Genomic DNA, 40,986 nt, shown 5'->3' on the forward strand with positions numbered 1-40,986 from the left:
ATCGATAGCCGACCAACGGTCGGCTCTACGTGGTGCATCGATAGCCGACCAACGGTCGGCTCTACGTGGTGCATCGATAGCCGACCAACGGTCGGCTCTACGTGGTGCATCGATAGCCGACCAACGGTCGGCTCTACGTGGTGCATCGATAGCCGACCAACGGTCGGCTCTACGTGGTGCATCGATAGCCGACCAACGGTCGGCTCTACGTGGTGCATCGATAGCCGACCAACGGTCGGCTCTACGTGGTGCATCAGCCCGCGCTTCCCCCCAGCGCCTTGAACAATGTCACATCGTTGATCAACTGCCGCTGGCGCACGGAGGCCAGTGACAGCTCGGCATCGCGCCGGGTCTGCTGCGCTTCCAGCCAGGTGCGCAGGTCGGTGGCGCCGACCCGGTAGCGCACTTCATACATCCGCTCGATCTCCACCGCTTCGTCGTAGGACGCCTGCGAGGCCGCCACCTGCGTGGCGAACTGGGTGCGCGCCGACAGGGCGTTGTCCACTTCCGACAGCGCGGTGTACAGCGTGCGGCGGAAGCCGTTGGCGGCGATCTGGTAATCGGTGCCGGCCAGGCGGGTGTTCAACTGGGCCTGGCGCACATTGAGGAACGGCAGCGACAGCCCCGCCCCCAAGGTGGCGACCGGATTCTTCAGCACGTCGGAGAGCGAGGTGGCGCCGGTGCCGACGCTGCCGGTCAGGCTCAATGCCGGGTAGTACTGGGTAGCGGTGACCTTGATGGTCTTCAGGCTGTTGCGCAGGCGCAGTTCGGCGGCGCGCAGGTCCGGACGGCGGCCGAGCAGATCGGCCGGCAGGCCTTCGGCAACCACCGGGCTGCCCGCCCGCGCCAGCTGCTGCGGCTCATCGGCCAGTGCCAGCGGCTGCCCATCCAGCAGCACCGTCAGCGCATTGCGCGCGGCGACGCGCTGCTGCTCCAGTGCACTCTGCGCGGCGCGCTGGGCCTCCAGGCTCTGGGCCGCCTGGCGCACTTCCAGGCGCGAGACCGCACCGGCATCGAAGCGCGCCTGGACCAGCTCGCGGGTGCGCTGCAGGCGCTCCAGGTTGGCCTGGCCGGCGGCAATGGACTGGTTGAGGAAGGCCAGCGTCCAGTACTGCGTGGCCACGTCGCTGATCACCAGCAGCGCGGTGTTCTGCAGGTCTTCCTGGCTGGCCTGGGCTTCCCACTGGGCGATGTCGCGTTGAGTGCGCAGGCGCCCCCACAGGTCGATCTCCCATTGCAGGGACACGCCGGCCGAGCTGCCGCGGTTCCAGTCCGCGCTCTGGTCGATGGGGCGATTGCCGCTGCTGCTGACGCTGCCCGAGGGCTGCGGCCACAGCGCGTTGTCGGCCAGACCGGCCTGCAGGCGCGCGCGCTGCACGGCCAGCCCGGCCGAGGCCAGGTCCGTATTGGCGGCCAGGGCGCGATCAATCACGCGGTCCAGGCCGGGGTCACCAAACTGGGTCCACCAGGCATCGCTGCGGACATCGGCCGTCGCCGCATGCGGTTGTTCGGTCACCGCTTCGGTGGGGGTGTTCAAGGCGGCATCGCCACGGCCGTAGGTGGCCGGGACCGCCGGTGCATCGATCGGGTAGCGGCCGGTGCTGACACAGGCCGACAAGGCCAGTGCGGTCACGCAGGCCAGGACCAGTGGACGCAGCGAAGCGGGGTGCAGCAGAGCAGGAGAAATCTTCATTCGCGCGCCAGCGCCTCCACGGGATCAAGTTGGGCGGCATTGCGCGCCGGAAGGAAGCCGAACGCCACGCCGATCAGGCTGGAGCAGGCAAAGGCGGCCACGATGGATGCGGTCGAGAACAGCATCTGGAAGTCCGGCGCGAATTTGCCGAACAGCCAGCCGACCACCAGGGACAGGCCGACGCCGAGCAGGCCGCCGAGCAGACACACCAGCACCGCCTCGATCAGGAACTGCTGGCGGATATCGCTCTGCCGCGCGCCGACGGCCATGCGCACGCCGATCTCGCGGGTGCGCTCGGTCACCGAGACCAGCATGATGTTCATCACGCCGATGCCGCCGACCAGCAGCGCGATCGCGGCGATGGCGCTGATCAGCAGGGTCATGGTGCGGGTGGTCTGCTCGATGGTCTGACGGATCTCGGCACTGTTGCTGAGGAAGAAGTCCTCGGTGCCGTGGCGCATGATCAGCAGCTTGGAGATGGCCGCCTGTGCGGCATCCATCGGGGTGGCGTCATCCACGCGCACGGTGATGCTGGACACATGGCTCTGGCCGAGCATGCGCGACATCACCGTGGTGTACGGCACCCACACGCTCAAGCTGGTACTGCCACCAAAGCCGAAGCTCTGCCGCTGGGCCACGCCGACCACGCGCACCGGCACGTTGCCGAGCAGGATCACCTGGCCCACCGGGTCTTCGCCGTTGGGAAAGAACTGGGTGCGGGTGTTCTCATCGATGATCGCCACCTGGGCCAGGCTGCGCACCGCATCGGTATCGAAGAAGCTGCCGGCGATCAGGGTCACGCCCTTGACCCGGAAGAACTGCTCGCCCACGCCGTTGACCTGTGCGGTGGCCGATTGATTGCGATAGCGCGCGGTTACCGAAGACGACACGCTGGGCGTGGCGCTGTCGATGTAGCTCTGCCGCCCCAGCGCATCGGCGTCGCTGGCCTTGAGGGTCTGTACCCGGGCCGAGCGCATGTCGCCGAAACCGCGGCCGGGATACACGTCGATCGTGTTGGTGCCCAGCGCGCTGATGTTCTGCAGGATCTGCTGCTGCGAGCCATTGCCCATCGCCACCACCGAGACCACCGAGGCGATGCCGATGATGATGCCGAGCATGGTCAGGAAGGTGCGCAGGCGGTGGGCATTCATCGCCAGCAGGGCCATGCGGAAGGCTTCGGTGAAACGATCCCGCGCGGCCCGCCAGCTGTGGCCCTTGCCGGCAGCCACGGTCGGCTGGCGCTGCGCGCGGTAGCTCGGCGCCTTCGGATTGATGCGGTCGGCGATGATCTCACCGTCGCGGATCTCGATGATGCGCTGGGCGTGTTCGGCCACGCTCATGTCGTGGGTGACGATGATGATGGTGTGGCCCTCGGCATGCAGCTCGCCGAGGATGCCCATCACCTCTTCGCCGGATTTGGTGTCCAGTGCGCCGGTCGGCTCATCGGCAAGGATCACCTCGCCACCGTTCATCAGCGCCCGCGCAATGGACACGCGCTGCTGCTGGCCACCGGAGAGCTGGCCAGGTTTGTGGTTCATGCGGTCGCCCAGGCCGAGCCGCTGCAGCAGCTGTTCGGCCCGCGCGGTACGCACCGGGCCGGGGCTGCCCGCATACACCGCCGGTACGGCCACGTTGCCGCGCGCATCCAGATCGCCGAGCAGGTGGTAGCGCTGGAAAATGAAGCCGAAGTGTTCGCGGCGCAGCTCGGCCAGTTCGTCCGGCTCCATGCGGCCGGTCTCGCGGCCGGCCACCTGGTAACTGCCGCGCGTCGGCCGGTCCAGGCAGCCGAGGATGTTCATCAGCGTGGACTTGCCCGAGCCGGACTGGCCAACGATGGCGACCATCTCGCCGGCCGCGATGTCCAGATTGACGTCGCGCAGCACAGCGATCGTTTCATCGCCTGCCGGGAACTCCCGGCGCAGGTCGCGCAGCCGCAGCAGCGGCGTGCCCGTCGAGGCGCTGCTCATCGGCGCGGCCCACCCATGCCGGGGCCGCTGATCCGCACGCCGCCGCCGCGGTTGCCGCCGCCGGCGCCCTGCGCGCCGCCGCCTTCGCCCACGATGACCTTGTCGCCTTCTGCCAGGCCGGACAGCACTTCGGCAGTGGCGCCGTTGTTGATGCCGATCTTGACCTTGCGCGGCGTGGGCATGCCATCGGCATCGGCCACGCGCACCATGTACTGCCCGTCACGGGTCTTCGGGCCGAGCGCAACGGCCGGGATGATCAGCACGTCCTTGGCCTGCTTGAGCATCACCGAGACCTGCGCGGTCATGTCGATGCGCAGCGTGCCGTCCGGGTTTTCCACGTCGAACAGCGCGTTGTAGTAGACCGCGGTGCTGGAGCTGGAGCTGGACGAGCTGGAGCTGCTCGAGCTGTCATTGGCGATCGAGGCCGGTGCCGGGTTGATCTGGCGCAGCGTGGCGTGGAACTTGCGGTCCGGCTCGCCCAGCGTGGTGAAGTACACCGGCATGCCGGCCTTGATCTTGACCACGTCCGCTTCGGAGACTTCCGCATTGACCGTGACCAGGTCCAGACGGGCCAGCATCACGATGGTCGGTGCGGTCTGGTTGGCGTTGACGGTACGGCCCTCTTCGGCGACCACCGCCACCACGGTGCCGTCCATCGGCGCGGTGATGCGGGTGTAGGCCAGGTTGGCGCGGGCGGTGCCCAGTTCGGTTTCGCGGCCGGTGATCTGTGCATCGAAGGACTGGATCTGGGCGCGCGCGGTCTTGAGCTTGGCATCGGCCGCATCGAACTCGGCGCGCGAGGTGGCCTCGGCGGCGAGCATCTGCTGCTGGCGCGCGAACTCGAGCTCGGCTTCACGCAGGCTGGCCTGCTGCACCGCGCGCTGCGCCTTGACCTGGTCCAGCGAGGCCTGGGCGTTGAGCACCTGGTTCTGCTGGGTGGTGGCGTCGATCTCGGCGATCAGGTCGCCTTCCTTGACGCTATCGCCGAGCTGGACCTTCAGCGATTTGATCTGACCGGAGGCCTGCGCACCCACGCTGACCAGCTTGTAGGCATCGATAACACCGGTGGCTTCCACCGTCTGTTCGATATCGCCACGGCTGACCGGCGAGGTCGCCAGGGTGGGTGCGGCCGGCTTGCGCAGCATCCATGCCACAATCGCGGCGATCAGGACGAGCACCACGAGCAGCAGCAGGAGGCGAGCACGGCGGGTTCTGGGCAAACGGGGCTTCACGATGATCGTCAACTCGGCAGGCCGGTGCATCGGCGTTGTCAGCATTGTGAAGATCGTTCATTGCCGGCTCAATGCTCGCCGTGTACCAAGATGTATCCCTGCGGTGCTCAACACGTTTCGTTGTGTATCTGCATCACCCTTTGAAACAGACGTACGCAAACCAGGAGATGCGGTTCAGCTCCCGACAGGGGATGATCACCGCATGGAGACTGCCAACAGCATGCACAGACTGCTGATCGTCGATGACGACAACGATATCCGCCAGCTGCTCGCCGAGCAGCTGGGCCGCGCCGGCTACCTGGTGAGCACCGCCAGCGATGGCCAGGGCATGCGCCAGCTGTTGGAGCGCGAACACGTCGACCTGATCGTGCTCGACCTCAACCTGCCGCGTGAAGACGGCCTGACCCTGTGCCGGGATCTTCGTGCGCGCTCGAGCACACCGGTGATCATGTTGACCGCGCGCAGCGAGCCGATCGATCGCGTGCTCGGCCTGGAGATGGGCGCCGACGACTATCTGGCCAAGCCGTTCGAACCGCGCGAGCTCCTCGCCCGCATCCGCAACGTGCTGCGCCGCACCGAGGCGTTGCCAGCCAACCTGGAGCCGCTGGCGATCCGCCGTGCGCGCTTCTCCAGTTGGATATTCGATCTCGAACACCGCCATCTGGTCGATCCCGATGGGCGCGTGGTGGTTTTGTCCGGCGCCGAATTCCGGCTGCTGCGGGTGTTCGTCGGGCATGCCAACAAGGTGCTGTCGCGCGAACAGCTGGTCTCGCTGAGCAGCGGCCGCAACTACGAATCGCAGGATCGCGCCATCGATCTGCAGGTCAGCCGGCTGCGCAACAAGCTGGCCGATGATGGCGGCAGCGATGGCCTGATCAAAACCGTGCGCAACGAAGGCTATGTGCTTGCGGCGGCAGTCACCCTGGAATGAAACGCCTGCGCCACTTCTTTTCCTCGATGGTGGGGCGACTGTTCGTCATCCTGCTGCTGGGCATGAGCGTGGCCGCGATCGGCGCGACCATGCTGGCCAGTACCAAGCGCCAGCAGGAGTTCGAGCGGCAGAACCTCAACCGCATCGCCGACCGCCTGCAGGGGTTCGTGAATCTGCTGGACGGCAATCCGGAGCTGCGCCAGCGGCTGCTCACCAGTGGCGGGCCGAGTGTGCGGCAGCTGCCGGAGGGGGCACGCATCGGCCGACCCGATGCCGCGCTGATGGAGATCCTCGATGACCGGCCCGGCCCGGTGGCGAGCAGCCAGGTGGCTTTCACCTCCTTCCGCTCCTGCCTGCCGCGGCTGCCGGAGCTGCTGCCGCCGCCACCGCGCGACAAAGAAAAGATGCGGCACCCGCCGCGTGAGCGCGACCCGGCCTTCATCCCACCCAAGTGCCGCGTGGTCACGCTGCAGCTGACCGATGGCACACCGCTGCGGCTGGCGCTGGATTCCCCCGCCGTCGCGCACAATGGTGTGCTCGCCGTGGACCCGTTGTTCCTGACCTTGCTGGTCGTGGCGATCGCGATCCTGGCCTACATCGTGGCGCGGATGGCCAGCGCCCCGCTGCAGCGGTTGGCCGATGCCGCCGCCGCGCTGGGCGATGACCTGCAGGGCGCCCCGATGCCCGTGACCGGTCCGTTCGAGGTCCGCCGGGCCGCGGAGGCGTTCAACGCCATGCAGAAGCGGCTGCAGCGCCACCTTGGTGAGCGCACCCAGATGCTGGCGGCGATCACCCATGATCTGCAGACACCGGTGACGCGCTTGCGGTTGCGGCTGGAGAACGTCACCGATGAGACCTTGCGTGAACGCCTGATCGCCGATCTCGGCGCGATGCAGGCGCTGATCCGTGAAGGTCTGGAGCTGGCCCGCAGCGCCGAGAGCGCTGAACAACGTGCCGCGCTGGACCTGGATTCGCTGCTGGAGAGCATCGTCGAAGATGCCGCCGAAGCCGGCGCCGATGTCCATTTCGAGCAGCCCAGCGGGGCGGTGCTGATGCTGCGCCCCTTGGCGATGCACCGCCTGTTCTCCAACCTGGTCGACAACGCGGTGATGTATGGCCAGAGCGCACGCGTGCGGGTGGAGCAGGCCGGGCAGGACGTGGAGGTGCGCATCCGCGACAGCGGCCCCGGCCTGGCCGAGGACGAACTGGAAGCGGTGTTCGACCCGTTCGTGCGGCTGGAGACCTCGCGCTCGCGCCAGACCGGTGGTGCCGGGCTGGGGCTGACCATCGCCCGGGCATTGGCCGAAAAGGACGGCGCGACGCTGCACCTGCGCAACCATCCGCAGGGCGGGCTGGAAGCGATCGTCCGCTGGGCGGCGCCGGCGCGGGCGGCGGCGGGGCCACGCGGGGGCTGACGCCGGTCCCCCAAACCGAAAGGATTTGCCTACTATGGGCATCTCTTTCCAGCGTCTCCCCCATGAGAGCGTACGACTCTGCCAGCCATCGCGCTGGTGCACGGCCGTTCCCCCCATGCACACGGCGCCTGCCCAAGGTTGATCCATACGGATGAGCGATCGGGGGGGCAGGATCCGGTGGCGGCCGGCACACGTGAAGTTCTTGGGCATGCCAACGCTGCAGGCCGCAGCGCTGTGGCTGTTGCTGCTGTGCGCGCTGCCATGGTCGCTGTCGGCGCAGGATGGGCCGCCGCCGCTGCGCGATTACGCCATCGACGTCTGGACCTCGCGCAACGGGCTGCCGCACAACTCCCTGCGTGATATCGCGCAGACGCCCGAAGGGCACCTGTGGTTTGCGACCTGGGAGGGGCTGGTCCGGTACAACGGCCTGGACTTCACCGTGTTCGACCGCAGCACCACCCCGGGCCTGCGCGACAACGGGGTCGGGGCGTTGCTGGTGGACCGCAGTGGCGGCTTGTGGATCAGTGATTCGCGCGGCAACGTGACCCGCCGGGGGGCGGATGGCCGCTGGCAGGTGTGGGAACACCGCGCCGACACACCGCAGGTGCTGATCCAGGCCATGCAGATGGACAGCCATGGGCGCCTGTGGCTGCTGTACGAAGGCAAGGGGATTGCCAGTCTGGGCCCCGACGGTACCTTCGATTACCAGGCGCCACCGGCCGACGTGCCGTTGGCGATGAGCTTCACCAAGCTGGTCGTGGATGCCCAGGACCGGGTCTGGGTCGGCACCCTGGATGGCCTGGTGGTGCGCGACAACGACGGGGTCCTGCGCCGGGCACCGGAGAGCTTCGGTCTGGGCCGTGGGCTGGTCTGGCCCTATCGTGCGCCGGATGGCGTGATGTGGGTGGTGGCCAGCGAGCGCATCTACCGCATGCAGGATGGCGTGCCTTTGCTGCAGCATCGCCTGCCCGGCGCGACCCACATCACGGCCATGCTGCAGGACCGCCACGGCGACCTGTGGCTGGGGACCGAAAACCAGGGCCTGCTGCGGCTGTCCCGGCACGGGCTGGAGCGGTTGCCGGCCGGGCTGTCCTTGCCCGGCGGGCGCGTGGTCAGCCTGCGAGAAGACGCCGAAGGCAGCATCTGGGTAGGCGCCAACGGTGGCCTGTATCGCCTGCGCGAAACCCTGTTCAGCAGCTACACCGAACGCGACGGGCTCAGTGGTGATTACGTCCGCACCGTCTTCGAGGATCGCCAACGGCAGCTCTGGATCGGCAGTGCGCGCGGGCTTGATCGCCGCGATGCCCAGGGCAACTTCAGTCCGGTGCCGCTGCGCAACAACGTCGGCAAGAGCCCCTCGGTGCTGAGCCTGGCCCAGGACCGTGACGGTGATCTGTGGGTGGGGACCTTCGGCGATGGCATCTTCCGGGTCGGCGAGAACGGGCAACCGCGGCGGACGTACGGCAGCGCCGACGGCCTGTTGGGGGGCAACATCCGCGCGATCAGCATCGACCGTGACGGGGTGATCTGGGCCGGCACCCAGAAAGGCGTGGTCCGCATCGTCGCCGACAAGGCCGAGCCGGTGGCCTTTCCCGGCATGCCCACCGGGCTGACCACCGCGCTGGCGCACGATGCCGAAGGCGCCCTGTGGATCGGCACCATCGAGGGCATCCGCGTGTTGCGCGGCAACCGCGTGCAGGTGATCGATCTGGAGGCACTGGGTGGTGGCCGCAGCGTGTTCGGCTTCCAGCAGATCGGCGATGCGATGTGGGTCAGCACCGATCGCGGCCTGTACCGCTACCAGGAAGGCAAGCTGGCACGGGTCGGCCTGGAGCAGGGCATGCCGGTGGATACGGTCTTCCAGTTGATTCCCGATCGCGTGGGCAACGTCTGGATCAGCAGCAACCGCGGCGTACTGCGGACCGACATGGCCATGCTCAACGCCGTTGCCGACGGGCGTGCCGCACGGGTCGAGGTCGAGCATTACAACGAGATCGACGGCATGGCCAACTCACAGGCCAACGGCAGTTCCGGCCCCTCGGCAATCCTGCGCCAGGACGGCACCTTCTGGGTGGTCACGGCCGGCGGGCTGAGCACCGTCGATCCACTGCGCCTGCAGCGTTTCCGTGAGCGCCTGGCGCCACCGGCGGTGATCGAGACCGTGCTTGTCGATGGCGTGCCGCTGCACTGGCAGGGCAGCGACCACAACACGATCCCGGGCGGGCGACGCCTGAGCGTGAGCTATGTGGGGCTGAGTTACCTGCTTTCCGAGCGCATCCGCTACCGCACCCGCCTGGAAGGACTGGACAAGGGCTGGGTCGAGCGTGGCCAGCAGCGCAGCGTGGAATTCATCGGCCTGCCGCCGGGCGACTACACGCTGCACGTTTCCGCCGCACATCCAGGTGGTGTCTGGAGCGACAGCGAAGCGGTCTGGGAATTCACGGTGGAGCCGTTCCTGTGGCAGCGCCACAGCGTGCAGTTGATCGCCGCGCTGTTGTTGCTGGCTGGGCTGGTGGCGCTGTACCGGTATCTGATCAACCGCTACAAGGCCAGCAACGTGCGGCTGGCGCGGATGGTGCAGGAAGCCACGCTGGATCTGCAGACCCAGACGGTCAACCTGCAGGCACTCAATCAGGAAAAGACCGAACTGGCCGACCGCCTGGCGGTGCAGGCCGAGGCGTTCGAGCGGCAGGCCCGTGAGGATGCGCTGACCGGTCTACCGAACCGGCGTGCATTCGATGAAGCACTGGCGCGCGATTTCGCCCGTTCGCAGCGCAGCCGCCACCCGTTGTGCCTGGTGGTGCTGGACATCGATCACTTCAAGGAAGTGAACGACCGGCACAGCCATTCGGTGGGCGACGTGGTGCTGGTGGAAGTGGCGCGTCTGTTGGCCTCGGCCTGCCGCGATTCGGACATGCCGGCGCGGACCGGTGGCGAGGAATTCGCGCTGCTGCTCAACGACACCCGCCTGGATGAGGCGGCCCAGGTCTGCGCGCGCCTGCGTGGGTTGTTCCATGATCATCCGGACTGGGCCGGTATTCCGGGCCTGAACGTCACCTTCAGCGCCGGTCTGGTCGAACTGGACGCTGCCGACCGCACGCCGATGCTGCTCTACCAGCGCGCCGATCGCGCGCTGTACCGCGCCAAGAGCGAAGGGCGCGACAGGACCGCTATCGGGTGATGCTGCTCAGGGGCGCGGCCAGCTGTTGGCGACCTTGCAGAACAGTTTGGCGGTCTGCTCGGTGTCGTACACCGCGCTGTGCGCTTCATCGGCATCCCAGCCCAGCCCGGCGGCGGTGGCGGCGCGTGCCAGTACGGTCTGCCCGTAGGCGATGCCGCCGAGGGTGACGGTGTCGAACACGCTGAAGGGATGGAACGGGTTGCGCTTGTGGCCGGTACGATTGACGGCCGCATTGACGAAGCCCAGATCGAAGTGGGCGTTGTGCCCGACCAGGATCGCGCGCTGGCAACCGTACTTTTTCATCGCCGCCCGGATCGGGGCAAAGATGTGGTCCAGCGCATCGCGCTCGACCTTGGCCAGCCGGAACGGGTGATCCAGGATGATCCCGGTGATTTCCAGCGATTTGGGATCGATCTCCAGGCCTTCGGCCGGCACCACGTGGGCGCTGGCGGTCTGGCCGGGATAGAGCAGGCCGTTCTCGTCCATCTCGATCGGAACGGCGGCGATCTCCAGCAGGGCGTGGCGATCAGAATCGAATCCACCGGTCTCCACGTCCACCGCCACCGGCAGGAAGCCGCGGAAGCGGGTTGCCATCAAGCGCTGGGCAGCAGCGGGCAGTGCGTCGGCAGCAGCCGGCGCGTCGGAGCGGGGGAGGTCGTCAGTCATCGCACCAGTTTAGCAGAGCGGCCTGTACCCCCCCTGCGCTCAGGCCAGGGCAGGGGGACGCCCGCGGCCGCGGCGCAGCAGGTGATCCAGGCTCAACGGGCCCGCGCCCTGCACGGCCAGAGGCAGCAGCATGGCCAGGAACAGCAGCGGCAGTTTGAAGTTGCCAAAGCCCTGATCGGTGATGACATAGCCCATCGCCAGCTCGGCCAGTCCATCCCAGTGCATCGGCCAGTGCACGGCGGCGGTGGCGACCACGGTCAGCACGAGCAGGCAGCTGGCGGCCAGGCGGGTCCCCAGCCCGAGCAGCAGGCAGACTGCGCCAACCAGCTCGAACCAGGTGGCCAGCTGCCAGTTGAGGGTGGCCGGCAGCTGATCGAACGGAAACGGGAAGGCCTGCTGCAGGTCCTCGAACCAGTTCTGGCCACGCAGTTTTTCACGGCCGGACTCGAAATACTCCCAGCCCATCAGCAGGCGCAGGCCGAGCGGGGCCAACCACGGGCCGAGGCGATCCAGCCGGTCGCGCAGGGCGACCAGGGGGGGGGACTTCATCGATGCGATTCCTGTGTGGAAGGGTCAGGTGGCGGGCGCAGCGGGCCCGATCACGCCGTTGTCGTGGAATTGGCGCAGCAGGGCGGCGCCGGGCAGGCGCAAGGCATCGGCCGCCATGCCGTGCGTCTGCGCGAGCTGCTGCAGGTAAGTGGCCCCTGTGCTGCCGGGGTGCTGGCCGATCTGCTCCAGCAACCGTGCGGCCATGGGGCTGACCACGGCGAAGCGGACCTGGCCATCAGGGTCGCGCCGGACCAGCAGCCCGGTCGGCTCGGGGGCCGGCTGGGAAGGCGCGTCATCGGCGCCGAGCCGATGCACCGGCCACTGATAGAGCAGTGGCCAGGCCAGCGGCGAGCGCTGCAGCGACGCGTGCATGGGGTCCATGCCCGGTGAGGGCGGCAGGGGCTGCGCGTCCAACTGGTAGAGGGCCGTTTCCACCCACTCGTAATGGGCCAGTTCGGCCAACGCCGGGTGCGGCAGCGCGGCTTGATGGTGCAGCCACTGCACGAACTCGGCGGCCAGTTCGGTGAACAACGGCGTCTGCGCCGGGTGGCCGGCAAGGAAGCGCCGGACCAGGGTGGCCCACGCCGTGTCACCCAGCAGCTGGACGCATACCGGGAAACCGTTGCCGAGCAGCCCCAGCACAGTGTTGAAGACCAACCGCTGGTAGATGGCCAGCCGGCGCGGGTCCATGCCCTCGGGTGCGGCGATATGGTCCGGGTCGCGCAGATGCGCGGTGAACGCTCTCTGCTGTGCGTGCAGGCGCGCCGGGGCGTCAGTCATGTCCGTTCCCGGCATGGGCGGCCATCAGCTGGCGGATGTGCTGCAGTTCGCCGCGTAGTTCGGCATACGGCGGGAAATTGAAATCACGTTCCAGCAGCGTCGGGCGTGCACCGATGCGCGCATAGGTGCGGGCGAGCAGGTCCCAGACCGGATCGATCACCGCGCTGCCATGGGTGTCGATCTTCAGATCGGGCGCCTCGTCCAGATGGCCGGCGACATGCAGGCACACGATGCGGGTGGCCGGCAGCCCGGCGATGAACGCATCGGCGTCGTAGCCGTGGTTGCAGGCGTTGACGTAGACGTTGTTGACGTCCAGCAGCAGATCGCAATCGGCCTCGGCCAGCACGGCATTGGTGAAGGCCAGTTCGTCCATGGCCGGTTCCGGGGCGAGGTAGTAGGACACGTTCTCCACGGCAATGCGCCGGCCCAGCAGGTCCTGCACGCGGGCGATGCGTGATGCAGTGTGGCGTACGGCCTCGTCGGTGAAGGGGATCGGCAGGAGATCGTAGAGGTGACCTTCATCACTGCAGTAGCTCAGGTGTTCGCTGTACAGCGGCACGTTGTGCCGCGCCAGGAAGCGTCCTACCTGTTCCAGCAGCACGGTATCCAGCGGCGCGGTGCTGCCCAGCGAGAGCGACAGCCCATGGCAGGTCAGCGGGTGGCGCGTGGACAGTTCGGCGAGTGCGTCGCCGGCCGGCCCACCGATACCAATCCAGTTTTCCGGCGCGCATTCGAGGAAGTCGACATCGCCGGCGGGCGCGTCACGCAGGTCCTGCAGCAGGGCGCGGCGCAAACCCAGTCCGGTCGCCGCCGCAGGCAGCGGCGACCGGGCCAGGCCAGTGGCGAGGGCGTCAGTGCTTGGCACCGCACTTGCCTTCGCCGCACTTGCCTTCCGCCGTCTTCTTGTCGCCAGCGGTCGTTGCCTTGGCGCCGGCAGCCTTGCCCTTGTCGGCGCCGCACTTGCCTTCCCCGCACTTGCCTTCGGCGGCCTTGGCACCGGTGGTCGCGGTCTTGTCGCCTGCCTTGGTGCCGGCCTTGTCGCCATGCGCGCCGCACTTGCCTTCGCCACACTTGCCTTCGGCAGCCTTGGTCGCCGCCTGGCCAGCCACCAGGTAGCCTTGGGCCAGCTCGGTCATGCTCAAGGCGGATGCCGAGGCGGTGACGCCCAGGCCTGCGGCCAGCGCAGTGGCCGCCAGCAGGGACAGCGAACGGGGGGGTGTGCTCATCGGGTAACGCTCCTTGGAATGGGCCGGGGCCCGGGATGGCTGCGTGGGGGCAGCAGGTGCGGCCATGGTGGCCCGGCCCGGCTCATCGAATCCTCACACAGGATTCAACGTTTCGTGAAGTGCAGTGCCGCATTCCTCAGCGGCAAGTGGGTCGGCCGCTTCGGGGCCCTGACGCTCGCGTCAAGGCTTGAACGGAGACACCTGCAGCGCCCTCACCGAGCCAGGACTTTCCAGTCACAAAAAAAGCCGCCACCCGAAGGCAGCGGCTTTTGCGTTCCACTTCGGAAGCACGCGCTCAGACGTGATCGGTACTGCTGGTCTCGTCGCGCTTCTCGCGCGGCGGCAGCGCCTGCTCGCCATGCACCAGGAACCACACGTTCTCGGCGATGTTGGTGGCATGGTCGCCCACGCGCTCCAGGTTCTTGGCCATGAACAGCAGGTGGGTGCACGGGGTGATGTTGCGCGGGTCTTCCATCATGTACGTCAGCAGCTCGCGGAACAGCGCGGTGTACTGCGCGTCCAGGCGGGCGTCATCGTCGCGCAGTTCCAGCGCCGCGGCGGCGTCGTTGTCGCGGTAGGCCTCGATCGCGCGGCGCACCTGCTGTGCGGCCAGTCGGCCCAGGGCGCGCAGCCCCTGGATCTGCGGCAGCGGTGGCACCTTGCTCAGGGCGATCGAGCGCTTGGCCACGTTGGCGGCGTAATCGCCGATGCGTTCGATGTCGGCCGGAATGCGCAGGCCGGCCAGGATCTCGCGCAGGTCGCGTGCCATCGGCCCGCGCAGCGCCAGGCGCATCACGTCGTGGCTGATGTGCTGCTCAAGCTGGTCGATGGCTTCATCGTTGGCGATGATGCGCTGGGCGGCGTTCTCGTCGCGCTTCTCGATGACGTCCATGGACGCCTCCAGCTGCGCGACGGCCATCTCGCCCATCCGCACGATCTCGGCCACCAGGCGCTGCTGCTCTTCGTCGTAGCTCTTGACGATGTGGTCGTTGGGAAGATTCATGGTCTGCAATCCGGGTAGAGCCAGGCCGTGCCTGGCTGGGACATTTGGTGAGGGAACAGCACCGATCAACCGAAACGACCGGTGATGTAATCCTCGGTCTGCTGCTTGTTGGGCTGCGAGAAGATCACTTCGGTGCGGTCGTGCTCGATCAGGTCGCCCAGGTACATGAAGGCGGTGTAATCGGACACGCGCGCGGCCTGCTGCATGTTGTGGGTCACGATCACGATCGTGTAATCGTGCTTGAGCTCTTCGACCAGCTGCTCGATGCGGCTGGTGGAGATCGGGTCCAGCGCGGAGGTCGGCTCGTCGAGCAGCAGCACGTCCGGGCGCAGGGCCACGGCGCGGGCGATGCACAGACGCTGCTGCTGGCCACCGGACAGGCCCAGCGCGCTCTGGTTGAGCTTGTCCTTCACCTCGTCCCACAGTGCGCCCTGGCGCAGGGCCTGCTCGACGCGATCGGTCATCTCCGACTTGGAAAGCTTCTCGTGGTGGCGGATGCCGTAGGCCACGTTCTCGAAGATGGTCATCGGGAACGGCACCGGCTTCTGGAACACCATGCCGACCTTGCTGCGGAGGCGGTTCATCGGGTACTTCGGCGAGAGGATGTTCTCCCCGTCCAGCATCACTTCACCCCGGGCTTCCAGCTTGGGGTACAGCGCGTAGATGCGGTTGAAGATGCGCAGCAGGGTGGACTTGCCGCAGCCGGAGGGACCGATCAGCGCGGTGACGCGCTTTTCCGGAATCTCCAGGTCGATGCCCTTCAGCGCATGGAACTTGTCGTAGTAGAAATCCAGCCCGCGTGCGGCCAGCTTGATCGGCGCCGGGGTGTGCAGGCTTTCATGCGAAGCCGGGACCACGATGCGCTGCATCGGCACGGCGTTGGAGAGATCGTTCATGGCGATGTCCGTGGAAAGGTCAGTCATGGGAGATACGGTTGCGCAGCAGGATGCCGCGCGCGGAAAGGCTGACCAGCAGCACGAACACGGTCAGCACCAGCGCGCCGGCCCAGGCCAGCACCTGCCAGGATTCGTAGGGGCTGCCGGCAAACTGGTTCATCACCACCGGCACCGAGGCCATCGGCTGGAACACGTTGCTGTTCCAGTACTGGTTGCCGAAGGCGGTGAACAGCAGCGGGGCGGTTTCACCGGAGATGCGGGCCAGCGCCAGCAGGATGCCGGTCACGATGCCGGCGGCGGCGCTGCGGTACAGCACCTGCACCGTCACCTTCCACTGCGGGATGCCCAGCGACAGCGCCGCTTCGCGCATCTGCGAGGGCACCAGGCGCAGCATTTCATCCGTGGTCCGCACCACCACCGGCAGCACGATGAAGGCCAGCGAGAGCGCACCGGCGAAGGCCGAGAACTGGCCGCCGGTCTGCATCACGTACAGGGTGTAGACGAACAGGCCCAGCACGATCGACGGCGCCGAGAGCAGGATGTCGTTGACGAAGCGGACCACCGTGCCGGTCTTGCGGAAGTTGCCGTACTCGGCCAGCCAGGTGCCGGCCAGCACGCCGAGCGGCGTGCCGATGGCGATGGCCAGGCCGCACATCACCGCGCTGCCGAAGAAGGCATTGGCCAGGCCGCCTTCCTGCATCGGCGGTGGGGTCATCTTGGTGAACAGATCCAGGTTGATGCCGGCCAGGCCCTTGGAGGCCAGCGTCCACAGGATCCAGCCGAGGAAGAACAGGCCGAACAGTGCGGTCAGGCAGGACATCAGCAGCGCGACCACGTTGACGATGCGGCGGCGCAGGTACAGCGGTTGGGCGTTGGCGGTGGACATCAGTTGCCCTCCTTGCGGGCCAGGCGCATCAGCATCAGGCGGGCGATCGCCAGCACCACGAAGGTCACCAGGAACAGCACGAAGCCGAGCAGCAGCAGTGCCGAACGGTAGGTCTCGGTGGCTTCGCCGAAATCGTTGGCGATCAGCGCGGCGATGGTGGTGCCCGGTTCGAGCAGCGACGGCGACAGGCGCACGCTGTTGCCGATCACGAAGGCCACCGCCATGGTTTCACCCAGGGCACGGCCGAGGCCGAGGAAGATGCCGCCGATCACCGCCGAGCGGGTGTAGGGCAGCACGATGTCCCAGCTCACTTCCCACTTGGTGGAGCCCAGCGCATAGGCCGATTCCTTCAGGCGGGTCGGCACGGTCAGGAACACTTCGCGCATCACCGAGGAGATGAAGGGGATCACCATGATCGCCAGCACGAAGCCGGCGGTGAGCACGCCGATGCCCAGCGGCGGACCCTGGAACAGCGGGCCGATGATCGGCAGCGTGCCCAGGTGATCATTGAGGAACGGGGTGACGTACTCGGTCATCACCGGGACCAGCACGAACAGGCCCCACATGCCGTAGATGATCGAGGGGATACCGGCCAGCAGTTCGATGGCGGTACCGACCGGGCCACGCAGCCAGCGCGGGGCGACCTCGGTCAGGAAGAAGGCGATACCGAAGCTCACCGGCACCGCGATGACCATCGCGATCAGGGCCGTGACCAGGGTGCCGTAGATGGGCGCGAGGGCGCCGAATTTGTTTTCGACCGGATTCCATTCGGACGAATAGAAGAAGCTCAGGCCCTGCTCCTGCAGGGCATGGCGGCCGCCCCACAGCATCGAGAGCGCGGCGCAGGCCAGGGCGACCAGCACCAGGATGACGGTGGCGATCAGGACCCACCGGAACAGTTTGTCATTGCGGGCGTCACGCAGGTCGCGGGTGGACGGTGCGGGAACAGGCTGGGCGATGGCATTCATGGGAAAGGCGGGGGCCCAAAATTAGGTGGGGTAGTGCCAGGCCATGCCTGGCAGAACGGTGTCATGGCGCCACACTCCGGACCCGCGCAATGCGCGGGTCCGGTCTGGATCACTTGAATTCAGCCGCCCAGTACCCTTCGATCTGCGTGACCAGCTCGGCCGGCAGCGGCACGTAGTGCAGTTCGTTGGCCTGGGTCTGGCCCTTCTCGAAGGCCCACTTGAAGAACGCCAGGGTGTCCTTGCTGCGCTGGGCATCCTTGGGCTGCTTGTGCATCAGCATGAAGTTGGTGGCGGTGATCGGCCATGCCTGGTCGCCCGGGGCATTGGTGATGACCAGGTTGAAGTCCTTGGCGCTGGCCCAGTCGGCGCTGGCGGCTGCCGCGGCGAAGGTTTCCGCGCTCGGCTGCACCCAGTTGCCGGCGGCGTTCTGCATCGAGGCGTACGGCATGCCGTTCTGCAGCGCGTAGGCCAGTTCGACATAGCCGATCGAGCCCTTGATCTGCTTCACGTACGAGGCCACGCCTTCGTTGCCCTTGCCACCCACGCCGTCCGGCCACTGCACCGAGGTGCCTTCGCCGACCTTGCTCTTCCAGTCCGGGCTGACCTTGGACAGGTAGTTGGAGAAGTTGAACGTGGTGCCCGAGCCGTCCGAACGGTGGACCAGGGTGATCTTGCCGTCGGGCAGTTTGACGCCCGGGTTGGCGGCGACGATGGCCGGGTCGTTCCAGGTCTTGACCTTGCCCAGGAAGATATCGGCCAGCAGGGCGCCGCTCAGGCGCAGCTTGCCGGCTTCCAGACCGTCGATGTTGACCACCGGCACCACGCCACCGATCGCCGACGGGAACTGGCCGAGGCCGGCCTGGGCCAGCTCTTCGCTGCTCAGCGGCTTGTCGGAGGAACCAAAATCAACGGTGCCGGCCTTGATCTGGGCGATGCCGCCACCAGAACCGATCGACTGGTAGTTGATCTTGGCGCCGGTGGCGGTGTTGTAGTCGGCCGACCACTTGGACACCAGCGGGAAAATGAAGGAGGCACCGGCGCCGGAAATCTCGGCGGTCAGGCGATCGCCAGCGGCCGGAGCGGCAGCGGGCGCATCGGTGGCCGGCGCGGCGGCCTGGCCTTCAGCGCCCGGCTTGCAGGCGGAAAGACCCAGCGCGATGGCCAGGGAAAGGGCGGCGATGCTGGCCGTGTGCAGTTTCATGCGTCACTCCATAGCGGGATAAGGGCCGGTCTTTCCGGCGACGCGACTATGAAATGATGTTTTTGTTACAGCTTGATGACGCCGTGACCGAGCGCACGCAAAGCCTTGCGGCACAAGGGTCGGGCGTTTTGCGGCAGGCAACAAAAAGGCGCGGAACCTTGCGGTCCGCGCCCGATGGCGCCGGAAGGGGAGAGAGGTCCTTCCGGCGCCATTGCACTGTCCGGTGGGTTGCGTCGGGGGCGACGCGTACCGACCAACGGTCGGCACCTACCGGCAGGTCACCACCGTGGGTGGTGACTTCCTCAATACTTCAGGTTCTGCGACCAGTAGGTCTCGATCTGCTTGACCAGGGTGTCCGGCAGCGGGACGTAGTCGAGCTGCTTGGCCTGCGCATCGCCGCTCTTGTAGATCCAGCGGAAGAACTCCTGGGTGGCCTTGGCGTTGGCGACGTTCTTGGGCTGCTTGCGGACCAGGATGAAGTTGGTGGCGGTGATCGGCCACGCATCGGCGCCCGGGGCGTTGGTCATGACCAGGTAGAAGTCCTTCGCGCTGGCCCAGTCGGCGCTGGCAGCAGCGGCGGCGAAGGAGGTGTCGCTCGGCAGCACGATCTTGCCCGAGGCGTTCTTCATCGCAGCGTAGGACATCTTGTTCTGCAGCGCGTAGGACAGTTCGACGTAGCCGATGCCGCCCTTGATCTGCTTCACATACGCGGCAACGCCTTCGTTGCCCTTGCCACCGATGCCGACCGGCCACTGGACCGAGGTGCCTTCACCGACCTTGGTCTTCCACTCCGGGTTGACCTTGGAAAGGTAGTTGACGAAGTTGAAGGTGGTGCCCGAACCGTCCGAGCGGTGCACGACGGTGATCTTGCCGTCGGGCAGCTTCACGCCCGGGTTCAGCGCGGCGATCGCCGGGTCGTTCCAGGTCTTGATCTTGCCCAGGAAAATGTTGCCCAGGGTCGGGCCATCGAGCTTCAGCGCGCCCGGGGCAATGCCGGCCACGTTGATCACCGGGACCACGCCGCCGATCACCGACGGGAACTGGGCCAGGCCGGCCGCCGCCAGTTCTTCCGGCTTCAGCGGGGCATCGGAGGAGCCGAAATCAACGGTCGCCGCCTTGATCTGGGCGATACCACCACCGGAACCGATGGACTGGTAGTTGACCTTCTTGCCGGTCGCGGTGCTGTAGTCGGCCGACCACTTGGACATGACCGGGTAGATGAACGAGGCGCCCGCGCCGGTCACATCGGCGGCGTTGGCGGCGAACACGGACGACGCGGCGAGGACGGCAACGGCGGCGCGCGACTTGAAGGCGTGGATCACGGGGTGGCTCCTGGGATGGATGAAGGTGCGGGGTGTCCCGCCCGGTGCTCATTCCATAACGGTTCGATGACAGCGCAGCGTCTGTCATATGACCACCTCGTGACACGCCTTCTGGAAGGGGTGTCACAACGGCTGCAGCGCCTCCGGGACCGCGTAGCGGCGGCCGTCGAAGCGCAGCACGTGGCGCTCGCCTTCCACCGACGTGTCCTGGTCGCGGCAGCTGTCACCGTCCATCCAGCTGTGCGTGGTGACCCGTCGCTCGCGCAGGATGAGGTCGGCCAAGCCGTGTCTGCCTTTGGGCCCAACGGCCACGGTGCGCGTCACGTCGATGGAGTCGCCGGCGCAGCGGGTATCCCACTCGGCCTGGAAGCGACGCAGCACCATCGCTGGGCCGAGCGTGCGCAGCGTGTCTGCCTGCACCGCCAGCAGATGCACCTGTTCTTCGCTGAACGGATTGGGCCCGGAGCCATTGCGCCGCTTCACGCGCAGGCCGAAGGCGAGGGTGTCCGGCGCAAGCTGGTAGCGCGCGGTATCAATGTGCATGCCATCGAAGAAGATCGCATCGCTGTCGAGTGCGCCGAGCAGCACCGCCCATGCGCGCGTGGCAAGGGTGTCGGTATCGATCACCAGTACCTCCACATCGCCATCGCGGGAGTCGTTGTTGCCGCCGTCGCGCCAGACCGGCGTGGCCACCAAGGTCAGCTCCGGGCGTGCCGGCCATCGGCGGCAGACGCTGGCGGCGATGTCGCGTGTGTAGCCGGCGCGGTCGGGCAGCACGTTGGGTGCTCGGACCGTGTAGGCCTCCTGCGCTGCCGCCTGGGCGTCATGGCAGTCCTGGGCTTGGGCGGGCAGGGCGGCGGCACTGCACGCGGCGGCCAGCAACAGCGAGAGTGCGATACGCATCGGTCCATCCATGGGGCGAGGGGCGCACAGCATACCCGCGGACGAACACGAAAAAAGGCGCAGCCGAAGCTGCGCCTTTGTGTCACACGCGTGTTGCAGGGCTTACCAGAAGAACTGCAGGCGCGCTTCGAGGATGTTCGGATCGTCGTTGACGAACGTGCGCGCGGTCGAGCTGTACTTCTTGCTGTCCACCATCACGTAGTTCAGCGCGAACTTGGTGTTGGAGCGCCAGTAGTAGTTCACGCCCACGGTCCAGATGTCCATCTTGCCGCCCAGCACGCCATCGACGATCGGCGGGCGACCGGCCACCGGGTTCGCCGACAGATTGCCGTCGTTGAGGTCCATGTGGTCGTAACGCGCACCCAGCTGCCACATGCCGCGGCCCGGCTCATCCGGCAGGCCGGTGGTCGGGGTGCCGCCCTTGTAACCCCAGGTCTCGCCGCTGATGTTCCACAGGCCGCTGACGTAGTAACCGTCGCTGCTGTAGTTGTCGTGCGAGTACCGCTTGGCCTTGCTGGTGTAGTACTCGGCCTGGGCCTTGAACGGGCCGCCGATGTACATCGCTTCGGCGCCGATCGTGCTCACGCGGTCGGTGTCCACCATGTTGCCGCTGTCGACCAGGCGCGCGGTGGCCAGGTCGGCGTTGGGACGGGCACGCACGCGCAGGGTGTCGGCGTCGGTGTCGTAGTCCACATAGCTCAGGCCGAAGTGCAGGACCTGGCCCTTCTCATTGATCGGGGCCCAGGTGCCACGGGCGCCGTAGCCGCTGCCGTGCGCGAGGTTGCGGGTCAGTTCGCGGCCGAAGCCGCTGGCGGTGACGGACCAGTTGTTGTCACCGATGCTGTAGGCGCCACCGAGGCGGCGGGCCACGGCGTAGGTATTGGTGACCGCGGCCTTGGAGATGAAGTCGTTGTTCTTGGTGCTGGAGAGTTCTTCCAGGCTGTTGGGCTGCTTGAACTGGCCGAACTGCACGAAGTGGTTGGCGTTGCCGGCCAGCTTGTACTTCAGGTTGGTGTCCAGGAACTTGTCGGCCTTGGCGTCGTAGCCCACCACCCATTCCACGTTGCCCGGGCCCTTGCCCTTGAGCACCAGCTCGGCGCGGCGCAGCTCGAATTCGCTGTTCTTGCCGTTGCCGGCATCACCGCCGTTGAGGTCGGTCACATCGTTGTCGAACCAGTTGCCGTCGGCCTGGACCAGGCCCTCGAACGTGATTTCCGAACCGCCGATCACATCGATGGCCACTTCAGCGTGAGCGGCCGGAACGAACAGCGCAGCCGCCACGGCCGCAGTAAGAAGTTGGCGATGCAGTTTCATGGAAGGAGCCTTGCAGGCAGGTGGGAAGATGCTGCGCAGGCTAATTAGTGAAGATTGCGTAAATGTGACAGTTTCGGACAAACCGTCATCGCCCGTATCCCAAGCGGCGTCAGGGGCTGCTATTGATGCCGTCTGGAGATGACCGCCGGGTTGCGCCCATATGGCAGTCGTCGCCCCCGTTCAGGCAGCCGTCTTTTCCTTGAAACGGCACAGGTCGCGGATCACGCATTGCGGGCAGTCCGGCTTGCGTGCCTTGCACACGTAACGGCCATGCAGGATCAGCCAGTGATGCGCATCGAGCAGGAACTCGGCCGGGATCACCTTGACCAGCAGATCCTCCACCGCACGCACGTCCTTGCCCGGCGCCAGCCCGGTGCGGTTGGAGACGCGGAAGATGTGCGTGTCCACTGCCATCACCGGTTCGCCGAAGGCCGTGTTGAGCACGACATTGGCGGTCTTGCGACCGACACCGGGAAGCGCCTCGAGTGCAGCACGATCACGCGGCACCTCGCCGCCGTGCTGTTCGACCAACATGGCGCACGCGGCAATCACGTTCTTCGCTTTCGCGTTGTACAGGCCGATGGTGGCGATGTACTTCTTCAAGCCGTCCTCACCGAGAGCGAGGATCGCCTGCGGGGTATTGGCGACCGGGAACAGTTTGCGCGTGGCCTTGTTGACGCCGACATCGGTGGCCTGCGCCGACAACGTGACCGCCACCAGCAGTTCGAACGGCGAGCTGTACTCCAGTTCGGTCCTGGGGTGCGGGTTGAGCTCGCGCAGACGCGTGAACATTTCGATCACGTCGGCCTTGGGCATGCGCGCGGTGCGTGCGACGGTTTTCTTCATCGTGGCCATCAGGAGGTGCGGCCCGCGGCCTTGGCCTTGGCGCGCGCGAGAATCGCGGCAGCGGCCGAGGGCAGGGCGGGTTTCTGGATCTCGGGTGTAGGGGGCGGTGCACGGCGTGCATCGCGCTCGGCAGCACGGCGCGCGAGTCGCTGCTGGCGCTGGCGGTAGCGCTCGCGTGCGGCCCAGGCACGTTGCAATTGCTGCTGTGCGTGCTGCAGCCGCTGTGGAAGATCGGGATGATCGGGCCGCAGCGCTTCGTCGCCCGGCTGCGGGACGTAGTCCATCAACCCGGCCGCCAGCGCGGCATCCCATTGATCGTCGAGGACGAGTGCCAGCAGCTGCGCCGGCGAAGCGGTATCGGAAGGCGACATGGCTCAGCGGTTCTGGAACACCGGCGGCCGCCGCGCCAGGAACGCGCTGGTGCCTTCGCGCATGTCCTCGGTGGCGAACATCAGGCCGAACTGCACGCTCTCGTACTCCAGTCCCTCGCCGAGCGAACATTCGCCGCCGATATGGATCGCATCGAGGATGCCGCGCAGCGCGAGAGGCGCGGCCGAGACCAATTGCGACGCCAGAGCCTGGACGCGGGCATCCAGCTCCGCAGCCGGGACCACCTCATTGACGATGCCCAGTTGCGCGGCACGCGCGGCGGTGATCGGGGTGCCCAGCAGGCACAGCTCCAGTGCGGCGGCGCGGCCGCACAGGCGCAGCAGCCGCTGGCTGCCACCGAAGCCGGGGATCAGGCCCAGATGGATCTCTGGCTGACCGACCTTGGCGGTCTCCGCGGCCACCCGGAGGTGGCAGGCCATGGCCAGTTCCAGGCCGCCGCCCAGCGCAAATCCGTTGATCTTGCCGATCACCGGCTTGGGCATGCGCTCGATGCGGCGCATCAACCCTTGGCCGAGCAGTGAGAAATCACGACCCTGAACCGCGCTCAGGCCGTTCATTTCGGCAATGTCCGCACCGGCGACGAACGCCTTGGGACCGGCGCCGGTCAGCACCACCACCCGCACCCCAGGGGCGGCAGCGGCCTCGGCGAAGGCCGTGTCAAGGGCTTCCAGGGTCGCCCGGTTCAGGGCGTTGAGTTTGTCCGGGCGGTTGACCGTCACAGTGCGTACGGCACCATCGTCCATAATCGCGATAAGGGCGTCGGCCACGGCAGGACTCCTGAAAACGTTAAAAAAAAGTGATGTTGAACTCTTGAAACGAAGTCAGGTCAGAGCCTGCGTCGTTAGTGGCGGTTCAACGTTGCGGCGGCTATCCTAACCCGTCGCCTCAGGGCGGCCCAACGCGTCCTGAGTTACCACCCCTGGAGAAAAGTTTGATGAAGTTGCGTTCTATCGCGGTCGCCGTCGCGGCCCTGGCCCTGACGGGCAATGCCTTCGCCCAGGACACCTCGTCCGAAAAGGGCAAGCTGAGCTATTACTTCGGTTACGACTACGGTAACAACCTGGCTGAACTCACCGCACGCGGCGAGCAGCTGGACATCAACTCGGTGGTGAAGGGCCTGCAGGATGCCTACGCCAAGAAGCAGCCGTCGATCACGGCCGAGCAGTTGAAGCCCGCCGTCGAAGCCTTCCAGAAGCGTGAGCAGGGTCGTGCGCAGGCCGCCAAGGCCGAGTACGACAAGGCTGCCGCCGAGAACAAGACCAAGAGCACCCAGTTCCTGGCCGCCAACAAGGCCAAGGCCGGCGTGCAGTCGCTTCCGAGCGGCGTGCAGTACCGCGTGATCGAAGCCGGCAAGGGTGCCAAGCCGACCCAGGCCAGCACCGTGCAGCTGGAAGTGGCCGGTCCGTATCCGTTCGGCACCCGTCCGGCCGAAGCGCGTCCGGCCCAGCAGATCCCGGGCATCAAGGTCAGCGAAGTTGAAATGAAGGCCATGCGTGAAGCCCTGCTGCAGATGCCGGCTGGCTCCAAGTGGGAAGTGACGCTGCCGCCGGATCAGGCCTATGGTGCCGATCCGCGCACGCCGTTCCCGCCGAACGTCGCGGTGCAGTTCGAAATCAAGCTCGTCAGCGTCAAGTAATTTTCGCAACATCAAGAACGCGCCGGTGGAAACACCGGCGCGTTTTTTGTTTCCGTGCAATCGCGGTACTGTTGACCGGTGCAATCGATGGAAGAATCCCCGCATGCCGTGCCCACTCCCTGCATCGGAATCTGCGCGCTGGATCGCGCCGGTGTCTGCACGGGCTGCCTGCGCACCGTGGATGAAATCACCCGCTGGCGAACCATGAGCCGACCCGAACAGCATCACGTCATGCAGCACACGCTGCCCCTGCGCGAACAACTGCGGCAATCGCTGCGCGGTTCGCTGGCCGAACACGAGCGCCTGCTGCGCGCGCTGCATCCGCTGGACCGGCCGCCGTCCGGCGATGGCTGGAACCGCAGCGAACTGATCGATCTGTTACCGCCCGGCCCGCCCGTTGAAGCGGCCGTGCTGGCCGGCATCATTCCGCGCGAGGGCGGCGCGCAGGTGCTGCTGACCCGGCGCACCGACACGCTGCGCCATCACGGGGGCCAGGTCGGTTTTCCCGGTGGCCGCATGGAGCCGGAGGACCGCGATGCCGTCGCCGCCGCGATCCGCGAGAGTGACGAGGAAATCGCACTCAAGCACGATCAGGTGCAGGTGCTTGGGTATCTGGATCCGTTCGTGACGATTACCGGCTACCGGGTCATGCCGGTGGTGGCCGTGATCGATCCTGCCTTCGTGGCCGTGCCCGAACCGGGCGAGGTCGCGGAAGTGTTCGAAGTGCCGCTGTCCTACCTGATGGATCCGGCCAACCTGCACCACGTGGAGATCGACCACCGCGGTCGCATCCGCCACGTGCTCGAATACGGCTGGCCCGGGCAGCGGATCTGGGGTGCGACCGCCGCCATTCTCTACAACCTGCGTCGCCGCCTGGAGCAGACCGCATGACCACGCCATTGATCGATGTCACCGCCCTCGCACAGGCGTTGGACGACGGCGCCACGCGCCTTATGGATGCACGTGCGACGGCCAGTGCCGCCCCCACGCTTCGGGTAGTGGATGCGCGGTTCTCCTTGGCCGATCCGCAGTCCGGTGCGGCGTTGTATGCACAGGGCCATCTGCCCGGCGCGCTGTACGCCGATCTCAACCGGGACCTGTCCGATCCTGGCCGCACCGGCCATGGCCGTCATCCGCTGCCGGACAGCGATGCGTTCGCCGCGCGCCTGGGCGCGTGGGGCATCGGGCCGGAAACCGAGGTCGTGGTCTATGACGCCGGCGACGGCAGCATGGCGGCCGCGCGGTTGTGGTGGCTGCTGCGGCTGATCGGGCATGCACAGGTACGCGTTCTCGATGGCGGATTTGCGGCATGGCAGGCCGCCGGTCTGCCGGTCACCGCAGCGCTGCCGCAGGTGACGCCGTTGCCGCCGTACCCGGGGCAGTTCGACCGCCGCCAGATCGCCTCGGTGGAGGAGGTGCAGGCGCGTCTCAAGCACGCGCCGGGCTGGCTGATCGATGCGCGGGCGGGCGAGCGTTTCCGGGGCGAAGTGGAACCCTTGGATCCGGTCGCCGGCCACGTGCCCGGCGCGGTGAATCGTCCGTTCGCGTTGAACGTGCATGAGGGACGGCTGCGCCCTGCGGACGATCTGCGCGCGGCGCTGCAGCCGCTGATCGGCACCCACGCGCCGGACGAGGTGGTGTTGATGTGCGGCTCCGGCGTCACCGCCTGCCACCTGCTGCTGGCGATGGACGCCGCGGGCCTGGAAGGTGCGCGGATCTATGCGGATTCGTGGAGTGGCTGGGTCAGCGACCCGTCGCGTCCCGTCGCCACCGGCTGAGCATCACCCACGCAGTTCCTGCAGCGGCACCGCCGCCAGCACGCGTGGCCACGGGAACATCGGACCCGGATCGCGCTTGCGCGGCACCCGCCGTTCCGGATCGTCGCTGGCCACTTCCTCGCGCGTATCCAGCCACTCATGCCCGGCGATATGGGCCAACGCGGGCAGCGTCCCGCACAGGTGTTGCAGCAGGTCGATCAGCGCCGCGATCTGCGCATCCGGGTAGGGCTCGTCCATCGCCTGGTGGCGGGAATCCCACCAGTGTGGGTAGCGCCCGGTGTTGACCAGTTCGATCCCGATCGAGCGCGGGTTATAGCCACTGACCTGATGCGCGACGCGGTCCAATGACACGTACTGGACGATGCGCCCATCGCGGTCGATGTAATAGTGGCCACTGTTGCCGGTGCCGCTGTCATACAGCACGCGTTCGCCGTACTCGCGTGCCATCGCCAGGTCCGGCAGTTCGGTGCAGTGGATGACCACCAGATCGATCTCGTCGTGCGTGCGGGACAGCAGCCTGTCCTGGTAGGGCAGGGGCTGTGCATCGATGGCGGGCGGGGCGCGGTCGGGCATGCGGCGATGCTAGCATTCGGGCATGAACGCTCCTATCGATTCCCGCGCGGTGTGCGCATGAGCCGCGGCCACTGCATCCTCTCCCATGGCTTTGAAAGCGGCCCGGACGCCATCAAGGTGACCGCTCTGGCCGACGTCGCCGAGCGCCTGGGCTGGACCCACGAGCGCCCGGACTACACCGATCTGGACGCCCAGCGCGAGGTCAGCAGCCTGGGCGATGTGCGCGCCCGCCTGCAGCGCCTGGTCACCCTGGCCACCGCCCGTGTCGTGCAGGGCCCGGTGGTCCTGGCCGGCTCCAGCCTGGGTTCGTACATTTCGGCCATCGCCTCGCTGCAGGTGCCGGTCCAGGGCCTGTTCCTGATGGTGCCGCCCACCCGGATGGGGCCGATGCCGGCGCTGGATGCGGCCCGCGTGCCGACCAGCGTGGTCCACGCCTGGCACGACGAGCTGATCCCGCCGGCGGAGGTGATTGCCTGGGCCCAGGCCCGCTCGGCCCGCCTGCTGATGGTGGACGACGGCCACCGCCTGACCGATCACGTCGAGGCCTCGAGCCGGGCCTTCGAGGAACTGCTGGCCACGCTGTAACCGGGCGTTCCAGCCCGCCTCACGTACAATGGCCCCCCGGACACCCGTGCCCGGCTGCTTGCCGTGCCCGTGGGCACCCCCTCTCCGCTGACCTGCGATACCGATTCCGTGAAATTCTTTGTTTCCTGCGCCAAGGGCCTGGAGTATCTGCTCGCCGACGAACTGTTGGCGCTCGGCCTGGAAAAGGCCACCGCCACCATTTCCGGCGTCAACGCCGAGGGCGAGCTGGCGCAGGCGCAGCGCGTGGTGCTGTGGTCGCGCCTGGCCAGCCGGGTGCTGTGGCCGCTGACCGAGTTCGACTGCCCCGACGAAGGCTCGCTCTACCAGGGCGTGTCGGCGATGGCGTGGGAGCAGCACATCAGCCCCGAGCTGACCCTGTCGGTGGACGCGCATGTGTCCGGCACCGAGATCACCCATGCGCGCTTCGCCGCGCAGCGGGTCAAGGACGGTGTGGTCGACAGCCTGCGGTCGCAGGGCCTGGAGCGGCCGTCGGTCAACACCGACTTCCCGGACGTGCGCATCAACCTGTCGCTGCGCAAGGGCCGGGCCACGATCTCGATCGACCTGGGCGGTGGCCCGATGCACCGCCGCGGCTGGCGCATGGCGCAGAACGATGCGCCGCTGAAAGAAAACCTGGCCGCCGCGGTGCTGCTGCGCGCCAACTGGCCGAAGATCCACAGCGAAGGCGGTGGCCTGCTCGACCCGATGTGCGGCAGCGGCACGCTGCTGATCGAAGGCGCCTTGATGGCCGCCGACGTGGCCCCGGGCCTGCAGCGCCACGGCAGCATTCCGCCGAGCCGCTGGCTGGGCTTCGACCGCGACGCCTGGAACAGCCTGATGGAAGAAGCGCGCGCCCGCGAAACCGCCGGCCGCAGCGCACTCAAGCAGGTGATCCACGGCAGCGACGTGGATCCGCACGCCATCCATGCGGCCAAGCAGAACGCCGAAACGGCCGGTGTGGGCCATGCCATCTGGTTCGGCGTGCGCGACATCACCGATGTGCAGGTTCCGCCGCAGGAGACCGGCTGCGTGGTCTGCAACCCGCCCTATGACGAGCGCCTGGCCGCCGACGCGGTGCTGTACCGCCAACTCGGCGACGCGCTCAAGCGCGCGGTGCCGCAGTGGCGCGCCAGCCTGTTGTGCGGCAGCGCCGACCTGGCCTTCGCCACCGGCCTGCGCGCCAACAAGAAGTACCAGCTGTTCAACGGCGCCATCGAGTGCGCGCTGATCGTCTGCGACCCGATCGCGGTACCGCAGCGCGAGAACACCGGCCAGCCGCGCGAGCTCAGCGAAGGCGCGCAGATGGTGGCCAACCGCCTGCGCAAGAACATCAAGAAGTTCAAGACGTGGCGGACGCGCGAGAGCATCACCTGCTACCGCGTTTACGATGCCGATCTGCCCGAGTACGCGGCCGCCATCGATGTCTATGAAGAAGACGGTGGTGCCCGCCGGACCTTCCTGCATGTGCAGGAATACGCGGCCCCGGCGACCATTCCGGATGTGGATGTGCGTCGCCGCCGCAACGAGCTGCTCTCGGCCGCGCGCGAGGTCTTCCAGGTGCCGGCCGAGCAGGTCGCGCTGAAGTCACGCGAGCGTGGCAAGGGCGGCAGCAAGTACGGTCGTTTCGAGCAGCGTGGCGAGTTCGTGCTGGTGCGCGAGAACGATGCGCTGCTGCGCGTGAACCTGTTCGATTATCTGGACACCGGCCTGTTCCTGGACCACCGTCCACTGCGCTGGCACATGGCGCAGGAAGCCCAGGGCAAGCGCTTCCTCAACCTGTTCTGCTACACCGGTGTCGCCTCGGTGCAGGCCGCCGTGGCCGGTGCCGCGACCACCACCAGCGTGGATCTGTCCGGTACGTACCTGCAGTGGTGCGCCGACAATCTCGCGTTGAACGGCAAGGGCGGCAGCCAGCACCAGCTGATCCAGGCCGATGCGCTGGCGTGGCTGGAAGCCGAACGTCACCGCTTCGACGTGATCTTCTGCGATCCGCCGACGTTCTCCAACTCCGCCCGCGCCGATGACTTTGATATCCAGCGCGAACACGTGCGCCTGCTGCGCGCGGCCGTGGCGCGCTTGAGTCCGGAAGGCGTGCTGTATTTCTCCAACAACTTCCGCCGCTTCAAGCTGGACGATGAAGCGATCAAGGAATTCGCGGAGTGCAAGGAGATTTCGCCCGAGACCATCGGGGCGGACTTCGAGCGCAACCCGCGCATCCACCGCGCGTGGGAACTGCGCCGCTACGGCGCCTGACGGGAACGGGCCGACATGGACGACAGCCAACTCCACGCCGACGGGCTGCTGCTGCGACTGTTCGAGGATGCCGACGCCGCTGCGTTCGCAGCGGCGGTGCGTGAGTCGGCCGAGGGCATGCGGCGCTGGATGCCGTGGAGTTCGGTCGACTACCGCGTCGAGCAGGCGCTGCAGTGGTTCCAGGCCTGCCGGGACGGCTGGGCGGCAGGCACGGCCTGCGAATACGGAATCTTCGACCAGGACACGGCCGCCTTCGTCGGCGGCGCAGGATTGAACAAGATCCAGCACGATCCCCGTTTCTGCAACCTGGGCTACTGGGTGCGGCAGTCGTGCCGTGGCCAGGGCGTGGCGCCCCGCGTCGTGCAGGCGCTGGCGGCCCAGGCGTTCGGGCCGCTGGGCCTGCATCGGGTGGAGATCGTCGTTGCGGTAGACAATCTCGCCAGCGAACGGGTGGCGGAGAAGGCCGGCGCGTTTCGCGAGGGCGTGGCACGCAACCGACTGGTCATCGACGGCCGTCCCGCCGACGCGCACATGTTTTCACTGGTGCCCTGACCGGCGATCGCGATGCGGCGACGCCCGTGAGGGTGCGGCGGGTGCACCGCAGGGATCGATCTGAAGGTAGAGCCACGCCATGCGTGGCTGCTCCCTCAACGCCCGACCAGCGCCACCGCCAGCCCCACCACCGGCAACGCCCAGGCCAGCGGCGCGATCCACCGGGGGCGGTACGGGTACAGCCCGAACGCAATCACCAGCCCGCTGATCGTCAGCGCACCCAGCCACAGCACCGGACCGATCGCCCAGCCGTGGTCCAGCACGCACAGTGCGAATGCGACGGTCAGCAACGTCCAGCCCACCCAGCGCCACACCCGCATGCGCGATGCGCTGGCGCCGGCTTTGCCGTTCAGGTCCAGCTGGTGCTTGTCCATGGCCAGCGACAACGCCGTGAACGCCGAGAAGGTCAGCGTGATTGCGAGCAGCATCATGCCGTCGCCCCCGCAGCAGCGGCCTGCTGACGGCGTTTCTTCTCGGCCGCACTCAGCGGTGGCTGCCAGCGCTGCATGCGATGACCGCAGTAGGCCAGCATCGCGCCGAAGGCGAGCATGGTCAGATCGAACCCGGCGAGCACCCAGTCACCGGTGCGCAGGGTGACGCCCAGATGCGCATGCGTGGTGAATGCGTTGACCACCGGAATCAGGGCGAACAGCACGCCACCCAGGTACAGCTGCCAGGTCCACATCCTCCGCTTGGGCCAGAGGAAACCGGCCAGCAATGCGGCTGCCCATGCATAGAAGAACGCATTGACCTCGGCGTTGGCACGCTCGGCCATCTGGACCGGCAGCAGACGATTGGCCAGGAAATAGGTGGCGAAAGCGATCGGCAGGCCGGCCACCGCACCGATATTGAGCGCGTCGACCAGGCGCAGGCCGAACCCGGTCTTGCCGGACTTGGCGTGCTTGGGTCGTTCCTTCACCGCCCATAGCACCACGCCGCTGGCGACCATCAGGCAACCGATCAGCCCGGACAGGAAGAACAGGGCACGCAGGCCCCAGTCGGCGAAGCGCGCCAGGTGCAGGCCGTACATCACGCCACGGGTCTGGGTGGCACCGCCCGAGGCCGGGCTGGCCTCGAGCAACTGGCCGGTGATCGCGTTGAAGCGCAGCGACGGGGTATCCACCGACAGGCGCTTTCCATCGCGCTGGGTGATATCCACGATCGCATTCGCCGCGCCCGGGTGGTAGAGGGTGAAGCCGGCCACATCCGCACCCTTCCATTCGGCGCGCGCGCTGTCCAGCAACTGCTGGATGGGCAGTGGCGTGGCGCGTCCTTCGGCCGGGGTCTCGATCTCGGCCAGACGCGCGAAGGCCTCGCTGAAGAACGCCTCCTCATCCTTGGGATAGGCCACGCTCACGCCCCACGGCAGGTACATGAACATCAACGTGACGATGCCGGTGTAGGTGATCATCGCGTGGTACGGCAGCGCCATCACCGCGCTGACGTTGTGGAAATCCAGCCACGACCGCAGGCCCTTTTCCGGGCGGAAGGTGAAGAAGTCCTTGAAGATCTTCTTGTGCGTGATCACGCCGGTGATGATCGCCACCAGCATGAACATCGCACAGAAGCCGACCAGGTAGCGGGCCCAGTAAACGGGGATGTAGTGCAGGTCGAAATGCAGGCGGTAGAAGAAGTCACCGCCGCGGGTTTCGCGCGCGGCGATCTCTTCGCCGGTGTTCGGATCGACGGTGGCATCGCCGAAGCGGCCTCCGCCGCGCCGGCGGCGCTCGCCTTCCACCGGCGGCTTGACCATCGATTCGGGGTTGCGCCAGAACATGCGCATCGCCGGGTTGCGCGGGTCGGGCAGGGTGACATTCCAGCTCTCGGCCTGCGGCGCCTTGTGCTGCAGGAAGGTGAGAGCACGCTCGGCGGCCACATCGGCACTCACGCTGCTGCGCGGCAGCTCCGGGCGCATCCAGCGGCTGATTTCCTCGCGGTAATAGCTGGCCGTGCCGGCCATGAAAATCAGCAGCAGCAGCCAGCCGACCAGCAGGCCGGTCCAGGTGTGCAGCCAGGCCATCGACTGGCGGAATCCGTTCTTCATGCGGCCCCCTGCAGCAGGCGGGTGCCGAGCCAGAACAGCGCCGTCGGGATCAGGATGCCGACCCACGCGCGCAGCGCGGTACGGGTAGCGAACGCCCACAGTGCCGCGCACGCGCACAGCACGATCGCCACCAGCATGCCGGTCAGCACCGCTTGCCCGCGCGCGATCGGCAGCGCGACCGCAAAGAACATCGAGCAGGTCGCGGCCAGCGCGTAGCCGCCGAAGATCGCGGCGAGCGAACGTGACAGGACACCCAGCCAGGGGCGGGCGAAGAAGGAACCAAGACGGTTGAACCTGGCGCTGGCGTGCGGCGTGCTGTCCACGGAAACCTGCTGATCGATCGGGGAAACGGGCATCACCGGCCGCAGCCGGTGATGAATGATAGTGGCCATCCCTGGCCGTGTTCACTGCGCGTCGCAGTGGTCCCTTGGAGCCGGTGTCAGAGCTTCCAGCGCAGGTTCAACATCACGTTGCGCGGTTCGCCCCAGTACACGCCGTTGTAGAAACCGACGTTGCTGTAGTACTTCTTGTCGAGCAGGTTGTTGACGTTGAGCTGCGCGGAGAAATTGTCATTGAAGCGGTAGCCGGCGAACACATTCACCAGGTAGAACGCATCCTGGGTGATGAACGCCGATTCGGTGCGGCCACTGGTCGCGTAATCGGCACGCGGCTTGGTGCTGGCGCGGTAGATACGACTCTGCCAGGTCACGCCGCCCCCCAGCGAGAGGCGGTTCCACTCACCACTCGGGCGCCAGCTGGTGTTGAGCCGGAAGGTGTCCACCGGGTTGGTGGTGTTCTGCGCCACGCCCGCCTGGTTGCGGATGGTGGTGTGCGCGAAACCGGCCGAGACGTTCCAGTTCTCGGTCAGGCTGCCCTGGGCTTCCAGTTCCCAGCCCTTGACCTTGTTGCCCTTGCCGGTGGAACGGTAGGCGCTGCTGCCATCGGGCAGCGAGGCGGCCGGTACCGAATCATCGAGCTCGGCGACATTGTCCTTCTCGCCCTTGAACACCGCGGCGGAGGTGTTCAGGCGGCCACCGAAGAATTCACCCTTCAGGCCGGCCTCCCACATGTCCCCGACCACCGGCTCCAGGTAATCGTTGTTCTTGTCGCGGTAGTCCTGCGGCTGGAAGATGTCGGTGTAGCTGGCGTAGGCACTGAACTGCCTGCTGAAATCGTAGACCAGGCCGACGTACGGGGTCAGCGAATCGTCCGGCTTGTAGCCGCCGCGGGTGGTACCGGTGCGGTTGCCGGCCGCATCGTTGGTATAGCGCCAGCTGCGGGTCTCCCAGCTGCCATAGCGCGCGCCGAGCACGGCCAGCAACGGATCGGCCAGCTGCAGGCGGGCGGCCACGTAGGCGGCCTTCTGCGTCAGCTCGTTCTCCGAGGCCAGCCAGTCATGCCGGGTGAGCGGCAACGGGGCAACGTCGCCGGTCCAGGTGCGCCAGTCCGGTACCACGTCGTAGCCCGGCGGCTGCACGAACTCCGAGGCAGGCGATTCGCCCTTGCGAACGGACTGGCCGACGCCGAACACCAGTTCATGCTCGCGGCCGAACAGCTGGAACGGGCCGCTGGCGTTGAGGTCGAACACGTTCATTTCGCTGCGTTCGGCGAAATGCGAAAGGTAGGCGCGCACACCGGTACCATCCGGCGCGGGATAGCCCTGCGCGCCGTACCAGACGTCGCCATCGGTGTTGCGCTTGGCCTGGGTCGCGCTGGCCTTGAGCGACCAGCCGTTGCCGAGCTGCTGCTCCAGGCGCATGAAGGTGGTCTTTTCCACGATCGGCCAGCTGCTCCAGCTTGCCGACAGGTTGGTCGAGCGCGGCAGGTTGGCCGGCTTTCCGTCCGGGCCCCAGTACGGCACCACGCCCCAGGTCACGCCCTTGGTTTCCGGCGACTGGTAGTCATAGCCGACTTCGAACAGGGTGCTGTCGGTCAGGTCGGCCTGGACGATGCCGTAGAACACGTCCTTGTCGAGACGGTACACATCGCGGAAGGAATCGCTCTGCTGCTTGGCGGCGACAAAACGCGCACGCACGCGGCCGTCCAGCGCGACCGGGCCGCCGATGTCCGCTTCCAGGCGCTGGTTGCCCCAGCGGCCCAGGGTCAGGCCGGCGCTCATCGCCACCTCCTGGGTCGGGCGCTTGCGGACCATGTTGATGGTGCCCGACGGATCACCGGCACCGGTGGTGAGGCCGGTCGCGCCGCGGACCACTTCGATGCGCTCGTAGATCGCGCTGTCGGTGTTGGTCTTGAGCGAGCCACCAAACGTGTTGAGCATCCCGTCGATCTGGAAATTGGTGATGCTGTAGCCACGCGAGATGTAGTTGATGCGCTCCGAATCGGTGACCGATACATGCACGCCGGTGACCTGGCCCATCACATCGGACAGCGCGTACAGGCCCATGTCGTCCAGGCGCTGGCGGGTCAGCACGGTGACCGACTGCGGCGTGTGGCGCAGCGACAGGTTCAACTTGGTGGCGGTGCTGGCCTGCTTGACCGTGTAGGAGTTGGGAATCTCGCCGTCGGCGGTCACCTTGATCGTGTCCAGCGTGGTCGCATCATTCGGCCCGGCCTCGGCGAAGGCGGGCAGTGCAGGCCCGGCGAGGGCAGCAACCAGCGCGATGGCCAACAACGATGACGCGGAGGAACGGGACATGGCAACACTTCCAGTGTGAGAAAACGGCAGCACGCACAGCGACGCTGCCAGAGGCAGCAGGGCAGGCAGGGCAGCGGATCAGGGGGTGTACACGGGGCGTTGCGCGGGGAGGGCGTGATGCTTCCGGGCGCCGGTTGGCTAGGCGTACAGCCGATCAGTGAATGATAGTCATTATCATTTCGTTAGACAAGCATCATGGCGGTGTCGAGAGCGGGGAAAGCCGTGCGCTGGCGGGCGGGCTGCAAGAACGTCGCCTGCGTGTCATTGCCGGGCAATATCGCGTCAACAGACTGTGAGGATGTCGTGACACGCCGTTACGGCATCCCCCATCTGTTCGTCCGCGGAGTCGTCAGTGAATCGTTGTGTGCTTGCTGTAGCGGTGTTGTCCGTCCTTACCTTTGCCACGGCCGCCGATGCGCGTGCCGAGGCCGCCCCGGCAGGGACTGCCGCGGCCCCCGCCACCCTGGACACGATGATCGTCACCGGCACGCGCGGCAGCAACCGCACCCAGTTCGACACGCTGGCCCCGGTGGACGTGTTCTCGCAGGAAGAGATCCAGGCGATCGAGTCGTCCGACCTCAACGACGTGCTGGCCCAGCTGGTGCCTTCCTTCGTGGTCCAGCGCATGCCGATGAACGATGGCCTGGTGTTCGTGCGGCCGGCCACGCTGCGGGGTCTCTCGCCGGACCAGACCCTGGTGCTGGTCAACGGCCGCCGCTTCCACCGTTCGGCGCTGCTGGGCGCACGCGGCGCGCAGGGGCCGGACCTGGCGCAGATTCCGGTGCATGCGATCCAGCGCATCGAAGTGCTGCGTGATGGCGCGTCGGCGCAGTACGGCTCGGACGCCATCGCCGGGGTGATCAACATCATCCTGGATGACCGCGTCGGCGGGGAACTGTCGCTGGGCCTGTCCGAATACAGCGAAGGCGATGGGACCGGTCGCAAGATCGGCGGCCGGCACGGCTTCGCGCTGGGTGACAAGGGCAGCCTGTCGCTGTTCGCCGACTGGGACAAATCCGACGCGACCTCGCGCAGCCGCCAGCGCGCCGATGCGATCGCCTTCCAGAACGCCCACCCGGATCTGGTCGTGCCCGATCCGGTGCAGCGCTGGGGCCAGCCGGACCTGGAAAACCGCCATTTCGGCTTCAACCTCAACCTCGCCTTGAACGACAGCGTCGACCTCTACGGTTTCGGTCTGTACGGCCACAGCGAAGGCGTCAGTGATTTCAACTGGCGCAATCCCGATGGCACCGCCTCGGTCTATAACCGCAGCCGCGTGTTCCCCGGCTGGGACGCACGCAGCCTGTACCCGACCGGCTTCAGCCCGAAGTACGGCAACGAGCAGGACGACCTGCAGGGCGTGCTCGGTCTGCGCGGTTACTGGGGCGAGCGCTGGCGCTGGGATGTGAGCGGCTCCTACGGGCGCAACCGCATCGACTACACGCTGGGCCATTCGATCAATGCCTCGCTCGGCCCGGACAGCCCCACCTCGTTCTACCTCGGCCGCCTCTCGCAGGAGGAGAAGAACCTCAACGCCGATATCGTCTATTCGCTGCCGGTCAGCGCGCTGGCCGCACCGATCAACATCGCCTTCGGCGCGGAGACGCGCGAGGAAACCTACGGGGTGGATGCCGGTGATCCGGCGTCGTACGCGATCGGGCCCGGGGCGGTCACCGGCCTGGCCGGTGGTGCCAACGGTGCGCCGGGTTTCAGTGCGGCCAATGCCGGGCGCTGGAGCCAGCGCAGCCGCGCGGCCTACATCGATGTCGAAGCGCCGTTGACCGCACGCTGGACGGTCGGCGCAGCCACCCGCTACGAGCACTTCTCGGCCTTCGGTGAGAGCGTGGACGGCAAGCTCTCCAGTCGTTTCGAGTTCACCCCGGACCTGGCCGTGCGCGGCTCGGTCTCCACCGGCTTCCGCGCGCCCACGCCGGGCCAGCTGTACACGCAGAGCACCCAGCAGGGACTGGATACCGTGACCTTGCAGGTGTTCACCACCGGTCGCCTGTCGCCCAGCGATCCGCTGGCGATCCAGCTCGGCGCCCAACCGCTCAAGCCGGAGCAATCGCGCACCGCCTCGCTCGGGCTGACCTGGAAGAACGACCTGGGCTTCTCCGGCTCGGTGGACCTGTACGACATCAAGGTCACCGACCGTTTCAGCCAGTCGGCCTCGTTCGCGGTGCCCGCCGGCGTGCCCAATCCGCTGGCGTATACCTCGGTGAGTTTCTACACCAACGATTTCGACACCACCACCCGCGGTGTCGATGTAGTGGCCAGCCACACCACCGCACTCGGGGCGGGCCGGCTGAGCACCACGCTGGGCTACAACTACAACCAGACCCAGGTGGACAGCGGTGCCACCGGCGTGGCCACCAATGAAAGCCAGCGCCGCATTTTCGAAGAGCGCCTGCCGCGGCAGAAGGCCACGCTCAGCAGCACGTATGCGTGGGGCCGCTTCAGCGTGCTCGGCAAGCTGCGATACTACGGGGCATGGACGGACTCTTCGGGCAATGCCACCGGCGACATCTTCCAGCGCTTCGGAGCGATGAGCTTCGTCGATCTGGCCGTGAGCTGGAATGTCACCGAGCAGCAGACGCTGCGGATCGGCGCGGACAACCTGTTCAACCGCTACCCGGACGAGGCCAGCTTCCAGGCCAGCCGTGGCTTGATCTACTCGCGGAACGCGCCGTATGACACCGACGGCCGCAACCTCTATGCCGAATACCGGATCCGCTACTGATGGACCGGCAACGACGTGCTCTGCTGCGTGGCGCACTGGCCCTGCCAGTCGCTGCGGCACTCTCCGGTGCGAACGCCATGGACGCTGAGCCGCTGGCGCTGCCGGCAGTGGGCGCGCGCACGCCGGCCGAGCTGGCCGCCGACGAAACCTGGTGGGCCCAGGTGCGCGCGCTGTACGACCTCACCGACGAGGTCGTGATGCTGGACAACGGCTACTGGGGCGCGATGGCGCGCCCGGTGCTGCAGGCCTACCAGCAGGCCACCGCCACGGTGAATGCCGGCAACGCCTGGTTCGGGCGCTTGGCGTTTCCACCGCTGTTTGAGCAGGCCCGCGTGCGTCTGGCGCAGGTGCTGGGCGTGGAGACCGACGAAATCGTGCTCACCCGGGGCGCCACTGAAGCGATGCAGGTGCTGATCGGCAGCTACCGCGGGCTGTCGCCGGGTGATGCGGTGATGTATGCCGATACCGACTACGACAGCATGATCAGCGCGATGCAGTGGCTGCAGGCGCGGCGCGGTGTGCAGCCGGTGGCGATCACGCTGCCTGAGCCATTCGACCATGACAGCATCGTGGAGACGTACCGCCGCGCGCTGGCCGCCAACCCGCGCGTGCGCCTGCTCCTGCTGACCCACGTCAACCACCGCAACGGCATGCTGCTGCCGGTGGCCGAGATCGCCGCGCTGGCCAGGGCGGCGGGCGTGGAGGTGGTGCTCGATGCGGCGCACGGCATCGGCCAGGTGGATACGCCGCTACGCGCGCTGGGCGTGGATTTCATCGGGATCAACCTGCACAAGTGGATCGGCGCGCCGGTCGGCGTCGGCGCGGTGTATGTCCGCCGCGGGCGGGTGCGCGATCTGGATCCGTACATGGGCGAGCAGGACCACGACGACATCCGTACCCGTGTGCACACCGGGACGGTCAACTTCGCCGCCTACATGGCGTTGCCGGTCGCGCTGGATCTGCACGAGCGCATCGGTGTGGCCAACAAGCGGGCGCGGCTGCTGCGCCTGCGCAATCAGTGGATGGACGCGTTGCGCGGCGACGAACGCCTCCAGCTGCTGGGCTCGGACGATCCGCGCCTGTCCAGTGCGATCACCTCGTTCCGGCTGCGCGGGCAGACCACGATGCGCGACAACACGGCCACCTCGCAGCGGATGGTGAAGCAGTCCGGCGTGTTCGTGGTGCCGCGCGAAGGGCTGGCTTCGGGCGCCTGCCTGCGGGTCACGCCGGGCATCTTCAGCACGCCGGCGCAGATGGACGCACTGGTGGCGGCGGTACGCGCGGTCGCTGGCTGAGGCACCCGGCGACGCTGGCGGTGACCTCGCCAGCGTCCGTCGGCAGGCCCGACGCGGGTCGCGTTACCAGTGGAACCACACCGTCAGCGCATGCAGGATCACGCCGATCAGCCCCCCCACCAGGGTGCCGTTGAAGCGGATGAACTGCAGGTCGCGGCCGACACTCAGTTCCAGCTGCTCGACCAGATGGCGTTCGTCCCAGCTTTTGACGGTCTGTGCGATGTGCTCGGTCACGCCGCTGCGCAGCCGCGTGGTCAGGCGCTCGGCACCGTCCATCAGGTGCTGGTTCAGCGCTTCGCGCAGTGACGGGTCGGCCTGCAGCGCCTCGCCTACGGAGGCCAGGCTGCGGCGCAGATGGCCGGCCAGTGCGGAATCCTCGCTGGCCAGGTCGGCGCGCAGGCTGGCATGGATGCGCGCCCACAGGCCCTGCACGTACTCCTGCACGGCCGGGTGGTCGATCACCTGCTGCTTGAGCTGTTCCACCTTCTCGGCCAGGGCCGGGTCTTCGCGCAGCCGCTGGATGTAGTCGCTCAGCCAGGTCTCGTAATCGCGACGCAGCGGATGCTCGGGCTGGGCCAGGATCTGCTGCAGTTCCTCCAGCACCGCATGCGCCAGGCGCTCGGCGAGGGTGTCACCGATCTCGTCGATCGGCTTGACCCAGTTGACGGTGCTGGCCAGCTTGGGCCACTCGCGCTGGATGTAGCCCACGATCAATGTGGACGCGCGGTCTTTGACCTTCTCGTTGCCCAGCCATTCGCTGATCCGGGTCAGGCCTTCGTCCAGCACGCGCTGGTGGCGGTTGTCGGCGGTGAGCAGGCCGAGCAGTTCTCCCGCGGTGGCGGCCGCGTTCCATTGCCGCAGCTGCTGGATCACAAAGCCCTGGATGCTCCGCCGCACGGCGGTCTCATCAAGGAAGTCCAGCGCCTGCAGCGCCCAGCCGCGCGCCATGTCGGCCAGCATGCGGGCCCGCGCCGGCTCGGCCAGCCAGCTGCCCAGGCGGCTGGCCGGATCGAACACCTGCAGCCGGGCCAGCAGGGCCTGCGGTTCCAGGAACTGGTCGCGCACGAACAGCGCCAGGCTGTCGGCGATCCGGTCCTTGCTGCGCGGGATGATGGCGGTATGCGGGATGGGCAGGCCGAGCGGGCGCCGGAACAGCGCCACCACCGCGAACCAGTCGGCCAGCGCGCCGACCGCGGCAGCCTCGCAGAACGCCGAGACCCAGGCCCAGATGCCACGTTCGCCGTGCCAGTGGCTGACCGCGAAGCCGGCCAGCATCGCCACCAGCATGGCCAGGGCGATCAGTTTGAGCCGACGCAGCTGGGCGCGGCGTGGGTCGGGAGGGGAGGTGGGCGTCATGGCGGCAGTTTAACGACCCCGGCATGAGCAACAGGTAGTGCCGGCCGCTGGCCGGCAACCAGAAACCCCGCGCAGAAGCCACGGTAGTGGGGGGGGGGGGGGGGGGCGCGGGCCACCCCACCGCCCCACGGGGGAGGGGGGGGGCGGCG

The 40,986-nt window shown here is 67.3% G+C and carries 36 protein-coding genes; 11 read left to right on the plus strand and 25 right to left on the minus strand.

Annotation, left to right across the window (positions count from 1 at the left end):
• Nucleotides 1-253: 253 nt before the first annotated feature.
• Genes ABE571_RS16790 through ABE571_RS16800 form a run of 3 tightly spaced genes read right to left on the minus strand, consistent with a single transcriptional unit; the run spans nt 254 to nt 4,922 of the window.
• Nucleotides 254-1,693, minus strand: coding sequence for a TolC family protein (locus ABE571_RS16790; RefSeq protein ID WP_346494225.1), 1,440 nt, complete (start codon nt 1,691-1,693; stop codon nt 254-256).
• On the minus strand, nt 1,690-3,660 hold the full coding sequence (locus ABE571_RS16795) for a MacB family efflux pump subunit (RefSeq protein ID WP_313211681.1): 1,971 nt from the start codon (nt 3,658-3,660) through the stop codon (nt 1,690-1,692). The genes ABE571_RS16790 and ABE571_RS16795 overlap by 4 nt, the downstream gene beginning before the upstream one ends.
• A complete protein-coding gene (locus ABE571_RS16800; RefSeq protein ID WP_346482039.1) occupies nt 3,657-4,922 on the minus strand; it encodes an efflux RND transporter periplasmic adaptor subunit in 1,266 nt (421 codons plus the stop codon). The genes ABE571_RS16795 and ABE571_RS16800 overlap by 4 nt, the downstream gene beginning before the upstream one ends.
• A gap of 172 nt (nt 4,923-5,094) precedes the next feature.
• Here ABE571_RS16800 and ABE571_RS16805 point away from each other — a divergent pair, with 172 nt between their 5' ends.
• The 3 genes from ABE571_RS16805 (at nt 5,095) to ABE571_RS16815 (ending at nt 10,419) form a co-directional block, all read left to right on the plus strand.
• On the plus strand, nt 5,095-5,823 hold the full coding sequence (locus ABE571_RS16805) for a response regulator transcription factor (protein ID WP_121041545.1): 729 nt from the start codon (nt 5,095-5,097) through the stop codon (nt 5,821-5,823).
• The gene (locus tag ABE571_RS16810; protein ID WP_313211684.1) at nt 5,820-7,238 is read left to right on the plus strand and encodes an ATP-binding protein; all 1,419 of its coding nucleotides are present in this window, start codon (nt 5,820-5,822) and stop codon (nt 7,236-7,238) included. Before ABE571_RS16805 ends, ABE571_RS16810 begins: the two co-directional genes overlap by 4 nt.
• Nucleotides 7,239-7,446: 208 nt before the next feature.
• Nucleotides 7,447-10,419 carry a two-component regulator propeller domain-containing protein gene (locus tag ABE571_RS16815; RefSeq protein ID WP_313211686.1) on the plus strand — a complete coding sequence of 991 codons (2,973 nt, stop codon included), beginning with the start codon at nt 7,447-7,449 and terminating at the stop codon, nt 10,417-10,419.
• Nucleotides 10,420-10,425: 6 nt separating this feature from the next.
• Here the strand turns inward: ABE571_RS16815 and rnt are convergent, their stop codons facing one another.
• From rnt to ABE571_RS16895, 16 genes are all read right to left on the minus strand, one after another.
• A complete protein-coding gene (gene rnt, locus ABE571_RS16820) occupies nt 10,426-11,013 on the minus strand; it encodes a ribonuclease T (protein WP_088433103.1) in 588 nt (195 codons plus the stop codon).
• Between the two features lie 111 nt (nt 11,014-11,124).
• The gene (locus tag ABE571_RS16825; protein WP_313211687.1) at nt 11,125-11,634 is read right to left on the minus strand and encodes a DoxX family protein; all 510 of its coding nucleotides are present in this window, start codon (nt 11,632-11,634) and stop codon (nt 11,125-11,127) included.
• 24 nt (nt 11,635-11,658) lie between these two features.
• Complete coding sequence (locus tag ABE571_RS16830; protein WP_313211688.1) at nt 11,659-12,414, minus strand: putative DNA-binding domain-containing protein; 756 nt, start codon at nt 12,412-12,414, stop codon at nt 11,659-11,661.
• Nucleotides 12,407-13,279 (minus strand): DUF692 domain-containing protein, encoded by an 873-nt coding sequence (locus ABE571_RS16835; protein WP_346494227.1) that lies wholly within the window; start codon nt 13,277-13,279, stop codon nt 12,407-12,409. The genes ABE571_RS16830 and ABE571_RS16835 overlap by 8 nt, the downstream gene beginning before the upstream one ends.
• Entirely contained in the window at nt 13,266-13,640 is a 375-nt protein-coding gene (locus ABE571_RS16840; RefSeq protein ID WP_346494229.1) for a hypothetical protein, read from the minus strand. Before ABE571_RS16840 ends, ABE571_RS16835 begins: the two co-directional genes overlap by 14 nt.
• A 295-nt stretch (nt 13,641-13,935) precedes the next feature.
• A complete protein-coding gene (phoU, locus tag ABE571_RS16845; protein ID WP_152151802.1) occupies nt 13,936-14,643 on the minus strand; it encodes a phosphate signaling complex protein PhoU in 708 nt (235 codons plus the stop codon).
• Between the two features lie 65 nt (nt 14,644-14,708).
• Nucleotides 14,709-15,539 carry a phosphate ABC transporter ATP-binding protein PstB gene (pstB, locus tag ABE571_RS16850; protein ID WP_313211720.1) on the minus strand — a complete coding sequence of 277 codons (831 nt, stop codon included), beginning with the start codon at nt 15,537-15,539 and terminating at the stop codon, nt 14,709-14,711.
• A gap of 19 nt (nt 15,540-15,558) precedes the next feature.
• Nucleotides 15,559-16,425: a phosphate ABC transporter permease PstA gene (gene pstA / locus ABE571_RS16855; protein WP_313211691.1), complete on the minus strand. Its 867-nt coding sequence runs from the start codon at nt 16,423-16,425 to the stop codon at nt 15,559-15,561.
• Entirely contained in the window at nt 16,425-17,393 is a 969-nt protein-coding gene (pstC, locus tag ABE571_RS16860) for a phosphate ABC transporter permease subunit PstC (RefSeq protein ID WP_313211692.1), read from the minus strand. The genes pstA and pstC overlap by 1 nt, the downstream gene beginning before the upstream one ends.
• A 109-nt stretch (nt 17,394-17,502) precedes the next feature.
• Entirely contained in the window at nt 17,503-18,594 is a 1,092-nt protein-coding gene (pstS, locus tag ABE571_RS16865) for a phosphate ABC transporter substrate-binding protein PstS (RefSeq protein ID WP_313211694.1), read from the minus strand.
• A 302-nt stretch (nt 18,595-18,896) separates the two neighbouring features.
• Nucleotides 18,897-19,916 carry a phosphate ABC transporter substrate-binding protein PstS gene (gene pstS, locus ABE571_RS16870; protein WP_070471808.1) on the minus strand — a complete coding sequence of 340 codons (1,020 nt, stop codon included), beginning with the start codon at nt 19,914-19,916 and terminating at the stop codon, nt 18,897-18,899.
• A gap of 123 nt (nt 19,917-20,039) precedes the next feature.
• Nucleotides 20,040-20,819, minus strand: coding sequence for a hypothetical protein (locus ABE571_RS16875; RefSeq protein WP_346482035.1), 780 nt, complete (start codon nt 20,817-20,819; stop codon nt 20,040-20,042).
• Between the two features lie 102 nt (nt 20,820-20,921).
• Nucleotides 20,922-22,133: an OprO/OprP family phosphate-selective porin gene (locus ABE571_RS16880; protein ID WP_313211697.1), complete on the minus strand. Its 1,212-nt coding sequence runs from the start codon at nt 22,131-22,133 to the stop codon at nt 20,922-20,924.
• A 180-nt stretch (nt 22,134-22,313) separates the two neighbouring features.
• Nucleotides 22,314-22,988 (minus strand): endonuclease III, encoded by a 675-nt coding sequence (nth, locus tag ABE571_RS16885; RefSeq protein ID WP_313217761.1) that lies wholly within the window; start codon nt 22,986-22,988, stop codon nt 22,314-22,316.
• The gene (locus ABE571_RS16890; RefSeq protein ID WP_313217762.1) at nt 22,988-23,350 is read right to left on the minus strand and encodes a hypothetical protein; all 363 of its coding nucleotides are present in this window, start codon (nt 23,348-23,350) and stop codon (nt 22,988-22,990) included. Before ABE571_RS16890 ends, nth begins: the two co-directional genes overlap by 1 nt.
• A gap of 3 nt (nt 23,351-23,353) precedes the next feature.
• Nucleotides 23,354-24,136, minus strand: coding sequence for an enoyl-CoA hydratase-related protein (locus tag ABE571_RS16895; protein ID WP_346494231.1), 783 nt, complete (start codon nt 24,134-24,136; stop codon nt 23,354-23,356).
• Nucleotides 24,137-24,303: 167 nt separating this feature from the next.
• Here ABE571_RS16895 and ABE571_RS16900 point away from each other — a divergent pair, with 167 nt between their 5' ends.
• The 3 genes from ABE571_RS16900 to ABE571_RS16910 all read left to right on the plus strand — a co-directional run bounded on the left by ABE571_RS16900 (nt 24,304) and on the right by ABE571_RS16910 (nt 26,783).
• Nucleotides 24,304-25,005 carry an FKBP-type peptidyl-prolyl cis-trans isomerase gene (locus ABE571_RS16900; RefSeq protein ID WP_019185884.1) on the plus strand — a complete coding sequence of 234 codons (702 nt, stop codon included), beginning with the start codon at nt 24,304-24,306 and terminating at the stop codon, nt 25,003-25,005.
• Between the two features lie 87 nt (nt 25,006-25,092).
• Nucleotides 25,093-25,896, plus strand: a complete 804-nt coding sequence (locus ABE571_RS16905) for a CoA pyrophosphatase (protein WP_070426970.1) — start codon at nt 25,093-25,095, stop codon at nt 25,894-25,896.
• Nucleotides 25,893-26,783 carry a sulfurtransferase gene (locus tag ABE571_RS16910; protein ID WP_346494233.1) on the plus strand — a complete coding sequence of 297 codons (891 nt, stop codon included), beginning with the start codon at nt 25,893-25,895 and terminating at the stop codon, nt 26,781-26,783. The genes ABE571_RS16905 and ABE571_RS16910 overlap by 4 nt, the downstream gene beginning before the upstream one ends.
• Before the next feature lie 3 nt (nt 26,784-26,786).
• Here ABE571_RS16910 and ABE571_RS16915 read toward each other — a convergent pair whose 3' ends face one another.
• Nucleotides 26,787-27,356: an N-acetylmuramoyl-L-alanine amidase gene (locus ABE571_RS16915; protein ID WP_346466661.1), complete on the minus strand. Its 570-nt coding sequence runs from the start codon at nt 27,354-27,356 to the stop codon at nt 26,787-26,789.
• 57 nt (nt 27,357-27,413) lie between these two features.
• On the opposite strand from ABE571_RS16915, the gene ABE571_RS16920 reads away from it, so the two are divergent.
• The 3 genes from ABE571_RS16920 (at nt 27,414) to ABE571_RS16930 (ending at nt 30,746) form a co-directional block, all read left to right on the plus strand.
• A complete protein-coding gene (locus tag ABE571_RS16920) occupies nt 27,414-27,941 on the plus strand; it encodes a hypothetical protein (RefSeq protein WP_070426973.1) in 528 nt (175 codons plus the stop codon).
• Nucleotides 27,942-28,049: 108 nt separating this feature from the next.
• Entirely contained in the window at nt 28,050-30,194 is a 2,145-nt protein-coding gene (gene rlmKL, locus ABE571_RS16925) for a bifunctional 23S rRNA (guanine(2069)-N(7))-methyltransferase RlmK/23S rRNA (guanine(2445)-N(2))-methyltransferase RlmL (protein ID WP_346494236.1), read from the plus strand.
• Between the two features lie 15 nt (nt 30,195-30,209).
• Complete coding sequence (locus ABE571_RS16930; protein WP_346494238.1) at nt 30,210-30,746, plus strand: GNAT family protein; 537 nt, start codon at nt 30,210-30,212, stop codon at nt 30,744-30,746.
• A gap of 95 nt (nt 30,747-30,841) precedes the next feature.
• On the opposite strand, the gene ABE571_RS16935 is transcribed toward ABE571_RS16930, so the two are convergent.
• The 4 genes from ABE571_RS16935 to ABE571_RS16950 all read right to left on the minus strand — a co-directional run bounded on the left by ABE571_RS16935 (nt 30,842) and on the right by ABE571_RS16950 (nt 35,446).
• A complete protein-coding gene (locus ABE571_RS16935) occupies nt 30,842-31,177 on the minus strand; it encodes a DUF3325 domain-containing protein (protein ID WP_313211708.1) in 336 nt (111 codons plus the stop codon).
• The gene (locus tag ABE571_RS16940) at nt 31,174-32,790 is read right to left on the minus strand and encodes a PepSY-associated TM helix domain-containing protein (RefSeq protein ID WP_313211710.1); all 1,617 of its coding nucleotides are present in this window, start codon (nt 32,788-32,790) and stop codon (nt 31,174-31,176) included. Before ABE571_RS16940 ends, ABE571_RS16935 begins: the two co-directional genes overlap by 4 nt.
• On the minus strand, nt 32,787-33,146 hold the full coding sequence (locus tag ABE571_RS16945; protein ID WP_237393520.1) for a DUF3649 domain-containing protein: 360 nt from the start codon (nt 33,144-33,146) through the stop codon (nt 32,787-32,789). The genes ABE571_RS16940 and ABE571_RS16945 overlap by 4 nt, the downstream gene beginning before the upstream one ends.
• An 83-nt stretch (nt 33,147-33,229) precedes the next feature.
• Complete coding sequence (locus ABE571_RS16950; protein ID WP_346494240.1) at nt 33,230-35,446, minus strand: TonB-dependent siderophore receptor; 2,217 nt, start codon at nt 35,444-35,446, stop codon at nt 33,230-33,232.
• Nucleotides 35,447-35,825: 379 nt separating this feature from the next.
• On the opposite strand from ABE571_RS16950, the gene ABE571_RS16955 reads away from it, so the two are divergent.
• Nucleotides 35,826-38,186, plus strand: a complete 2,361-nt coding sequence (locus tag ABE571_RS16955) for a TonB-dependent receptor (protein ID WP_083279878.1) — start codon at nt 35,826-35,828, stop codon at nt 38,184-38,186.
• Complete coding sequence (locus tag ABE571_RS16960) at nt 38,186-39,481, plus strand: aminotransferase class V-fold PLP-dependent enzyme (RefSeq protein WP_346466667.1); 1,296 nt, start codon at nt 38,186-38,188, stop codon at nt 39,479-39,481. Before ABE571_RS16955 ends, ABE571_RS16960 begins: the two co-directional genes overlap by 1 nt.
• Nucleotides 39,482-39,544: 63 nt before the next feature.
• On the opposite strand, the gene ABE571_RS16965 is transcribed toward ABE571_RS16960, so the two are convergent.
• A complete protein-coding gene (locus tag ABE571_RS16965) occupies nt 39,545-40,837 on the minus strand; it encodes a DUF445 family protein (RefSeq protein WP_346464535.1) in 1,293 nt (430 codons plus the stop codon).
• Nucleotides 40,838-40,986 lie beyond the last annotated feature (149 nt).

This window comes from Stenotrophomonas sp. TWI273, assembly GCF_039674765.1.
Taxonomy (GTDB): domain Bacteria; phylum Pseudomonadota; class Gammaproteobacteria; order Xanthomonadales; family Xanthomonadaceae; genus Stenotrophomonas.

What these genes read in the sequence shown, in the direction of transcription:
- ABE571_RS16900 (WP_019185884.1), top strand. Translation starts at nt 24,304, where the DNA reads ATGAAGTTGCGTTCTATCGCGGTCGCCGTCGCGGCCCTGGCCCTGACG.
- ABE571_RS16830 (WP_313211688.1), bottom strand. Translation starts at nt 12,414, where the DNA reads ATGACTGACGCCCCGGCGCGCCTGCACGCACAGCAGAGAGCGTTCACC.
- ABE571_RS16840 (WP_346494229.1), bottom strand. Translation starts at nt 13,640, where the DNA reads ATGAGCACACCCCCCCGTTCGCTGTCCCTGCTGGCGGCCACTGCGCTG.
- ABE571_RS16940 (WP_313211710.1), bottom strand. Translation starts at nt 32,790, where the DNA reads ATGAAGAACGGATTCCGCCAGTCGATGGCCTGGCTGCACACCTGGACC.
- ABE571_RS16890 (WP_313217762.1), bottom strand. Translation starts at nt 23,350, where the DNA reads ATGTCGCCTTCCGATACCGCTTCGCCGGCGCAGCTGCTGGCACTCGTC.
- ABE571_RS16965 (WP_346464535.1), bottom strand. Translation starts at nt 40,837, where the DNA reads ATGACGCCCACCTCCCCTCCCGACCCACGCCGCGCCCAGCTGCGTCGG.
- ABE571_RS16935 (WP_313211708.1), bottom strand. Translation starts at nt 31,177, where the DNA reads ATGATGCTGCTCGCAATCACGCTGACCTTCTCGGCGTTCACGGCGTTG.
- ABE571_RS16905 (WP_070426970.1), top strand. Translation starts at nt 25,093, where the DNA reads ATGGAAGAATCCCCGCATGCCGTGCCCACTCCCTGCATCGGAATCTGC.
- ABE571_RS16810 (WP_313211684.1), top strand. Translation starts at nt 5,820, where the DNA reads ATGAAACGCCTGCGCCACTTCTTTTCCTCGATGGTGGGGCGACTGTTC.
- ABE571_RS16880 (WP_313211697.1), bottom strand. Translation starts at nt 22,133, where the DNA reads ATGAAACTGCATCGCCAACTTCTTACTGCGGCCGTGGCGGCTGCGCTG.
- ABE571_RS16800 (WP_346482039.1), bottom strand. Translation starts at nt 4,922, where the DNA reads ATGCACCGGCCTGCCGAGTTGACGATCATCGTGAAGCCCCGTTTGCCC.
- pstC (WP_313211692.1), bottom strand. Translation starts at nt 17,393, where the DNA reads ATGAATGCCATCGCCCAGCCTGTTCCCGCACCGTCCACCCGCGACCTG.
- phoU (WP_152151802.1), bottom strand. Translation starts at nt 14,643, where the DNA reads ATGAATCTTCCCAACGACCACATCGTCAAGAGCTACGACGAAGAGCAG.
- ABE571_RS16825 (WP_313211687.1), bottom strand. Translation starts at nt 11,634, where the DNA reads ATGAAGTCCCCCCCCCTGGTCGCCCTGCGCGACCGGCTGGATCGCCTC.
- ABE571_RS16795 (WP_313211681.1), bottom strand. Translation starts at nt 3,660, where the DNA reads ATGAGCAGCGCCTCGACGGGCACGCCGCTGCTGCGGCTGCGCGACCTG.
- ABE571_RS16910 (WP_346494233.1), top strand. Translation starts at nt 25,893, where the DNA reads ATGACCACGCCATTGATCGATGTCACCGCCCTCGCACAGGCGTTGGAC.
- ABE571_RS16960 (WP_346466667.1), top strand. Translation starts at nt 38,186, where the DNA reads ATGGACCGGCAACGACGTGCTCTGCTGCGTGGCGCACTGGCCCTGCCA.
- ABE571_RS16875 (WP_346482035.1), bottom strand. Translation starts at nt 20,819, where the DNA reads ATGCGTATCGCACTCTCGCTGTTGCTGGCCGCCGCGTGCAGTGCCGCC.
- ABE571_RS16920 (WP_070426973.1), top strand. Translation starts at nt 27,414, where the DNA reads ATGAGCCGCGGCCACTGCATCCTCTCCCATGGCTTTGAAAGCGGCCCG.
- nth (WP_313217761.1), bottom strand. Translation starts at nt 22,988, where the DNA reads ATGGCCACGATGAAGAAAACCGTCGCACGCACCGCGCGCATGCCCAAG.
- pstS (WP_313211694.1), bottom strand. Translation starts at nt 18,594, where the DNA reads ATGAAACTGCACACGGCCAGCATCGCCGCCCTTTCCCTGGCCATCGCG.
- ABE571_RS16815 (WP_313211686.1), top strand. Translation starts at nt 7,447, where the DNA reads ATGCCAACGCTGCAGGCCGCAGCGCTGTGGCTGTTGCTGCTGTGCGCG.
- pstB (WP_313211720.1), bottom strand. Translation starts at nt 15,539, where the DNA reads ATGAACGATCTCTCCAACGCCGTGCCGATGCAGCGCATCGTGGTCCCG.
- ABE571_RS16805 (WP_121041545.1), top strand. Translation starts at nt 5,095, where the DNA reads ATGGAGACTGCCAACAGCATGCACAGACTGCTGATCGTCGATGACGAC.
- rnt (WP_088433103.1), bottom strand. Translation starts at nt 11,013, where the DNA reads ATGGCAACCCGCTTCCGCGGCTTCCTGCCGGTGGCGGTGGACGTGGAG.
- ABE571_RS16930 (WP_346494238.1), top strand. Translation starts at nt 30,210, where the DNA reads ATGGACGACAGCCAACTCCACGCCGACGGGCTGCTGCTGCGACTGTTC.
- ABE571_RS16915 (WP_346466661.1), bottom strand. Translation starts at nt 27,356, where the DNA reads ATGCCCGACCGCGCCCCGCCCGCCATCGATGCACAGCCCCTGCCCTAC.
- ABE571_RS16790 (WP_346494225.1), bottom strand. Translation starts at nt 1,693, where the DNA reads ATGAAGATTTCTCCTGCTCTGCTGCACCCCGCTTCGCTGCGTCCACTG.
- pstA (WP_313211691.1), bottom strand. Translation starts at nt 16,425, where the DNA reads ATGTCCACCGCCAACGCCCAACCGCTGTACCTGCGCCGCCGCATCGTC.
- ABE571_RS16945 (WP_237393520.1), bottom strand. Translation starts at nt 33,146, where the DNA reads ATGCCCGTTTCCCCGATCGATCAGCAGGTTTCCGTGGACAGCACGCCG.
- ABE571_RS16950 (WP_346494240.1), bottom strand. Translation starts at nt 35,446, where the DNA reads ATGTCCCGTTCCTCCGCGTCATCGTTGTTGGCCATCGCGCTGGTTGCT.